The organism is Pseudomonas sp. UBA6276, from assembly GCF_002438365.1.
GTDB lineage: Bacteria > Pseudomonadota > Gammaproteobacteria > Pseudomonadales > Pseudomonadaceae > Aquipseudomonas > Aquipseudomonas coleopterorum.
Genome location: NZ_DJUS01000134.1, coordinates 25,186 through 82,856, shown reverse-complemented (window position 1 = coordinate 82,856; position 57,671 = coordinate 25,186). Strand labels below are relative to the sequence as shown.

Below are 57,671 nucleotides of genomic sequence, written 5' to 3'. Positions count from 1 at the left end.
AGAAACCGGCGTTGACCACGGCACGGGGCACAACGCCCAGGCCCAGCAGGCTTTCGGTGAGGGCGGGCTCGAAGCTGACGATATCGACTTTCGGCGCTGCTCGGGTTACGGCGGTTGGCACGACAGCGTCGGCAGCGCCGACCAGAGACGAACCGCACAGTGCGGCTGGCAGCAGCGCCAGGCCGGTCAGGGCTCGACGGCGGGTAAGGGACATTGCAGGCTGACTCCGAAGCAGAACGATCGCCTCCTGGCGAGAATGGGAGTCTATAGCAACTGCGTTTGCTTCCCAATACCCTGTAGGCATATGGACTTTATCGCGGTAAAGAATCAACCGCCGGCTTCGTTTACCTGTGTAACCCCAACTATCGACGGCGACAGGCGTGATGCCTGCGCCCGCCGACTCTCAAGGAGACCCCATGTCATTGTTCGGTATGCTGGTTCGCGCTTCGCGCACGCGGTTGGCCGTGGCCATCGGCGCGAGCCTGGTCTGCGGCCTGGCCAACGTGCTGCTGGTGGCGCTGATCAACCAGGCCCTGAACGCATCGCTGCAAGACCTCACCGGTTACGCGCTGCCTTTCGTGCTGGTGATCGCCCTGGTGATGGGCAGCCAGGTGCTGTCCCGGGCGCTGTTCGCCCACCTCAGCCAGCAGGGCCTGGCCACCTTGCGCTTGCACATCTCCCGGCATGTGGTCGCGGCGCCGCTGCGGGGGTTGGAAACGGCGGGGCGCGGGCGCATCCAGGCGGCCTTGGCCGACGACACCACCACCTTGTCGAACTTCTTCACCGGGTTTCCCATGCTGGTGACCAGCGCCGTGGTGGTGCTGGGTTGCCTGGGGTACCTGGCCTATCTGTCGTGGGCGATCTTTCTGGTCTCGGTGCTGGCCATCGGTCTCGGTTCGCTGGGTTATCACCTGTGCCATTCGCACATGCTTCAGTATTTTCGCAAGGCCGGCTCCAGCCAGGACGAACTCTTCGGTCATTTCGACGCCATGGTCTCGGGTGCCAAGGAGCTCAAGCTCAACCGCTCCAAGGCGCAGCGCTTTCTCGACGAGGTCTTGGTCAGTGCCGTCGAGCAGGTGCGCCACAACCGTGCCAAGGGCCTGATGCTGTTTGCCATCACTGGCGGCTGGGGACGTCTGCTGTTCCTGGTGCTGATCGGTGTGGTGCTGTTTCTGCGCCTATGGATTCCCTCCGACGCGGCGGTGATCACCGGCTACGTGATGGTGTTTCTGTACATGATGGGGCCGCTGGAAGGCGTGCTGCTGAACCTGCCGCAGATGAGTCAGGCGCGGGTCGCCAGTGCGCGTATCGAAGCGACCCTGGCGCAGTTGAAGGCTGAAACCCAGCGGCAGACCCCCGTGCCGTCGCCGGCGCCCAAAGGCGTGACCCTGGCGCTCGACGGCCTGACCCATGGTTACTTCAGCGAGCGCGAGGACGAAGTGTTCACTCTCGGCCCGGTGCAACTGACCCTCAAGCCCGGCGAAATCACCTTTCTGGTGGGTGGCAACGGCAGCGGCAAGACCACCCTGGCCAAGCTGATTGCCGGCCTGTATCGCCCGGAAAGCGGCGTGGTACGCGTCGATGGTCGAGCGGTCGGCGAGGATGAGTGGGACGACTATCGCCAGCTGTTCTCGGCGGTCTTCTCCGACTTTCACCTGTTCGACACCTTGCTCGAAGCGCCGGATGCCAGCGTGGATACCCAAGCCGGCGAGTGGCTGGCGAAGTTGCATCTGGATCACAAGGTCAGTGTCAGCAACGGTTCGTTCTCTACCCGTGAACTGTCCCAGGGGCAACGCAAGCGTCTGGCGCTGATCGTTGCCTGTCTGGAAGGCCGGCCCGTCATCGTGTTCGACGAGTGGGCGGCGGACCAGGACCCGGCATTCCGCGAGGTGTTCTACTGCGAGCTGCTGCCCGAGCTGCGTGCCCAGGGCAAGACGCTGCTGGTCATCTCCCACGACGACCGTTACTTCCATCTCGCCGATCAGTTGATCAAGCTCGAGCGCGGCCAGATCGTCCATCGCGAGGCGTCGACCCAGACGCAGTTGCAACCGGTGGTCTGACGAACCTCTCAAGCAGCTGGGGCGTAATTCGACCCAGCTGCTCAGGACAGGTTGCGATCCCTGTCCAGTTCGTCCGCAAATGATAATTTTTATCAATAACGCTTAATTCTGCACCGTTTTGTTTCGTCCTTATCAGCAGTGTTCCAGGCAAGGCCACTCCGGCTTGCCGACTGCTTTTAAGGAGATCGCGCAGTGTCCGTCCCACCCGATTGCATCCGCCTGTTCTGCTTCGCGTGTTCCGGGGCGAGCGCCATGCCGTTCGCCGCATGGCGTGCTGTTTTGCCGGCCTGGATCGACGTGCAGCCCGTCGAGCTGCCCGGTCATGGCCATCGCAGTGACGAGCCGTTGCAAGTGGACATGCCGAGCCTGGCCGCCACCCTGTCGGACGAGCTGGCGTCCTTGATCGATGGGCCTTACCTGATGCTCGGCCACAGCGTTGGCGGGGTGGTTGCCCTGGAAGTGGCCCACGCCCTGGTCGCTCGAGGCCTCGAAGCGCCCAGCGCCCTCATCACCGTTGCCAGCACCGCGCCCAGCCAGCGGGCTGGCAACCCGCAGGCGCAGCCCATGAGCGATGCCGAGCTGGTCGCCGAGCTGCAGCGCCTGGATGGCACGCCCCAGGCCGTGCTCGACGACCCCGAGTTGCTGGCCATGGTGTTGCCGGTGTTGCGCGCCGATTTCCTGCTGGGCGAGCGCCATCGGCCGTCTTGCCGCGAGCCGCTGCCGTGCGCGCTGCATGTGTTCGGTGGGCGCGACGACAGCATCGCGGTCGGCGCTCTGGCGGCCTGGGAAATGGAATGCACAGGGCCGTTCCGGATGGAAATGTGCGCCGGCGGGCATTTCTTCCTGCACCGCCAGCGTGCCGACTTTCTGCGCCGATTGGTGACCCTGGCCAAGGCCTATCGCCCCTCGCTTGCTTCTTCCTTCCTCGCGCGCGCCGGGCTGAGTCATGCCTGAGCGCGCTCCTCTGTATGCGGAGTCTTCCATGCTTGATTCACGCTTCGATGTCCGGCCTCTGCGACACGCCGATACCCCGTTGCCCCTGCTGATCGAGGCGCGCGAGCCGGGTCTCGATCTGGCCGCGTGCCTGCCTGATCTGCAGGCGCTGATCGATGAACAACTGCTCAAGGCCGGCGGTGTGCTGCTGCGTGGTTTCGAGGTGCAGAACGCCGAACGCTTTCGGCGCTTCGCCGTGGGTTTCGGGTCCGATCTGCTCACTTACGAATTCGGCTCCACGCCCCGCAGCAACGTGACCAGCGGGATCTACACCTCCACCGAATACCCGCCGCATCAGCACATCCCGCTGCATAACGAGCAGGCCTACACCCGCGACTGGCCGATGAAGATCTGGTTCTTCTGCCAGCAGGCCTCGCCGGTGGGCGGGGCGACGCCGATCGGTGACAGCCGGGCCATCTATCGGCGAGTGGGCGAACGGATTCGTCAGCGCTTCGCCAGCAAGGGGCTCATGTACACCCGCAACTACGGCAACGGCCTGGACGTGTCCTGGGAACAGGTGTTCAACACCCAGGACCGCAGCGTCGTGCATGCCTACTGCGAGGCCCACGGCATCGGCCTGGAATGGAAGGACGATGGCGGCCTGCGCACTCGGCAGGTCTGTCAGGCCGTGGCGACTCATCCGCGTACCGGTGACGCGGTGTGGTTCAACCAGGCGCACCTATTCCATGTGTCCAACCTGCCCGAGGAAGTGCGTGAAACCCTGCTCGACCTGGTCGAGGAAGAGGACTTGCCGCGTAACGTCTACTACGGCGACGGCAGCGCGCTGGAGGAAACCCTGCTCGAAGACATCCGCGGTGTGATGCAGCAGGAGCAGGTCGAGTTCGCCTGGCAGGACGACGACGTGCTGATGCTCGACAACATGCTCACCGCCCATGGCCGAGCGCCGTTTCAGGGGCCGCGCAAAGTGGTGGTGGCCATGGCCGAGCCCCACGGTGCCGACGTGTGTTGAGCCACCCCCGGATTTCCCGATTTTTTGCGATTGCAGGAGGACGCCCCATGGCCATCCCACACCAGCCTCAACCCCGATCCCTCATCGAGATGCTGGCCCAGCGCGCCGAACACCAGGGCGAGCAACTGGCGCTGCGCTTTCTCGGCGACGGCAGCGAAACCACCGAACTCTATACCTACGCTCAACTCGATGCCCGGGTCCGCCACCTGGCCGCCTGCCTGGGCCAGCACACGGTGAAGGGCGACCGAGTGCTGCTGCTGATGACCAACGGTCCGGACTACATCGTGGCGTTTTTCGCCTGCCTGTATGCCGAGCTGATCGCCGTGCCCGCCTATCCACCGGAACGCAATCGGCAGTTCCACACCGAACGCCTGCAAGGCATGGCCATGGATGCCGAGCCTTCGCTGATCCTGTGTGAGCAGGCAGCACTGGATGCATCGCTGGCGTTGCGCGATGGCCTGACCCTGGCAAGCGCGCCGGTGGTCGCCAGCGTCCAGGACCTGGAGGCGCAACCGACGCGAAGCTGGCAGCCGCGCGAGGTATTGGGCGAGGCCATCGCCATGCTCCAGTACACCTCCGGATCCACCTCCGAACCCAAGGGCGTCGAAGTCACCCACGCCAACCTGCTGGACAATCAGCGCCTGCTGCAGATGGGTTTCGGCAGCCGCCCGGGCGACGTGTTCGTCAGCTGGCTGCCGCTGTACCACGACATGGGCCTGATCGGCGGCATGCTGCAGCCGATCTACGCCGGCGTGCCGCTGGTGTTGCTGACCACCCAACACTTTCTTGCGCGCCCGGCACGCTGGCTGGAAGCGATCCACCGTTATGGCGGCACCCTGAGCGGCGGCCCGGATTTCGCTTTCCGCCTGTGTACCGAAAGCGTGCGCGACAGCCTCCTCGCCGAGCTGGACCTGAGCCGGTGGCGTGTGGCGTTCTGCGGCTCCGAGCCGGTACGTGCCGATACCCTGGCCGATTTCGTCGAGCGCTTCTCCGCGGCCGGTCTGGCCGCGACGACGCTGCATCCCTGTTACGGATTGGCCGAAGCGACCCTGATGGTCACCAGCAACATTCGCGGTGGCCCTTACTACACGCTGCACGTGGACCACGAAGAACTGGCCCAGGGTCGAGTGGTGCCCGACGCCGCTGGCATCGAAGTGGTCAGCAGTGGGGGCTTGCTGTTCGACGACCAGGTGCGCCTGATGGATCCGCATACGCTGGAGCCCGTCGCAGACCATACCGTCGGTGAAATCTGGGTGCGCGGCCCCAGCGTCGCTCGCGGTTACTGGCGCAACCCCGAGGCCACGGCGAAGACCTTCCTCGATCGGCCGGACGGACGCTGGCTGCGCACCGGCGACCTGGCGTTTCTCTACAACGGTGGCCTATTCATCACCTCTCGGGCCAAGGACGTGATCATCATTCGCGGCCAGAACCGCTACCCGCAGGACATCGAGAAAGCCGTGGAGCAGGGCGTCGACGCGGTGCGCAAAGGTCGCGTCGCGGCCTTCCCGGTGCAGGTCGACGGCCGCGAGTGCATCGGTATCGCGGCCGAGATCGGTCGCAGCACGCAGAAGAAATTCGACCCGCAGACGTTGATCGAGGCCATCGACCGCGTGGTCAGCGACACCCAGCAGGAACCGGCCAGCGTCATCGCCTTGCTGGAGCCGGCGGCCTTGCCCAAGACCACCAGCGGCAAGCTGCAACGCTCGGCGTGCCGTCAGCGCCTGGAAACCGGCGAGCTGGGTGCCTATCACGTCTACCACCGCCCGTTGACGGACACCTGCGCAAGCGGCTCGGGAGATGCGCCCCAGGGTCAGACCGAGCAGCGTCTGGCCGCCATCTGGTCCGAGGTGCTCGAAGCGGGCGAGATCAGCCGTGACGATGTCTTCCTCGCCAAGGGCGGTCATTCCCTGGCGGCGGTGCAGGTGGTCGCGCGGGTGCGCCGTGAGTTCAGCGTCGAGCTGCCGCTCGGTGCGCTGTTTGCCGCCAAGCCCCTTGCCCAGGTCGCAGCCATGGTGGACGCTGCGCCGCGCCTGGCGGCTGGGGTGCCACTGGAACGCCTGGATATCCGCGGTCCCCATGCCATGTCGCCAGTGCAGCGCAGCTTATGGCTGGCCCAGCAGTTGGGCGGCGAGCAGGGGCGTGCGGCGTACAACATGGTCGCGCAACTGCGGCTGTGCGGTGAGCTGCAACCCGACGCCCTGCACGGTGCCTTGAATGATCTGCTGCAGCATCAGGCCAGCCTGCGCAGCGCCTTCGTGCCAGGGCCCGACGGGGTGGCCCGCGTGCACTACGCCGACCACCTCGAATTGGCCTTGCCGCTGCTCGACCTGAGCGGGCTGCGCGATGCGGAACAGAGCACTGCCCTGGCCATGGCCGAAGCCGAAGCCGCCGGCCAACCCTTCGATCTGCAGCAGGCGCCGTTGCTGCGCGTCACCCTTGTGCGCCTGAACGATCGAGAGCACCGGCTGCTGCTGAGCCTGCATCACCTGATCGGCGATGGCTGGTCGTTCGGCGTACTGGTCCAGGCGCTGGGCGTCTTGTATCAGGCGCGCTTGACCGGTGGCGAAGCGGCGTTGCCGCCGCTGACCCTGCACTACAGCGATTACGCGGCATGGCAGAACGCCAAGGAAGGCAGCGTCGAGCGCCAGCGGGAATGGGATTTCTGGTCGGGGTACTTGAGTCGTGCCCCACAGCACCTGGCCTTGCCCACCGACCGTCCGCGTCCGACGACGCCGCAGAGCGACGGCGCCAGCGTGACCTTCCAACTGAGCGCCGAGCAGGTGGCCCGTGCCGAAGCACTCGGCCAGGCCCACGGTGCCAGCCTGTTCATGGTCCTGCGTGCTGCCTTCGACTGGTTGCTGCATCGCGTCACGGGGCAAAACGATCTGGTCTACGGCACCGACATCGCCGGTCGGCCCAGGGCGGAGCTCGAAAAGCTCATTGGCTTTTTCGTCAACATCGTCCCATTGCGCGCTCGGGTCGATGCGCAGCAGCCGTTCAGTCAGTGGCTGGCTCAGGTCAGGGAGGATTCCCTGGCGGTCTTCGAACAGGCAGATCTGCCCTTCGAACAGATCGTGGAGGCCAGCGGCGTACCTCGCGAGCGTCAGCGTAACCCGCTGGTACAGGCGCTGTTCGTGCTGCACAGCATGCCCAATGGCCAGTTCGCCGTGCCGGGGTTGAGCGCGCAACTGCTGGCCGCGCCGGCGCAGACCTCGAAGTTCGACATGGCCCTGTTCCTCACCCCCAATGCCCAAGGGCTGAACGGGGAGTGGGTGTTCGCCACGGCGATCCTGGACAAGGCGCGGGTGCGCGCCTGGGTCGCGGCCTGGATCGACCTGCTCGAGCAGGTTCTCGACGCACCTGAGCAGCCCCTGTCTGGGCTGTCCTTGGGTGCCTTGCAGCCTGCGCCCGTCGCGCCGGCCAGCGGTCGCTCGCGGTTGGAAGCCAAGCGCGACAAGCTCAAGTCGTTCACCCGCCAGGCCACGCCGTCTGCGGCCACGCCGGCGGTACGCTGCACACCGCTGACGGCCGACAGCGAATTCCCGCTGGTGATCGAGCCGGTCAGCACCGATCTCGATCCCTGTGCCTGGGCCAGTCAGCATCGGGAGTTCATCGAAACCCACCTGCGCCGTCATGCCGGTTTGCTGTTTCGAGGCTTCGGGTTGCACACCGCCCAGGACTTCGAGGCGTTCGCCGAGGCCATCCAGCCGGGTCTGTATGGCGCCTACGGCGACTTGCCGAAGAAGGAGGGCGGGCGCAACACCTACCGCTCCACGCCTTACCCCGAGCGGCAGATGATCCTCTTTCACAACGAAAGCGCCCACCTGCGCCGCTGGCCGCGCAAGCAGTGGTTCTTCTGCGAGCTGCCATCGCCCGTGGGCGGCGCGACCCCCATCGTCGACTGCCGCGCCATGTACCGCGCCTTGCCGACTGAGCTGGCCGAGACCTTCGAGCGCAAGGGCCTGCTGTACGTGCGCACCTTTACCCCCGGTTTCGATGTGGATTGGCGCGACTTCTACAAGACCGACGACCGCGCCGTGGTTGAGGCCGCCTGCCGCGAGCAGGACGTGGCGTTCGAGTGGCTGGCCAACGGCGGCCTGCAGACCCGTACGCCGTGCCCGGCGGTGATCCGCCATCCGTTCACCGGGGAGAAGTCGTTCTTCAACCAGGTCCAGTTGCACCACGACTACTGCCTGCAAGCCGACGTGCGCCGTGACCTGTTGGGCATCGTCGGCGCCGAGCACATGCCCCGCCAGGTGTACTTCGGCGACGGCACGCCCATCGACGACGGGATCATGGAGCAACTGGGCCAGCTCTACGAAGCCTGCGCGGTGCGTTTCCAGTGGCAGCGCGGCGACGTGGCGATGCTCGACAACATGCTCGTGGCTCACGCCCGCGACCCCTTCGAAGGTCCGCGGCGAATCGTCGTGGCCATGGGCGAGATGACCGACCGCAGCGTGTTCGATGGCGCTGCCGCAGACACCGACGAGCGCTCGGGCCAGATGGCCGGCCTCTCTGTTCAAGGATATTAGCAATGACCGACCTGAGCCTTGATTCAAGCGCGCTGCACACCTTTGCCCTGAGCCCCGAACAGCAGGCGTGCCTGCTGGGCCGCGATCCGTCACGCCCTGACGCGGGCAGCCATCGCTTGCGCATCGCCGTGAACGCCTCGAAGGGGTCAGCCACCTTTGCAGCCGCGTTGCAACGCTATGCGGCTGGTCAGCCCGTTCTCGGAACGCGCTGGCTGCAGGTGCCCGGCTTCCTCGGCTGGCGCCAGACCTGTCCCAACCAGGGCGATGCGGTGCGTTGGGTGGAACTGGACGCCACCGCGCCCGCATTGACGCTGGAGGAAGGGGAGGTGCTGGCGGTCAGCTGGCGAGCCCTGTCCCAGGACCGTTGCGAGGTGGAATTCGTGGCGGCTGCGCTGGCCCTCGATCCGCCCAGCCTGGAGCGGCTGGCCGCCGATGTGCTGGCGGGGGTGGAGGGCCGCACGCCGGTCTCCAGCGATGTGGACTATGAGCAGTATGTGCAGTGGCGCCAGGACATGGCCGCCGACGAAGACGCCGCCCAGGGTCGGGCCTATTGGCAGCATGCCGAGGTCGACCCTGCTCGCGGCACTGCGCTGCACCTGGGTGTGCGTGGGAGCTCGGCGACACTGCAGGCATCACGCCTGGACGCGCAGCTTGCCGTACACCTGTCGACCCTGGGCGCCGCCCAGGCCGTGGCGGAGGCCTTGGGGCAACCGCTGGACTTCGTTCTGCAAGGGCTGTGGTGGGTGCTGTTGGGACGTTTGAGCGGGCAGCAGGCGTTCGTCGGTGGCTGGCTGCACGATTGCCGCAGCGACTACGATCACTTTGAAGACACCCTGGGGGTTTTCGAAAAAGTTCTGCCGCTGCGCGTCGAACTCGACCCTGCTGTGCTCTTCGCCCAATGGTCGCAACAGGCCGAAGGTCGTCTGGCCGATCATCTCGGCTGGCAGGAATACTGCCCGATCCAGTCACCCACGAGCACCGCGCCACTGCGGGCCGGGTTCGTCTTCGAGCACGCGCGCCTTGCGCCCGAGCAGGTGCTGGCGTACCCGAGCCGTCCGGCGTTCGAACTGCTGCTGCGCGCACGCGTCTGGGGCGGCACCCTGCACCTGGCCATCGAGGCCAGCGGGGCTGCGTACAGCGTCGCCAGCCTGGAGGGGCTGCTGGAACAACTGCGCACCTTGCTGCACACCCTGCCGGTCGATGGCGCCGTGGCCCTGGCCGATCTCGATCCGGTGGGCACGACTGAGCGCCAACGCCTGTTGGCCCTGGCCCCCAACGAGACGGCAGCGGCGGGCGAGTGGCTGCCCCAGCGGCTCGCTCGGCATGCACGGCAGACCCCGCGGGCCATCGCCCTCAGTGATGGCCAACAGTCCCTCGATTACGCCGCGCTGCACCAGGCCGTGACTCACCGGGCCGGCTGGTTGCAGGGGCAGGGGGTCGGCGTCGGCCAGTGCGTGGCCATCGAAAGCGAGCGCTCGCTGCAAGCCGTGCTGCATATTTTCGCCGTCCTCAGCGTCGGCGCGTACTACCTGCCGCTGGAACCCAGCTGGCCCGCCGAGCGCCGCCGCGACCTGCTGAACCGTGCAGCGCCGGCGCTGGTGCTGTGTGATCCTGGGTCGAGCAGCGCTCAAGGACCGTGGCCGAGCGCCAGCCTGGTGCAGGCGGGCAGTAAAGAACCGCTGCCGTTTCAGCCGCCGCAGCTCACCGATCAGCACCTTGCGTATCTGCTGTTCACTTCCGGCTCGACCGGGGCGCCGAAGGGTGTGCTCGTCGAACACGGTGCGCTGCGCAACTATGCCCAGGCGGCCAGTGAAGCGTTGGGCCTGGCGCCTGGCATGCGTCTGGCGCTGACCAGCCCGTTAAGCGTCGACCTTGGCCATACCTTGCTGTTCGGTGCAATGCAGGTGGGCGCCGAGCTGGTCATCGCCACTGAGGCGGATCTTGCCGAGGGTGCCGCTTTCGGCCGCTTTTTGGCCCGAGAGCGTCCGGATGTGGCGAAGTTCGTGCCGTCGCACTTCGCCGCGCTGCTGGACAACGGCTTGGCACCTCTGCCCGGCACGCTGATTTTCGGCGGTGAAGCCACGCCGCGCAGGCTGGTCGATCAACTGCACGAGCAAGCGCCGTCGTTGCGCCTGTTCAACCACTATGGTCCAACCGAAACCACCGTCGGTGTGCTCTTCCACCCGGTGCGCGCGGACGTGCCGGACCACGATGAGCGGGTCCCGCTGAGTCGCGTGCTCGCGGGCAACCGGGTCTATCTGCTCGACGAGCGCCTGCGCCTGGTGCCCACCGGTGCCCTGGGCGAGCTGTACATCGGTGGTGCGCAGTTGTGCCGTGGCTATCTGGACCAGGTCGATGACGACCGTTTCATCGACGATCCCTTCCGCCCAGGTCAGCGCCTGTATCGCTCCGGGGATCTGGGTCGCTACCGCGCCGAAGGTGGCCTGCAACTGGTGGGACGCCGGGATGATCAGGTCAAGTTGCGCGGCCAGCGCATCGAGCTCGGCGAAATCGAGGCGGCGCTGTTGACCCTGCCCGGCGTCGAGCAAGCCGTTGCGCGACTGTGGGCACCCAGTGAAGGCATGGCCAGCCTGATCGCCTACGTCGTGCTTGCCCAGGGCCAGGCCGATGACGCCCTGCAGCCGCTACTGGCGGCACTGGCCGAGCGCCTGCCCGAGGCGCTGTGCCCGACGCGTCTGCTCGCGGTGCCCAGCCTGCCGCGTCTGGCCAACGGCAAGATCGATCGTCATGCCTTGCCCGATCCCGGCCAGCCGCTGCGTCGGACGCCGGCGCGGGCGCCGCAGAACGCGTTGCAAGCCTGCCTGCGCGATGCCATGGCCGACCTGCTGGGCTGTGCACCTGCGACGCTGGGTGTGGACGACGATTTCTTCGAGGCCGGCGGCCACTCGCTGCTGGTGATCAAGCTGGTCGCGCGCCTGCGCACCCTGTTCAAGCTCGAGGTGCCACCGGGCCTGGTGTTCGACCACCCCGATGCCGCCCGCCTGGCCGCCGCCCTTGGTGAACTCGCCGATCCGGCGCGCCTCGAGAAGATCGCCCGTCTGCGCCGAGAGCTGGACAGCCTGAGCGACGAAGAGCGCGCCAACCTGCGCGCCCAGGCCCTGGCCGCCAAAGGGTTGGCCGCCCACTGACACCGGGCCGGCCCCGGTCGGCCCCCTCTTTTGCGAACTGGATTGACCATGACCGATATCGACCGCGACGAGTTGCTTGCCCTGTTACTGGATGACGAAGGACTGGACGATGCAGCGCCAGCCACACCCAGCGGGCCGGTCCGCCGCACCGAAGATGGACCGGCGCCGCTGTCGTTCGCCCAGCGCCGTTTGTGGTTTCTTCAACAATATGACGTACACAGCCCGGCCTATAACTCGGCTCGTGCATTGCAGATTCAAGGCCAGCCGGATGTCCAGGCCTTGCAGGCCGCCCTGCGCCGACTGATCGAGCGCCATGCCAGCCTGCGCACGCGTTTCGTGCAGGTCGATGGGCAACCTCTGCAGGTCATCGATCCCGAGGTGGAATTTCATCTGGAATGCGTCGACCTGCCTGACGACACAGAGCTGCAAGCCGCCCTGCGCCAACGCGTCGCCGTACCCTTCGACCTGGGGCAGGCACCTCTGCTGCGCGCCAGTCTGCTGCGCTACCCCGGCGGTGCCGTGTTGCTGTTGTGCCTGCATCACATCGTTGCAGACGCCTGGTCGAACCCGCTGCTGATTGCCGACCTCGGCCAGGCCTATGCCGCTGCCCTGCAAGGCCACGACCGCGCCTTGCCGACACTGCCACTGGAGTACGCCGACTATGCGACCTGGCAGCGCGAGTACGTGGCCGGCCAGGCCGGCCGCCAGGCACAGGCCTACTGGCGTGATTATCTGGGCCAGGACGTGCCTGTACTCGAACTTCCCAGCGACCGACCGCGTCGCGCCGAACCGCGCCTGGAAGCGGCACGTCATGACCTTCGCCTGCCAGCCAGTTCGGCCCATGCACTGCGTGAATTCTGCCGATTGCAGCAGTGCTCGCCCTTCGTGGTGTTGCTGGGCGCCTGGCAGGTGCTGCTGGCGCGCTACAGCGGCCAGCGCGACTTTGCCGTCGGTGTGCCCAATGCTGCGCGCAGTCATGCCCAGGTGCAGAACATCGTCGGTTTCTTCGTCAACACCCAGGTGTACCGCGCACGGCTGGAGCCTGCGCTGACCACACGCGTACTGTGCCGCCGTTTGCGCGAGCAAAGCCGTATCGCGCTGGAGCAGTCGGATTTTCCCTTCGAGTGCGTCATGGACGGCCTGAACCTGAGCCGCGATCTCCACCACACGGCGCTGTTCCAGGTACTGTTCAACTTTCGCCATTCGCGGGACGCCCAGGCCCTGCATCTGCCCGGATTGCAGGTGCAGGTGCTGGACGTGGAACTGGAGAGTGCGCGTTTCGACCTTACCCTCGATGTCATTGCCAACCCTGACGGCATCGATTGCCGGCTGGAGTACGTCACTGCGCTTTATGACGCCGCGACCATCGCGCGCATGGGTGGGCACCTTGCCCAGCTCGTGCAGGGCATGGTCGCCGCGCCCGATCGGTCGGTGTTCAGCCTGCCGCTGATGGATGTTGCCGAGCTGTACCAATTGAGCGCCTGGAACGCGACCGACAGTGGCTACCCGCAGTATCCGAGCCTGCCTGCGCTGATCGCCGAACAGGTGCGTGCGACGCCCGATGCGTTGGCGTTGGTCCATGGCGATACGCGTTTGAGCTATGCCGAGCTGGATGCCCGCGCTAATCAGCTTGCCCATTGGCTGCATGGGCAGGGCGTTGGTCCGGATGTGCCGGTTGCCGTCTGTGCCGAGCGCTCGGTGGAATTGGTGGTGGCGTTGCTGGGCGTGATCAAGGCGGGCGGCGCGTATCTGCCGCTGGACCCGGAGCATCCGCGGGAGCGGCTGCAGGGCATGCTCGAGGACAGTGGCAGTCCGTTGTTGCTGACTCAGAGTGAGTTGGTAGAAAAATGGACGGGCGAGGTGGGTGTTTCCGTTTATGCACTGGAAGATCTGCCCCTGGGCAGCTTGCCAATGAGTGCGCCGGACGTTCTTATCAGTCCGGAAAACCTCGTCTACTGCCTCTACACCTCGGGCTCCACCGGCAAGCCCAAGGCCGTCGGCAATCGCCACGCCGGTCTGCTCAACCGCCTGCAGTGGATGCAGGCCGAATACGGGCTGACCTCCCATGATCGAGTGCTGCAAAAGACCCCGTACACCTTCGACGTATCGGTATGGGAATTCTTCTGGCCGCTGCTCAGCGGCGCCGCGCTGGTCATGGCACCGCCCGGTGCGCACCGCGATCCGCAAGCGTTGCGCGAGTTGATCGTCGAGCACGGCATCACTACGCTGCACTTCGTGCCGTCGATGCTGCAGGCGTTCGTGTCGGCGGGTGAGTTGCCGGCTTGCACATCGCTCGAACGCATCATCTGCAGCGGCGAAGCCTTGCCGGCCGAGCTGCAGCGCCAGGTGCTGGCGCAGACGTCCAGCGAACTGCACAACCTGTACGGCCCGACCGAGGCGGCCATCGACGTCACGGCCTGGGCCTGCCGCGAGGACGGTCGCAGCGTGTCGATCGGCCGTCCCATCGCCAATACGCAGATCCACATCCTCGATGCCGATCTCAATCCGGTACCCGTGGGTGTGGCCGGTGAGTTGTACATCGCTGGGATCAACCTGGCGCGCGGCTACCTGAGTCGCCCCGCGCTGACCGCCGAGCGCTTCGTCGCCAACCCCTACGGCACGCCCGGCTCGCGCATGTACCGCAGCGGTGATCTGGCGCGCTGGCGTACCGACGGTGCCATCGACTACCTCGGTCGTCTTGATCATCAGGTGAAATTGCGCGGCCTGCGCATCGAGCTGGGCGAGATCGAAGCGGTGCTGCTGGCTCACCCGAACGTACAGGAAAGCGTGGTCATCGCCCGTGACGAGAGACTCATCGGTTACTGGGTAGGCGGCGACACCGATGAAGCCGAACTCAAGACCCATCTAGGTCAGCACGTACCCGACTACATGGTGCCATGGCGCCTCGTACAGCTCGAAGCCATGCCGCTGTCGGCCAACGGCAAGCTCGATCGCAAGCAATTGCCAGCGCCCGAAGGGCAGGTCGCCGTCGAGGCCTACGTCGCACCGCGCAGCGAGGTGGAACGGGCCTTGGCGTCGATCTGGGCCGACGTGTTGGGCGTCGAAGAAGTGGGTGTCGTCGACAACTTCTTCGAACTGGGCGGCGACTCCATTCTGTCGTTGCAGGTGATCAGCCGGGCGCGTCAGGCCGGGTGGCAACTCAAGCCACGCGATGTGTTCGAGCATCAACACATCGCTGCCTTGGCAGCCGTCGCGGTGGCCTTGGACCACGCCCGTGTCGATACCAACCCGGTACAGGGCGAGGCGCCGATCACACCGATTCAGGCGCATTTTTTCGCCCAGGCGGTGCCCGTCCCCGGCCACTGGAATCAGGCGTTGCTGCTGCGGCCGCTGCAAACACTTCAGCCACAGGCGCTGGATCGGGCGCTGACGGCGTTGTACGTCCATCACGATGCTCTGCGCCTGCACTTTCACCGAGTCGAAGGCCGCTGGCGCGCACACCACGGGCAAGCTACGGCCTCGCTGCTGCAGTGCCAGAGCCTGGGCGACGCCGGCTCCGAGGCGATCACCGCGCTGTCTGAAACCGCCCAGCGTGGCTTCGATCTGGGCCAGGGTCCGCTGTTCAAGGCCGTGCTCATGGAACTGGGCGACGGCAGCCAGCGGCTGTTGCTGGTCGCCCATCACCTGGTGGTGGATGGGGTGTCCTGGCGCATCCTGCTGGAAGATCTGGCGCGGCTGCACACTCAGGCGCTGGCGGGTTTACCGCTTGAACTGGCTTCGCGCACGAGCAGCTTCAAGGCGTGGGGCGAGTACCTCGTCAATAAAGCGCGACTGGGGGTAAGCGAGGCCGAGCGCGACTACTGGCACACCTATGCGCAGACCCCGGCCGCTTCGCTGAACGTGCAGCATCCGCAGGGCAGTCGTGCCTTGGCTGACACCGCTCAGGTGCGCCTGCAACTCGATGCGGCGCGCACCCAGGCGCTGCTCGGCGCTGCTAATGGTGCTTATCACACGCGCATCAACGAGCTGCTGTTGACCTCGCTGGCGCAGACGCTGTGCCACTGGAGTGGCCAGTCGGCGGTGGACATCCTCCTGGAAGGTCACGGCCGCACACCCGACGCTGATGCGGATATGGACCTGAGCCGTAGCGTGGGTTGGTTCACCGCCCTGTACCCGCTGCAACTCACGCCTGGCAGTGACACCCCGGAGCAAGCCATCAAGGCGATCAAGGAACAGCTGCGTGCGGTGCCGGGCGAGGGGCTGGGTTATGGCGTACTGCGCTACCTCGACCAGAGCCAGCTCGCAGAGCAGCTGGCGGCCCGGACGGCCCCGCAGGTCACCTTCAACTACCTCGGCCAGTTCGACCCGGGTCGTTCGGCCGGTGGCCTGTTCGCCTGGGCCGATGAGCCCCTGGGTGCTTCCCTGGACCCCAGCGCCGGGGCCGACAGCGAATGGGTGGTGACCGGCCAGGTGCGTGACGGCTGCCTGCACGTGAGCTGGCGCTACGGCGTCGAGCGTTTCGATACGGTCGTGGTGCAAGCCTTGGCGCAACGGTATCTAGCGACATTGGCCGGGCTGATCGACCATTGCCTGAGCCCTGGGGCCGCGGGCGTCACGCCGGCGGACTTTCCCCTGGCGCAGCTGACTCAGGCGCAACTGGACGCCCTGCCGGTCGCCGCGACCGACCTTGAGGACCTGTACCCCTTGTCGCCGCTGCAGCAGGGTTTGCTCTTTCATGCCCTGCAAGGCGGCACCCACAGCACCTACGTCAATCAGGTCAGCGTGCCGCTGAGCGACGTGGACGGCCTGCGCTTTGCGGAGGCCTGGGAGCGTGTCACCCGCGAGCACGCGATCCTGCGCGCCGGTTTCGTCTGGGACGGCGATCTGCCGCAACCGTTGCAATGGATTCATCGCCAGTTGCCTTCGCCGGTGCAGCACCTGGACTGGCGCGCACGCCCTGCGCAGCAGGTGCGCCTGGACCTGGCCGAACTGGCCGACGCCCAGCGCGACCAGGGCTTCGACCTGCGTCAACCACCGTTGCAGCGGCTCTTGCTGGTGCGCCTGGGCGAACGAGATTACCAACTGATCTGGACCCGCCATCACATCCTTCTCGACGGCTGGGCCACCGCGCGAATGCTCGAAGAAGTGCTCTTGCATTATCGCGGCGAGTCGCCGCTGCCGAGCGCGAGCGCCTATCGCGATTATCTGGCCTGGCTGGCACGTCAGGATGGGCAGGCGAGCGAGGCGTTCTGGACCGACCAGCTGCGTCACCTGGATGCGCCGACGCGATTGGCCGACGCCTTGCCGGCAGTGCCCGAGCAGGCGGGGCACGGCGATCTGCGCCTGCACGTGGACGAGACGACCACCGCGGCACTGGCGGCGTTCGCCCGACGTGAGCGGGTGACCCTCAACACGTTGGTGCAGGGTGCCTGGAGCCTGCTTTTGCAGCGCTACACCGGGCAACGCAGCGTGGCCTTTGGCGCCACCGTGGCCGGCCGCCCAGCCGCGCTGGCCGATGCCGAGCGCATGCTCGGGCTGTTCATCAACACCTTGCCGGTCATTCAGGCGCCCGGCCCGCAGCGTTTGTTAAGCGAGTGGCTGCGCGAGCTGCAATCGCTCAACCTGACACTTCGCGAGCACGAACACACGCCTCTGTTCGATATCCAGCGCTGGGCCGGGCAGGGTGGCCAAGCGCTGTTCGACAGCGTGCTGGTGTTCGAAAACTATCCGGTGGACAGCGCCTTGCGCAGCGGCAGTGGCGTGCGGTTCGGCCAGGTCATTTCGCGGGAGACCACCCATTACCCGCTGACCGTGGTGATCCATGCCGGCGATACCCTGAACGTGCAACTGAGCTATCTGCTGAGCGCTTTTGCGGCGGACAGCGTGGCTCGGATCGGCGAGCATTTGCGCATTCTGTTGCTGGCGATGGCAGCCCCGGCGCTGGACACTGCTTCGCTACGCCTGGGCGAGCTGCGTCTGCTCGATGCGGTGCAGCAACGGCAATTGTCGGACTGGAACGCTACGGATGTCCGGTATCCGTCTTATCCAAGCCTGCCCGCGCTGCTTGCCGAACAGGTGCGCGTTACACCCGATGCGCTGGCGTTGGTCCATGGCGACACGCGTTTGAGCTATGCCGAACTCGATGCCCGCGCCAATCAGCTTGCCCACTGGCTGCAAGGGCAGGGTGTTGGTCCGGATGTACCGGTTGCGGTGTGTGCGGAGCGCTCGGTGGAGTTGGTGGTGGCGTTGCTGGGTGTGATCAAGGCCGGCGGTGCGTACTTGCCGCTGGACCCGGAGCATCCGCGGGAGCGGCTGCAGGGCATGCTCGAGGACAGTGGCAGTCCGTTGCTGCTGACTCAGAATCACCTGATGGAAAAATGGCCGGGCGAGGCGGATGTCCCTGTTTATGCGCTCGAAGATCTGCCCCTGGGCGGTTTGCCGATGAGCGCGCCGAACGTTCTTATCAGCCCTGAAAACCTCGTCTACTGCCTGTATACCTCAGGCTCCACCGGCAAGCCGAAAGCCGTTGGCAATCGACACGCCGGGCTGCTCAACCGACTGCAATGGATGCAGGCTGAATACGGTCTTATCGCCCATGACCGGGTGCTGCAGAAAACCCCGTACACCTTTGATGTGTCGGTATGGGAGTTCTTCTGGCCGTTGCTCAGCGGCGCCGCATTGGTCATGGCGCCGCCCGGTGCACACCGCGATCCGCAAGCACTGCGCGAGCTGATCGTAGAGCACGGCATCACCACGCTGCACTTCGTACCGTCGATGCTGCAGGCGTTCGTGTCGGCAGGCGAGTTGCCAGCCTGCACCTCGCTCAAGCGCATCATCTGCAGCGGCGAAGCCCTGCCGGCCGAGTTGCAGCGCCAGGTGCTGGCGCAGACGTCCAGCGAACTGCATAACCTGTACGGCCCCACCGAAGCGGCCATCGACGTCACCGCCTGGGCCTGCCGCGAAGACGGCAGTAGCGTGCCCATCGGCCGTCCCATCGCCAACGCGCAGATCCACATCCTCGATGCCGATCTCAATCCGGTGCCGGTCGGGGTGGCGGGCGAGTTGTACATCGCCGGCGTCAACCTGGCGCGCGGCTACCTGGGTCGCCCCGCACTGACCGCCGAACGCTTCGTCGCCAACCCCTACGGCGAGCCCGGCTCGCGCCTGTACCGCAGCGGCGACCTGGCGCGCTGGCGCGAGGACGGCGCCATCGACTACCTCGGTCGCCTCGATCACCAGGTCAAATTGCGCGGCCTGCGTATAGAACTGGGTGAGATCGAAGCGGTGCTGCTGGCCCACGCTGCGGTGCGTGAATGCGTGGTGGTTGCCGCAGACAACCAACTGCTGGGCTACTGGGTCGGCGACGCCGTCGATGAGGCCGCGCTTAAATTTCACCTCGGCCAGCACGTTCCTGAGTACATGGTGCCGTGGCGACTGCTGCAACTCGAAGCCATGCCGCTGTCGACCAACGGCAAGCTGGATCGCAAGCGCCTTCCGCAGATCGAGGTTCAGGCCGTCAAAGGGCATGTCGAACCGCGCACTGACGCCGAACGCGACCTGGCAAGGATCTGGTCCGAAGTGTTGGGCGTGGCGCGGGTCGGGGTGACGGATGACTTTTTCGAGTTGGGCGGGCATTCGCTGCTCGCGACCCGTCTGGCTTCGCAGATCCGCCACCAATTGGGCGTACAGATTCATCTCGGCGCGGTGTTCGATACGCCCACCGTCGAGGCGCTCGCTCGGCACCTGGAGCACATTCCGGCGCACGCCCCCGAAGAGGAGGTGGACGCCATGACCCAATTGCTGAACGAACTGGAGCGCATCGAATGAACGACCTGAGCCAACCCCACGGCCCGAGCCTGCGCGACGATCCGTTGCGCCCGTTGGCGGAACGGTTCAACGCGCTTCCAGCGCCAAAGCAGCGGATATTTCTGCAACAACTGCGCGCAAAAGGCATCGACGCCCGTCGCTTGCCGATCGTCCCGGCACCTCCCGAGGCGCAATCGCCGTTGTCCTACAGTCAGAAGCGGCTATGGCTGCTCTGGCAGTTGGAGCCGACCGCCAGCGCCTATCACATCACCGGTGGCCTGCAACTGTCTGGCGAGCTGAACGAGGCCGCTTTGCAGGCGGCGATTGCCGACATCGTGGCCCGACACGCGGTGCTGCGCAGCGACTTCCCCACTCAGGACGGCGAACCGGTGGTGCGCGTGCACGACGTCGATGCCTGCACCGTGACGCTGAGCCGCGAAGACCTCAGCGACGTATCGGTGTCGGCCCGCGATGCAGCGTTGGCGCGTTTGGCGCAAGAGCAGGCCACACGACCGTTCGACCTGACCCAAGGCCCCTTGCTGCGTTTGTGCCTGGTGCGTTGCGAGGCCGAGCGGCATGCCTTGCTGGTCACCTTGCACCACATCGTTGCCGATGGCGTCTCGGTCGAACTCTTCGTCGAGGAATTGGCGAGCGGCTACGCCCGCCGTCTGCGGGGCGATGCCGATGCCTTGCCCAGCTTCGAGATTCAGTACAGCGACTACGCCCGTTGGCAGCGCCTGTGGCTGGAAGCGGGTGAGGGCGAGCAGCAACTGGCGTACTGGTGCGAGCGCCTGGGCACCGAGGAACCGGTGCTGGAGTTGCCGGTGGATCATCTGCGGCCCGGCTTGCCCAGCTACCGCGGCGCCCGGGTCGGCAAAGCCTTGCCCGACGCCCTCAGCCAGCGCCTGCGCCAGTTCGCCCGTGCTCAGCACGCCACGCCGTTCATGGTCCTGCTGGCGGCTTACGGGGTGTGGCTCGGCCGGCTGTGTGGTCAGTCGCAGTTGCGTATCGGCATTCCGGTGGCCAATCGCACGTCCCCAGCCACCCAGGGTTTGATGGGCTGCTTCGTCAATACTCAGGTCTGGCCGCTGCAGGTGTCGCGGCAAGCATCTTTCGTCGACCAGCTCAAGGCCGTGCGTGAACAGGCGTTGCAGGCTCAGGCTCACCAGGACGTGCCCTTCGAGCATCTGGTCGAGGCGCTGCAACCGGCGCGCAGCCTGGGCCGCAACCCTTTGTTCCAGGTGCTGTTCAACCACTTGCAACGTGGCGACCGTGAGGTGGAGGCGGGCGGCCTGGTGTTCGAGCGTCTGGAGCAGACGGCCCAGACCGCGCAGCTGGACCTGGCCCTGACCACCGAAGAAAACCCTCAAGGTCAGATCACGGCGACCTTCAGCTACGCCACCGACCTGCTCGAGGCGGCCACCGTGCAGGCGTGGCACGCGCACTTCGTGCACCTGCTCGAACAGGTGCTGGAACAGCCCGAGCGCGCGCTGCATGAACTGGCGCCGCTGACACCGGCCGAGCAGGCGCAGTTGAGCACCTGGAACGCCACTCAGGAAGACTATCCGTCCTACGCGAGCCTGCCAGCGCTGATCGCTGAACAGGTGCGCGCTACACCCGATGCGCTGGCGTTGGTCCATGGCGACACACGTTTGAGCTATGCCGAGCTGGATGCCCGCGCCAATCAACTGGCCCACTGGCTGCAAGGACAGGGTGTCGGGCCCGATGTGCCCGTTGCGGTGTGTGCCGAGCGTTCGGTGGAATTGGTGGTGGCGTTGCTGGGTATGATCAAGGCGGGCGGCGCGTATCTGCCGCTGGACCCGGAGCATCCGCGGGAGCGGCTGCAGGGCATGCTCGAAGACAGTGGCAGCCCGTTGTTGCTGACTCAGAGTCACCTGATGGAAAAATGGCCGGGCGCGGCGGATGTTCCTGTTTATGCGCTCGAAGATCTGCCCCTGAGCGGTTTGCCGATGAGCGCGCCGGACGTCGTCACCGGCCCGGAAAACCTCGTCTACTGCCTGTACACCTCGGGCTCCACCGGCAAGCCCAAGGCCGTCGGCAATCGACATCTGGGTCTTCTCAACCGACTGCAATGGATGCAGGCTGAATACGGTCTTACGACCCGTGACCGGGTGCTGCAGAAAACCCCGTACACATTCGACGTATCGGTATGGGAATTCTTCTGGCCGTTGCTCAGCGGCGCCGCATTGGTCATGGCACCGCCCGGTGCACACCGCGATCCGCAAGCGTTGCGCGAGCTGATCGTTGAGCACGGCATCACCACGCTCCACTTCGTGCCGTCGATGCTGCAAGCATTCGTGTCAGCGGGCGAGTTGCCGGCCTGCACTTCTCTCAAACGCATTATCTGCAGCGGCGAGGCCCTACCGGCCGAGTTGCAGCGCCAGGTGCTGGCGCAGACGTCCAGCGAACTGCACAACCTGTACGGCCCCACCGAAGCGGCTATCGACGTCACGGCCTGGGCCTGCCGCGAGGACGGTCGCAGCGTGTCGATCGGCCGTCCCATCGCCAATACGCAGATCCACATCCTCGATGCCGATCTCAATCCGGTACCCGTGGGTGTGGCCGGTGAGTTGTACATCGCTGGGATCAACCTGGCGCGCGGCTACCTGAGTCGCCCCGCGCTGACCGCCGAGCGCTTCGTCGCCAACCCCTACGGCACGCCCGGCTCGCGCATGTACCGCAGCGGTGATCTGGCGCGCTGGCGTACCGACGGTGCCATCGACTACCTCGGTCGTCTTGATCACCAGGTCAAATTGCGCGGCCTCCGTATCGAGCTGGGCGAGATCGAAGCGGTGCTGCTGGCTCACCCGAACGTACAGGAAAGTGTGGTCATCGCCCGTGACGACAGACTGATCGGCTACTGGGTGGGGGACGCGATCGACGAAGCCGAACTCAAGACCCATCTTGGCCAGCACGTGCCCGAATACATGGTGCCGTGGCGCCTCGTACAGCTCCAAGCGATGCCGCTGTCGGCCAACGGCAAGCTCGATCGCAAGCAATTGCCAGCGCCCGAAGGGCAGGTCGCCGTCGAGGCCTACATCGCACCGCGCAGCGAGGTCGAACAGGCCTTGGCAACGATCTGGGCCGGGGTATTGGGCGTCGAACAGGTGGGTGTCGCCGACAACTTTTTCGAACTGGGCGGCGACTCCATTCTGTCCTTGCAGGTGATCAGTCGGGCGCGACAGGCAGGGTGGCAGCTGAGCCCGCGAGACCTGTTCCTGCACCCGACCCTGGCCGCGCTGGCGCAGGCCGCACGTAGCGCCCGCCAGTGTGCCGAGCGGGTGCCGACCGTGGCCAGTGGGCCGGCGCCGCTGACGCCGATCCAGCACTACTTCTTCAGCCAGGACATTGCCCAGCCTCAGCACTGGAACCAGTCGGCCTTGCTGCGCCCATTGCAGGCCTTGCAGGCCGAGCCACTGCGCGCCAGCCTTGCGGCTCTGGCCGAGCACCACGCCAGCCTGCGTCTGCGTTACCACCAAAGTGCCGACGGCACTTGGCAGCAACGCTACACCGCGTTCACCCGCGACGAGCTGCTGGTGGAAATCGATGCCCCGGACGCCGAAACCTTCCTTCACGAGGCCGAGCGCCTGCAAGCCAGTCTCGACTTGAACGAGGGGCCCCTGTTGCGCGCCGCGTTGCTGGCGTTGAGCGACGGCAGCCAACGGTTGTTGATCGTGATTCACCACCTGGTGGTGGATGGTGTGTCCTGGCGCGTGCTGGTGGAGGACTTGCAGCACGCCTATCGGCAACACAGCGCCGGTCGGGTGGTGACGCTGGCGCCGGTGGGTGCCAGCTTCGGGCAATGGGGCGAACGGCTGCTGGCCTTCGCGCAAAGCCCGGCGCTGCTCGCTGAACTGGAATACTGGCGCGCGCAGACACAAGGGCAACCGGCTCAGGCCCTGGGTCGCGAAGGCCAGGCCGTGGAACACCGGCTGCGCCTGCCGGCCGAGCTGACACGCCGCCTGCACAAGGAAGCACCGGACGCCTACCGCACGCGTCTGGATGAACTGCTGCTGGTGGCCCTGGCCCGCGTGCTCTGCCGACACAGCGGTCAGACCTCGCTGAGCGTGGCCCTCGAAAGCCATGGCCGTGACGCCTTGCCCGCGCCCTACAGCGACGGCCTGGACATCGAGCGCAGCGTCGGTTGGTTCACCAGCCTGTACCCGGTGCGCCTGAGTCCGGGCCTGGGCGATCTGGGCACGGCCATCAAGGCGGTCAAGGAACAACTGCGCCAGGTGCCGAACAAGGGCATCGGCTACGGCGTGCTGCGTTATATGGGCCCGTCGTCCGCCCAGGCATCGCTCGCCGAGCAGGCCCCGCCACAGGTGATGTTCAACTATTTGGGCCAATACGACACCGGCTTCGATGCTCAGCGCCTGTTCACCCTGGCCAGTGAACCGCAAGGCCGGCAGCGCGACGACCAGGCGCCGCTCAGCCATGCGTTGACGGTCAATGCGCGCCTGGTGGAAGGCCAACTGCACTTCGATGCTCGGGCCGATGCCGGTCATTACAGCCCCTCGCAACTGGAGTGTCTGCTGGACGACCTGCGCGCCGAACTGAGCCTGCTCGCCGCCCACTGCCTGGCTCCGGAGAACGCGGCGCTGACACCTGCCGACGTGCCGCTGGCCGGACTGACCCAGGCCGAACTCGACGCCTTGCCCCTGGCCGCACGCGAGGTGGAAGACCTCCATCCGCTGTCGCCGCTGCAGCAAGGCCTGCTGTTCCACAGCCTGCAAGGCGATGCCCAGGCGGCCTACGTCAATCAGATCGATGTGGTGCTCGAAGGGCTGGATCTGCAGCGGTTCCTGCAGGCCTGGGACAGCACCGTGCAGCAGCACGCCACCTTGCGCAGCGTGTTCCTCGGCCAAGGCGAACTTCAGGCGCCGCTGCAGGCCGTTCTGCGCCGCTGCCCGGCCGTGGCTCAGGTACACGATGCCCGTGGGCTCAGCCAGCAGGCGCTGGACGACTGGGCGGCTGCAGAGCGCTCGAAAGGGTTCGACCTCACCTGCCTGCCGCTGCAACGGGTGCAGTTGTTGCAACTGGACGCCAACCGTTGCCGCATGATCTGGACCTTCCACCACATTCTGCTGGATGGCTGGAGCAGTGCGCGCCTGATCGGCGAGGTGCTGCAACGTTACGCGGGCGAGCAGCCGCTTGCGCCGCGCAGCCAGTATCGCGACTACATCGCCTGGTTGGGTACCCGCGACAGCGAGGCTGCGCAAGCGTACTGGCAGGCGCGCCTTGCTGCGCTGGACGGACCGACGCTGCTCGCTCAAAGCCTGCCGGCCCAGGACACTCAAGGTCTGAGCGATGCAACCGGTCATGGGGTGGTCCGCAGCGGCCTGTCGGCCCAGGACACCCAGCGCCTGCGCCAATTCGCCCGTCGCCAGCGGGTGACCCTCAACACCCTGGTGCAGGGTGCCTGGATTCTCTTGCTGCAAACCTACACCGGGCAGGCGCAGGTGGCGTTCGGCACGACCGTGTCGGGCCGACCCACGGCGCTCAACGATGCCGAGTCGGTGGTGGGGCTGTTCATCAATACCGTTCCGGTGATCGGCAGTGGCGAGCCGGGCGAAAAAGTGGGTGAATGGCTGCGCGAGCTGCAAGCCCGCAGCGCCGACGCGGGGGAGTACGAACACACGCCACTGGCGGACATTCTGCGTTGGGCAGGGTTGAGCGGGCAAAGCCTGTTCGACAGCCTGCTGGTGTTCGAAAACTACCCGGTCGACCACGCCATGCGCCAGCGCAGCGGTGTGCGTATCGAAGCATCGAGCACGCGTGAAGCTACCCATTATCCGTTGTCCGTGGCGATCTTCGCCGGTGACGCGCTGGACATCACCTTCGGCTACCGTCGTGATGCGTTTTCCGCGGTGCGCGTCGAGGCGCTGGTGCAGCACCTCAACAGCCTGCTGCTCGGCCTGATCGCAGACGCCCAGCAGCCGCTGGCGGCAATCAGTCCGCTCGGCAGCCTCGAATACCGCCAGGTCATGGCCTGGGGCACCTCGGACTACGCACCGCACGCGTTCATCAGTGTGCCGCAGCGCATTGCCACCCATGCCGCTGCCGATCCGCAGCGCGTCGCCTTGATCTGCGCCGGTGAGACCCTCACCCGTGGCGAACTGGAGTTGCAGGCCAACCGTCTGGCCCATGCCCTGATTGCCCGCGGCATCGGTGCGGAGATGCGCGTCGGCGTGGCGCTGCAGCGCTCCAATCGGCTGCTGGTGGCGTTGCTCGCCGTGGCCAAGGCCGGTGCCGCCTTTGTGCCGCTGGCGTTGGACTACCCCCGCGAACGTCTGGGCTATGTGCTGCAGGACAGTGGCATGAGCCTGCTGATCACCGAGCAGCGGGCGCTTGAGAGATTGCCTGAAACGCCGGGACTGCCGCTGCTGGACCTCGACCGCCAGGCGCTCGACGACTACAGCGAACACGCCCCCGAGGTCGATGTGCAGGCGCAGAATCTCGCCTACCTGATCTACACCTCCGGTTCCAGCGGCACGCCCAAAGGGGTTGCGGTCGCTCATGGTCCGCTGGCCATGCATTGCGCTGCCACCGCGCCGCTGTACGACATGAGCGAGGCCTCCCGCGAATTCCACTTCATCTCATTCGCGTTCGACGGCGCCCACGAGCGCTGGATGACCGCGCTGACCTGTGGCGCCAGCCTGGTGCTGCGCGACGAGGAACTGTGGTCGGCGGCGCGCACCCTGCAGACCTTGGCCGAACAGCAGGTCACCAACGCTGGCTTCCCGCCGGTGTACCTGACTCAGCTCGCCGCCGAAGCCCAGGCGCAGGGGCGGGCACCGGCGCTGGACCTTTATTCCTTCGGTGGCGAAGCCATGCCCCAGGCCAACTTCGAACGCATCCGCCGGACCCTGGCGCCGCGCACCTTGATCAACGGCTACGGGCCCACCGAAACCGTGGTCACGCCGCTGGTATGGAAGGTCGCAGCGAGCCAGGCCTGTCGGTCGGCCTACGCCCCCATCGGCCGACCGGTGGGTGACCGTCGTGCCTACATTCTCGACGCGCGCCTGCAACCGGTGCCGGCCGGGGTCAGCGGCGAGCTGTACCTGGGTGGCAGCGGCCTGGCCCGTGAGTACCATGACCGACCGGCGCTCAGCGCCGAGCGCTTCGTGCCGGATCCGTTCGGCGCGCCCGGTGCACGTATGTACCGCACTGGCGACCGCGTGCTGTGGGGCGCCGACGGGGTCATCGAATACGTCGGTCGCATCGACCAGCAGATCAAGATCCGCGGCTATCGCATCGAACCCGGCGAGGTCGAGGCCTGCATTCAGCAGCACCCCGAGGTCGAAAGCTGCGTGGTGCTGGCCCGGCCTTCACCGTCCGGTGTGCGGCTGGTCGCCTATGGCGTGGCCACGTCGGCGGCAGATGAGTCGACTCTGGAAGTGCGCGTCAAGCAGGCGCTGGCCGAGCAGTTGCCGGACTACATGATCCCGTCCCGCCTGCTGTGGTTGCCGCAATTGCCGGTAACGCCCAACGGCAAGCTCGACCGGGCCGCGCTGCCGATTCCTGATTGGCACGCGCAGAGCGGCGATTTCCTCGCACCCCAAGGGGAAGTAGAGACCGTGCTGGCAGGCCTTTGGCAACAGCTGCTGGGCGTGGAGCGCGTGGGCGCGAACGAAAACTTCTTCGAGCTGGGCGGCGACTCCATCGTCTCCTTGCAACTGGTCGGCAGGGCGCGTCTGGCCGGCGTGCTGCTGACGCCCAGACAGGTCTTCGAACAGCAGACGATTCGGGCCCTGGCCCAGGTTGCCAAGCGCCAGGCAAGTGTCGTCCAGGCGCAGGGGCCGGTCACCGGTGCAGCGACCTTGACGCCGATCCAGGCGTGGTTTTTCGAAAGCCCGATCAGCGCGCGGCAGCACTGGAACCAGTCCGTCCTGCTGCAGCCGACCGAACCACTGGATGCCACGCTGATCGAAACGGCCCTGCAGACCTTGGTGGCCCACCACGACGCCCTGCGCCTGCGTTTCGTCGAGGACGACGACGGGCACTGGCAGCAGTCTTACGCCGAAACGGCCACAGTGCCGCTGGACCAGTTGCAGGTCACCGACAGCGCGCAAATGACCCAGGCGTGCAGCCGCAGCCAAGCCCTGCTGAATCTGAGCGAAGGCCCGCTGCTGCGCGCGCTGCTGCTCGACACGGCTCAGGGGCAGCGCTTGTTGCTGGTGGCTCACCACCTGGTGGTGGACGGTGTGTCGTGGCGCATCCTGCTCGACGATCTGCAACGTGTGTATGAACAGTTGCAGGCGGGCCGGACGCCGGCGCTTGGGCACAAGACCAGTGCGTTCCAGCACTGGGGCGAAGTGCTCCTGGAGCAGGCGCCCGCGCGCCTGGTTGAGCTGGATTTCTGGCGCGCTACGGTTGCGGGTGGGGCCGTCAGCCTGCCGCTGCTGGACGCTGCGGGCAGCCGCCGTCGTGACCAGGTGCGCGAGTGTCAGGTGCGCCTGGCCGAGCCCCTCACGCGCCAGTTGCTGACCCAGGCGCCGCAGGCCTATCGCAGCCGCGTCGATGAACTGCTGCTCACCGCGTTGGCCCGCGTGGTCTTGCGCGCCACTGGCGGTCAGAGTGTGCTGGTGGCCCTGGAAGGTCATGGTCGCGAGGTCCCGGCGCAATACAGCGATGTCGACCTGAGCCGCAGCGTTGGCTGGTTCACCAGTGTCTACCCGGTGCGCCTGCACACCGACCCCGGGGCGGACGCCGGCGTGGCGATTCGCGGCATCAAGGAACAGCTGCGCCATGTCCCCGATCACGGTATGGGCTACGGCATCCTGCGCTACCTGGGCGAGCCGCAGGTGCGCGCCGAACTGGCTGCCGGGTCGCAACCCTCGATCACCTTCAACTACCTTGGCCAGACCGATCTGGGCATGGAGGGCCAGGGCTTGTTCCGCCTTGCCCGCGAGCGTGGCGGCGACGATCAGGCGCCCGATGCGCCGTTGGGCAACGAGCTGGTCATCAATGCCCAGGTGCGTCAGGGTGAGCTGCACATGAACTGGCAGTACAGCGGCGCGCGGCTCGCCTCGGCCTGGGTCGAACCTTTGGCCCAAGCCTGGTGCGATGAGTTGCAGCAGCTCATCGAACATTGCCTGAAGCCTGACGCACAGCGTTTCACGCCTTCGGACTTCGCCTTGGCCGGGCTGGATCAAGCGACGCTGGATGGCCTGCAACTGCCCGCCGATACCGAAGCGCTGTATCCGCTGTCGCCGTTGCAGCAGGGCATGCTCTTCCATGCCTTGCAATCGCCCGATGAAAGCCATTACCTCAACCAACTGAGCCTGGCCATCGACGGCCTGGATGCAGCCCGCTTCCAACAGGCCTGGGATACCACGGTCGCTCGCCATGACGTGCTGCGCACCGCGTTCCTCTGGGAAGGGTTGAGTCAGCCCTTGCAAGCGGTGCGGCGCAGCGTGCCGTCGGTGGTGCGCCTACTCGACTGGCGTGACCGGGGCGAGGGTGCGGTCGAGGCGTTGGCGAACGAGGAGCGTGACCAAGGCTTCGATCTGGCGCAGGCGCCCTTGCTTCGCGTGCTGCTGGTGCGCCTGGACGAGCAACGCTACCAGTTGATTCTCACCAGCCATCACCTGTTGCTCGACGGCTGGAGTTCGTCGCGGCTGATCGCCGAGGTGCTGCAGCACTATCGCGGCACGCCGCCTGCAGAACCGGCCGGGCGTTTCGTCGACTACGTGCAATGGCTGCAGCAACGCGATCTGGCCGAGCGCGAACGGTTCTGGCGTGAACGCCTGGTCGATCTGCACGAGCCGACCTTTCTCGCCAGCACGGTGAGCGGCGCGGGCGAGGGCGTGGGTCACCGCCAGCACCTCTGGCAATGCGATGCGGCGACGACCTCACGCCTGAGCGCCATCGCCCGCCGCGAGCGGGTCACCTTGAACACCTTGGTGCAAGGTGCCTGGAGCCTGTTGCTGCAGCGCTACAGCGGGCAGGCCACGGTGGCGTTCGGCGCAACGGTGGCCGGTCGCCCGGCGCAGTTGCCCGAGGCTGAACGCACGCTGGGGCTGTTCATCAACACATTGCCGGTCATTCAGACGCCGCTCCCTCGGCAGCCGCTGGGCGACTGGCTGCGGCAGTTGCAGGGCGTGAACAGTGCGCTGCGCGAACATGAACACACACCGCTGTTCGAGATCCAGGGTTGGGCCGGGCAGGGTGGCCAGGCGTTGTTCGATACGCTGCTGGTGTTTGAAAACTATCCGGTGGAACAGGCCCTCGGTGAGGCCAGCGGTTTGCGCTTCTCGCCCGTGCAGCGCCACGAAACCACCCATTACCCGCTGACTCTGGTGATCCATGCGGGCGCGCAGTTGCAGATCGAGTTCAGCTACCGCCAGGACACGTTCATCGAAGCCGATGTGCTGCGATTCAGCGAACACCTGGCCGGGCTGTTGCAGCAGTTCGAGGACAGCCAGCGTCCGCTGGCCAGCCTGACCTTGCTCAGTCCTGCCGAGGTCCAACAGATCGAAGCGTGGAACGCGACCGATAGCGGGTATCCGCAGTATCCAAGCCTGTCGGCGTTGATCGCCGAACAGGTGCGTGCCACACCCGATGCATTGGCGTTGGTCAATGGCGACACGCGTTTGAGCTATGCCGAACTCGATGCCCGCGCTAATCAGCTTGCCCATTGGCTGCAAGGGCAAGGCGTTGGGCCGGATGTGCCGGTTGCGGTGTGTGCCGAGCGTTCGGTGGAATTGGTGGTGGCGTTGCTGGGTGTGATCAAGGCGGGTGGCGCGTATCTGCCGCTGGATCCGGAGCATCCGCGGGAGCGGCTGCAGGGCATGCTTGAGGACAGTGGCAGTCCGTTGCTGCTGACTCAGAAGCACCTGATGGACGCCTGGGCAAGCGTACCGGTTTATGCACTTGAGCTTCTGCCGCTTGGCGGCCAACCCACGAATGCGCCGAACGTCGTCATCGGCCCGGAAAACCTCGTCTACTGCCTCTACACCTCCGGCTCCACCGGCAAGCCCAAGGCCGTTGGCAATCGACACGCGGGTCTGCTCAACCGACTGCAATGGATGCAGGCCGAATACGGGCTGACCGCCAATGACCGAGTACTGCAAAAAACTCCTTACACCTTCGACGTATCGGTATGGGAATTCTTCTGGCCGCTGCTCAGCGGTGCCGCACTGGTCATGGCACCGCCCGGTGCGCACCGTGATCCGCAAGCGCTGCGCGAGCTGATCGTCGAGCACGGCATCACCACGCTGCACTTCGTGCCGTCGATGCTGCAAGCGTTCGTGTCGGCAGGCGAGTTGCCTGCCTGCATCTCGCTCAAGCGCATCATCTGCAGCGGCGAAGCCCTGCCGGCCGAATTGCAGCGCCAGGTGCTGGCGCAGACGTCCAGCGAACTGCATAACCTGTACGGACCGACCGAAGCGGCGATCGACGTCACCGCTTGGGCCTGCCGCGACGACGGTGGCAGCGTGCCGATCGGTCGGCCCATCGCCAACACGCAGATCCACATCCTCGATGCCGATCTCAATCCGGTACCCGTGGGTGTGGCCGGTGAGTTGTACATCGCCGGCGTCAACTTGGCGCGTGGTTATCTGGGCCGCCCTGCGCTGACTGCCGAGCGCTTCGTCGCCAACCCCTACGGCGCGCCCGGCTCACGCATGTACCGCAGCGGCGACCTGGCGCGCTGGCGTGCCGACGGCGCCATCGACTACCTCGGCCGTCTCGATCACCAAGTGAAATTGCGCGGCCTGCGTATCGAGTTGGGCGAGATCGAAGCGGTGCTGCTGGCTCACCCGGCAGTGCGTGAATGCGTGGTCATCGCCAGCGACAACCAACTGCTGGGCTACTGGGTCGGCGATGCCGTCGATGAGGCTGCGCTTAAATTTCACCTCGGCCAGCACGTTCCTGAGTACATGGTGCCGTGGCAACTGCTGCAACTCGAAGCCATGCCGCTGTCGGCCAACGGCAAGCTGGATCGCAAGCGCCTCCCACAGCCCGAAGGGCAGGGCAGCACCAGCGCCCATGTCCCGCCGAGCACCGATGCAGAACGCGCCCTTGTGGCGATCTGGGCCGAGGTCTTGGGTCTGGAGCAGATCGGTGTCACCGACAGTTTCTTCGAGCTGGGCGGGCATTCGCTGAGCGTCATGCAGGTGCGCGCCCAGTTGCAGCAGCGTCACGGCTGTCACCTACCGATCAACGCTTTCTTCGATCACGTCACCGTGCAGAAGTTGGCCCGGCAACTGCCCAGCGACGTGTTCGCCGCAGCGGCCGATCACCGCGAGCGGCTGAACGACATGGCCCGCTGGCTGGATGAATTCGAGGTTTGAGATGAGTATCGATCCGCATCAAATCGCCCACCGGTTTGCCGAGCTGAGCCCCGAGCGTCGCCAGGCCTTCCTGGCTCGGCTCGAGGAAAACGGCATGCGCTTCACCGACCTGCCCATGGTCGCGGTGCCGCGCTCGCCCACAGCGCCGCTGTCGCTGGCCCAGCGCGGTCTGTGGATCGCCTGGCAGCGCGAGCCCGACAGCCCGGCCTACAACCTGGCGGGCGTATTGCGCCTGGGCGGCCCGCTGAGCGTCCAGGCGCTGGAGCAGGCCTGCAACGATCTGCGTGCCCGGCACGAAGCGCTGCGCACCTCGTTCGCCCAGGACACCGAGGGTGAGCCGCAGCAATGCATTCAGCCGCATCAGTTCCAAGCGCTGGTGTGCCTGGAACTGGACGAAGCCGGCTCGCAGCAGCGGGCTCGGGTATTGACCCAGAAGCCTTTCGATCTGATGGGCGCCCCGGCGCTGCGTCTGGAACTGCACCGCCTGGATGCGCAGCAGCATCGTCTGGTGATTGTGCTGCATCACATTCTGGCCGACGGCTGGTCCATCGGCCTGATCATCGAAGACCTGGCTGCCGCGTATGCCGCGCGTTGCCAAGGGCAAGCCCCGCAATGGCCGGCGCTGGCCGTGCAGTATGCCGATTACGCCGGCTGGCAGCGGCGCTGGCTGGAGGCGGGCGAACAGGCGCGCCAGCTCGACTACTGGCGCCAGCAACTGAGCGATGACCACACGCCCCTGGCGCTGCCGATGGACCGTCCACGCAGTGCACAGCGCGATGCCCGCGGTGCCAGCGTCCGGGTGCAGGTGGCCGCCGAAACCAGCGCGCGCTTGCGCAGCCTGGCCAAGGCGCAGGGGGCAACCACGTTCATGGCCATGCTGGCCGTGCTCAAGCTGCTGCTGGCCCGCCAGAGCGGCGCCGATCGCGTGCGCATCGGCTCGCCGTTGGCCAACCGCACCCGCGCCGAAACCCAGCGCGTGGTGGGCTACTTCACCACCCTGAGCGTGTTGAGCACCGCCGTCGATGAGCGGCAGAGCTTCAGCGCGCTGCTGGATCGAGTGCGCAGCACCCTCTTCGACGCCCAGGAACATGCGCAGCTGCCGTTCGACCAACTGGTGCAAGCGCTGGCACCGCCGCGCGAGGCCGGCACCCATCCGCTGTTTCAGGTCAAGTGCACCGAGCAACCGGCCAGCCGTCCGCAGCGTTTTGCCGAGCTGTCCATGAGCCTGGAAGGGCTGACCGCAGGGGAGGTGCATTTCGACTTGAGCGTCGACTTCACCGACCGCGCCGAAGGCATCGAGGTGTCGATCGCCTATGCGTGCGACCTGTTCGACGCCGTACGCATCGAACGCTTCGCCGCTCAGTTGTTGTCACTGACCGAAGCGGTGAGCCATGAGCCCGAACGGCGGCTGCTCGAACTGGCCGTTGAGCACGAGAGCGACGAGGGCGAACCGGCGGTCGAGGCCCAGGACGTGGTGAGCCTGTGGCAGCACCAGTACCGGCTCGACCCGGATGCCGTCGCCTTGACCGGCGCCGGCATGAGTTTCAGCCGTGCACAGGTCGAACGCGCAGCCGACGCCTTGGGCCAGCGCCTGCTCGCCCAGGGCGTCGGGCCCGGCGCACGGGTGGCGCTGCTGAGCGCGCGCACGCCGGCCATGGTCGTCGGTATCCTCGCGGTGCTCAAGTGTGGTGCTGCCTATGTGCCGGTCGATCCGCGCTGGCCGACAGAACGGCAGGCGGCGGTATTGGCCGACAGCGGGGTCTGTCTGGTGCTGGGCGCCGATCCCCAGGTGCCGGACCTTGCGTGGCTGGCCCTCGATCTGGACCTGGACGTGCCGCCATCGCCGCTGCCTTGGCCGCGGACGGTGCCCGAACTGCCGGCGTACCTGATCTATACCTCCGGCTCCAGTGGCACGCCCAAGGCCGTCGTCGCCACCCGTGGCAACCTGGCCGCCTATGTCGCAGGCGTCGGCCAGCGCCTGCAGTTGCCCGCGCACAGCCGCTTCGCCATGGTCTCGACGGTGGCCGCCGACCTCGGCCACACGGTGCTGTTTCTCGCCCTCAGCCAGGGCGGTGTACTGCACCTGGCCGACGAAGAGCAGGCCTTCGACCCCGATGCCTTCGCCCAATGGCAGAGCGAGCAGGGCAGCGACGTGCTGAAGATCACCCCCAGTCATTTGCAGGCCCTGCTCAATGCCCGCGATCCGCTGCATGTGTTGCCGCGGCACACCTTGATCCTGGGCGGCGAAGCGACGTCCTGGGCGCTGCTCGATGAGATTCGCCGGCTTGCTCCACAGCTGCGCGTGTTCAACCACTACGGGCCTACCGAAACCACGGTCGGTGCGCTGTGCCAGAACGCGGCCGATGCCGATCGCCTGCGGGCGCGAACCTTGCCCATCGGCACGCCGCTGCCCGGCGTACAGGCGCGTGTGCTGGATGCCTACCTCAACCCGGTGGCCGACGGCGTGGTCGGTGAGTTGTACCTGGGTGGCGTTGGCGTGACCCAAGGGTACTCGGAGCGTGCGGAGCTGACCGCAGAGCGGTATGTGCCCGACCCCTATGGTGCGCCCGGTGCGCGGTTATACCGCAGCGGTGATCGCATCCGGCGTCTGCCCGATGGCAGCCTGGAGTACCTGGGGCGCAGCGACGATCAGGTAAAGATTCGCGGTTATCGCGTCGAGCCGGGGGAGGTCGCCACGGCCATTCGCCGCTTGGCCGGCGTCGGCGAGGCGGCGGTGATCGCGGTCGCCGGAGAAGACGGCGCTCACCAGTTGCACGCCTATGTGGTGCTGGCGGCTGAGACCGACGTAGCCACGTTGCGCCAGTCCCTTGCAAGCCAGGTGCCGGACGCGCTGCTGCCGTCTCACTGGACCGTGCTGGACAGTCTGCCGCTCACCGCCAATGGCAAACTCGATCGGCGAGCCTTGCCCACAGTGGAGGCGGCGCTGCCAACCCGCGAAGGCCCGCAAGGGCCGACCGAGCAGGCCCTCGCGCAGCTGTGGTGCGACCTGCTGGGACGCAGCGACATTCCACGCAGCGCATCGTTTACCGAACTGGGCGGCGACTCGTTGCTGAGCCTCAAGCTGCTCGCGCGCATCCGCAAACAAGGGCTGCAAGGCGAGCGCAAGCTGACCCTGGCGGACGTGCTCAATGCTTCCAGCCTTGCTGTCTTGGCGGAGTGCCTGACACCGCCGCCGGTGGCCGAGCCCGAGGTAGTGTTTCTGAGCCGTTCTGGCAGCGGCGTGCCGCTGTTCTGTCTGCCTGGGCTGATCGTCAACAGCAGCGAATTCAAGCCATTGGTGGCGGCACTGGGCGAGGATCGGCCGGTGTATGGTTTCGTCAGCCATGTCTACACCGAGCAGCGCTGGCGCGGTTACGACGTTCTGGCGCTGGCCAGCGAATATGCCGAGTACATCGTCCGTACCGTCAAGGGGGGCCGCTGCGCCTTGCTCGGCTGGTCATCCGGAGGCGAACTGGCGCTGGAAACCGCACGCTTGCTGCAAGGGCGCGTCCAGGTCGAGTTCCTCGGCCTGGTGGACGTGTTCGAGTCGGTGCCCTTTCATCCACGTCAGCCACTGGACGCTGCCACCCGGGATCGCGCGCAACCGCTGCTGGAACACTGGCTGGCGCGCTCGGCCATGGCGACGCAATGGCGCGGTCTTTTCACGCTGATGGACGCGCGCGAACGCGATGCGTTGGCCGAGCACGTACTGGCCCACGACGGCCAATTGCCCTGCGACGGACCGGATCTGCTGTCCCGCGAGTTCGAACAATGGGCATTGCTCGACAAGCGCTTGAAAGCCGCGCGCCATGTGCTCGAACCCCTGGCGATAGCGGTGCACGTCTGGCAGGCCCAGGACTCCCTGACCCGCAGCGAGCGCCTGCGCGACTGGAACGGGTTGGTCGAGGTGGTCGAGCAGCGCTGTGTAGCGGGTGCGCATCACCTGGACATCGTCCGTCACCCCGGCTTCATGGCCGAGCTGGCGCAGGCCCTGAAGGCCCTCGAAAGCGGTAGGCGACCAGAGGTGGCTAAATTCGCCGAGGCCACGAGCGTCTTCTAGGAACACGTCAACCGAAGGCCGCAGGCAACCCGGCGGCCCTCGCTCCCTCACCCTCTTCTGGAAGGAATCGGTCACATGACGCAGCACCTCACCCCGACGGCTCCCCACGACCTCATCGGCATCGGCTTCGGCCCGTCCAATCTGGCCCTGGCCATCGCCTTGCAAGAGCGCGCGGAGCAGGGAGGGCGGCCGTTCGACGCGCTGTTTTTGGAGCGTCAGCCCGACTACAGCTGGCACGGCAACACCCTGGTCGCCCAGAGCGAACTGCAGATTTCGTTTCTCAAGGACCTGGTGACCCTGCGCAACCCCTCCAGCCGTTTCTCGTTCGTCAATTACCTCAAGGCCCACGGTCGCCTGGTGGACTTCATCAACCTGGGCACCTTTTACCCCTGTCGCATGGAGTACAACGACTACCTGCGCTGGGTCGCGCAGCAGTTCGCCGAGCAGAGCCGTTATGGCGAGCAGGTGCTGCGTGTCGAACCGATCGTGGAAGGGGATGGCCGGGTGCAGCGCCTGAACGTGGTCAGCGAGCACCAGGGCCGCGAAGTCCAGCGCCAGACCCGCTCGGTAATCGTCAGCACCGGCGGCACGCCGAAGATCCCCCAGGCGTTCGCCTCGTTCAAGGACGACCCACGGGTGTTCCACCATGCCCGTTACCTGTCGGCCATGGCCACCCAACCCTGCAGCCGTGGCGAGCCGATGCGCATTGCGGTGGTGGGCGCAGGGCAGAGCGCGGCCGAGGCGTTCATCGACCTCAATGACAGCTACCCCAACGTTCAGGTCGACATGATTCTGCGCGCGGCCGTGCTCAAGCCGGCGGACGACAGCCCGTTCGTCAATGAAATCTTCGGCCCGGACTATACCGACCTGGTGTTCAATCAGCCCGAAACAGAGCGTGAGCGTTTGATCCGCGAGTATCACAACACCAATTACTCGGTGGTGGACCTGGACCTGATCGAACGCATCTACGCCATGCTCTATCGCCAGAAAGTCTCCGGCGTCGAGCGCCATGGTTTCCTCTGCCGACGCATGATCGAAAGCGCCACTGACGTCGATGGCCGCGTGCAACTGCAACTGCGCGACCTGGCCACCGGCAGCACCGAAGCGCGGCGTTACGATGCGGTGATTCTGGCCACCGGTTACGAGCGTCGTTCCCATCGCGAACTGCTCGCTCCACTGAAGGACTACCTGGACGACTTCCGGGTCGACCGCGACTACCAGTTGATCGCCCGCCCGGAGCTTGAAACGCCGGTCTTCATCCAGGGTTTCAGCCAGCACTCCCATGGGCTGAGCGACACGCTGCTGTCGGTGCTGCCGGCTCGTTCGGGAGAGATCGCCGCTGCCCTGGAGCAGCGCCTGGAGGGCGTCGGCCAGGCCCGCCCGAACGCCGCACGCCGCGCGGTCGGGCGAAGCCTCTCGGCGTGATGGCTGAACAGGAGCGGCGGATCGGATATGCTGGGTGAATGATGCTGTTTCTCATTCACTTGCTCACATGACCACAGGTGCCAGGGGCTGATGATAGACGTGCTTGCGCCGCTGTTTCGCGGCGATTTCGAAGCCTACCGGGACGTGTTGGTGCTGGCCGACGATCCGCGGCCAGTTATTGTGTACGACGAGCTACTGGCGCCCGATGCCTTCGCCGAGCTTCAGCGGCGATTCGGTCAGCGCTACAACGGCGACGATCGCCGTGCCTGGGTGTCGTTGTGGGCCAAGCACTACATCGTCAAACTGTTGCCGCCGGTGATGGGCGCCACGTTGCTGTTGCGCTGGCGCCTGCCGCTGGGGCTGGCCGACACGGCCTTGTTGCTGGACGAAGGCGCGCTGCCCCAGGGCTTTCGTCTGAGCGACAAAGGCGCGCCGTTCGCCGCCGATGTGAACGAGCCGTTCGAGCTGTTCGCAGGCCTGCTCGACGATCACCTGCAGCCGTTGTTCCAGGCCATGGCCAGCCAGACCAAGCTGTCGCCCAAGGTGCTGTGGAGCAACGCCGGCAACTACTTCGAAAACCTGCTCAACCTGATGGCCAAGGCCGGCATGCCTGCCGAACGCCTGGCGCCGGGCCGCGCTCTGCTGGAAACCAAGACACGCCCCGATGGCACCCGCAACCCGCTGTTCCAGCCGGTGCGCTACCTGCCCATCGACGACGCCAGCGGCCAACCCACCTTGCGCCGCGAGCGCAAGGTCTGCTGCGTGCGTTATCTCTTGCCCGAGCTTGAGCTGTGCGGCAATTGCCCGCTGAAGGTGAATCCCGTCAGGGTACCGGCCTGATTCAGTCCGGCAGTCGCGCTCAGTAGTGGAAGCTGATCGCCGAGCCATCGCCCGGATGCGCCATGACCCCCATGCGGATGCCGTAGATCGACTCCAGCACTTCAGCGTTCATCAGCTCAGCCGGTGGCCCCTGAACGAGTAGCCGCCCGCTGTGCAACGCCACCAGGTGATCGCAGTAACGCGCAGCCATGTTGATCTCGTGCAGCACCACGACCACGCCCAGGTCCAGCTTGTGACTCAATTCGCGGATCAGGCCCAGCACCTCGATCTGATGAGCGATGTCCAGCGCCGAGGTCGGTTCATCGAGCAACAGGTAGCGGCTGTTCTGCGCCAGCAGCATGGCCAGCCAGACCCGCTGGCGTTCGCCGCCGGAGAGGTTGTCCACCAGGCGCTCGGCATAGGCGCGGGTGTGGGTCAGCTCCAGGGCCTGTTCGACCTGAGCATGGTCCTCTTCGCTCATGCGTCCCAGCGCGCCATGCCACGGGTAGCGGCCAAAGCGCACCAGTTCGCGGACGCTCAGGCCATCGGCGGCCGGCAGTTGCTGCGGCAGGTACGCCACCTGCCGAGCGAACTCGCGGTTTTTCCAGTCCGCCAAGGGTACGCCATCGAGCTTCACCGTGCCCTGGCTGGCGGCTTGCTGGCGGGCCAGCAGCTTGATCAAGGTCGATTTGCCCGAGCCGTTGTGCCCGATCAGACCGATGATCTGGCCGTGGGGCAGGCTCAGGTCGAGGGGGTGCAGAAGGGTGCACTCGGGAATGCAGAAGGACGCGGCCTGCAACTCGAACATGGAAGGGTCCTGAAAAGAAAGACGCTAATCTAAACGAGATAAGAACCATTATCAAAGGGTGGGGGTTGAATTGGTTGCCATCCTGACCGGCTCCGAGCTGCAGTGAAATGAACTTGGGGCAAGACCAGAAAACGTTACTCAAGTAGTTGTAATAGAGGTTTTACATCTGCTGGATCACCGCGAGCTTGACCGGTAAGCGTCTGGCGCCTGGGGTCGATCGGACCAGGTTCTACGGGGGGATCCCGCCGTCTCATAAATAATCGTATGGTCACATTTCAGATCTTAATCGCAAAAGGCCATCGCTCGATTGACGCTCCGGCGACCTGTCGTGGTTAATAGCTTCGACGCTATTTCACCCAGAGGTCGCCGCCATGTTCGGAACGTTTCCCCGCAAAAAACTCGCCCTCAGCGCCCTGACCGGCCTGGCGCTGCTTATCGGCGCGAACGGCGCGATGGCAGCGCAGACCTTGCGTCTGGCCCATGCCTCGAGCTCTGAAAGCCTGATCAACCAGGCCATGGTGCGTTTCGCCGCGCAGGTCAGTGAACAGACCAAGGGCGAGCTGAAAGTGCAGCTCTATCCGGACGGCCAGTTGGGTGACGAGGCCCCGATCGTCGATTCGGTCGGCGCCGGAGCGATCGATATCGGCCTGGGCGGTTCGACCGACGGCATCGACCCGCGCCTGAATGCCCTGTCGCTGCCTTTCCTGTTCAAGGACGCCGCTGCGGTCCATGCTTATCTGGATAGCCCGGCCGGCAAGAAATTCCTGACCATGGGCCAGGACCATGGCTTTGTGATGCTCTCGGCCCTGGACTCGGGTTTTCGCCAGTTCGCCAACAGCAAGCACCCGATCTTCAAGCCTGCTGACCTCAACGGTCTGAAGATCCGCACTCCGCCCAACCCGGTCATTCTGGCCACCATCAAACAGCTTGGCGCCCTGGGCCAGTCGATCCCGTTCGGCGAGGTCTACACCTCGTTGCAATCGGGCGTGGTGGATGGGGTCGAGCCTGAACTGCGGGATTTCTACGACCAGAAGTGGTTCGAAGTGGCCAAGAACGTCTCGGTGTCCAACTACGTGTGGTCTGCCAATTTCTGGTTCATCAACAAAGACCGTTACGAAGGCCTGGACGACAGCGAACGTGCCGCGCTGGACAAAGCCGTCGTTGACGCCACCGCCTGGTATCGCTCCCAGCTCGAAGCGGTCTACGCGAAGATCAAGACCGAAATGGAAGCCAAGGGCGTGAAGTTCAACGAGGTCGAGACTGGCCCGTTCCGCGAGCTGGCCGGCCCGGTCTACGCCCAGTTCGGCAAGGTCTGGGGTGAAGACTTCGTCAATCAGCTGCGTCGCGACGCCCAGGGCCAGTAACCATGTCTATTTCCCAACACCCGGACCTGCCGCCCAAGGGCTGGCCGGAGCGTACGTTGGCGGTGGCCGGTGCGGTGATGTTCACCGTGACCTTCCTGGCCATCCTGGCCGGGGTGTTCTCGCGCTATTTCAACCTGCATGGGTTCGAGTGGTCATTCGAGATCGCCACCCTCGGCTTCATCTGGGTGACCTTCATCGGCACCGTGATTGCCGAGATCCGCCATGAAAACGTACGCTTCCAAGGCCTGGCCAACCTGTTGCCGGCCCCTGTTCAGCGAGGCCTGGACGCCTTCGCCAGCCTGGCTCTGCTGTCCATCAGCGGCTGGTTGCTGTACAGCGGCAGTGCGTTCATCGCGCGCACCGGTTGGGCGCCGACGCCGGTGCTGCGCTGGCCGGCGGGCCTGAGCTCGGCAGCGCTGGTCAGTGCCGCCGCCATGCTTGCCGTCCTGGCGCTGATCCGTCTGATCCGCCTGACTCGTAGCGGAGTTCGCCCATGACCGTCCTGATCTTGTTCCTGGCATTCGTGTGCCTGTTGCTCGCCGGTCTACCGGTGGTGTGGGCCATGGCGGGTGGCACCATTGCCGCCCTGCTGTTCGGCGATCTGCACCTGCCATTGGCCTGGCTCGCCCAGCAAACCCTGCGCGGCGCCGACTCGTCCACCCTCGCTTCAATTCCATTGTTCCTGCTGGCGGGCGAGTTGATGAACCGCGGCGGGCTCACCCTGCGCATCATGCGTGTTGCCGAGCATTGCTTCGGTCGCCTGCGCGGCGGTCTGGGCTTGGTCAACGTTGCCACCGCCTTTGTCTATGGCGGCCTGACGGGCTCGGCCACCGCGGACACGGGTACCGTGGCCAAGGTGATGATCCCGGTGATGGAGGAGCGGGGCTATCCGCGGGCCTTCGCTGCCGCGGTGACCGCTGCGTCGGGCACCCTGGGCATCATCGTTCCACCCAGCGTGATTCTGATCATGTTCGGTGTGCTGACCAACACCTCCATCGGCGGCCTGTTCATGGCTGGGGTCATCCCGGGCGTCATGCTGGCGGCGGTGTTCATGGTGACGGCGTATGTGGTCGGCGTTCGCGGACACTTTCCCAAGGTCGAGGGCAAGATGGACTGGGCCGAACTGCGTCGAGACCTGCTGGGTGCCTTGCCGGCCTTGCTGATGCCGATCATGGTGCTGGGCTCGATCGTGACCGGCTTTGCCACGGCTACCGAGGCTGCCTCGCTGTCGGTGCTTTACGCACTGGCGGTGGGCACCGTGATCTACCGACAGTTGGGCTGGCGTGATCTGTTCCCTGCTGTGACCGAAGCGGTGACGATTACCGGCTCGGTGATGATCATCATGGCCGTCGCCATGCCGTTCGGCTGGATACTGACCTTCGAACTGGTACCGCACACCGTGGCGTCGTGGATCGTCGATATGCACACTGGGCCGTTGATGACCATTCTGCTGGTGATTCTGGTGCTCAAGGTGGTGGGCTTCTGGCTCGATCTGGGCCCTGCAATGATCATCCTCGCGCCGATCCTGGTCCCCGTGGCGAAGGCCGCCGGTTTCGAGCCGTACCAGATCGGCCTGATCTTCACCATGACGCTGGGCTGGGGACTGTTCACACCGCCCATCGGCACCAATATCTTCGTGGTGTGCAACGTCGGTCGCATCGAAATCGGTGCCGTATCGCGCCGGCTGATTCCGTTCTGGATCGCCACCGCATTCGCCATCGCTCTACTGGTCTTCTTCCCTGGCCTGACCCAGTGGCTGCCACGTGTCATGGGCTACTGAGCCCCCTCATTGTGTAGAGAAATGCAGATGAAACATTTGATCGGTGGAATTTCCAGCGGCGGCCGCGCTTTGCCTGAAATCGATGGCCAGGCCTTCGGTGTCGGCCGCAGTGAAGGGCCTTGGCTGTGGGATGAGCAGGGCGTGCGCTACGTTGATACCGCCATGGGCTTTGGCGCGACGATGCTAGGCCATGCCCAGGCCCAGGTCGTCGCGGCCAGCAGCGCCGCCCTGCGCAATGGCCCGATGCCCTCGTTCGCGCATGCCGACGAAGAGAGTGCCGCCGCGGCGCTGGCCCGCTTCACTGGTGAGCTCAGCCAGGTGATCTTCGTCAACACCGGCAGTGAAGCGGTGCACTTGGCTTGCCGAACCGCTCGGGTAGCCACCGGCCGCACACGCATTGCCAAGTTCGCCGCGGGTTACGACGGCTGGTACGACGCGGTGGCCTTTGGCAACGCCGGGCAACCGGCGGCGCTGATGGCGGGTAACGAGCGTCCTGAACAGGACGGCATGCTGCTGTTGCGCTATAACGATTTCGCTGATGCCGAGCAGTTGTTCCGCGATTGCGGCGACATCGCCGCCGTGGTGGTGGAGCCGGTGTTGGCCAATGCCGGCTGCATTGTGCCGGCGCCAGGCTATCTGAAGCATCTCAGCGACCTGGCCCACGCCAACGGCGCGTTGGTGATCCTCGACGAAGTCTTGATGGGGCTGCGCCTGCATCCTGGTCTGAGCGGTACCCTGCTGGGCGCCGAAGCGGACCTGGCCACCGTCGGCAAAGCCATCGGCAGCGGAGTGCCGGTGGCCGCCCTGGTGGGCAAGCCGCAGTACATGGAGTTGTTCGAGCAGGGCAAGATCATCCGTGCGGGGACTTACAGCGGCGCCCCGCCGGCGTGCGCAGCGGTACTGGCCACGTTGAAACAGTTGGCGAGCGCTGACTACCCGGCTCTGCTTGCGCGTGGTGACAAACTGCGCGCCGATCTGGTGGCTGCCTTCGCGCAGAAGGGGATAGCGGTCAGCACCACCGGCTACGGCTCGGTGTTCACCTTGTGGCGTTCGACAACACCCCCGCTCACCTACGCCGAAGCCGTGCAGGTGGCTGACAGCGACTGGACCCTCGCCCTGCACAAGGCCTTGCGTCGCCAGGGCGTGATGACCATGCCGTTCGCCTTTGGCCGGGTCTACCTGACCTTCGCCCACGACGAAGAGGCTCTGCAGATGCTGCTCGACGGCTACAAAGCCGCAATCGCCTTGCTCTGAGGCGCGATCGCCGCCCGGAATCGGTCAAGGACGAAGTGGGCCAGGCGGCGGGTGTTGAGCAAGGCATGCTCGGGCATCAGCAACGCCAGTTCAATGCTCGGCAGTTCCGGAAGCTGCTCGCCGCGCAGAATTCGCCAGCCCGGCGGCACCACGGACGCCGGCAGCACCGTGACCGCCGTACCCAAACGCACGGCATGCATCACGCCGGGTAGATGCGATGAGGAACTGACCACCCGCCACGGCGTACCGAGGCGGTCCAGTGCTTCGATGATCTGCGGCCTTGCCCGGCAACTGTCGGTGAACAACGACAACGGCAGGGTGCGTTGCTGTTCGGGAAAATGTTCTGGCGATGCGCACCACAGCATCGGTTCGCAGCGCAGCAGCTCGCCCTGCAGCTTGCCATTGGCACGGGTGATGATGGCGATATCGATGCTGCCTTCGGCAATCATCGCTTCCAGACGCGAGGAAAAATCACAGATGATTTCCACCTGAAGATGAGGATGACGCTGCGTGAACGCCTGCATCAGTTCACAGCCCAGGGTCTCCAGGTAATCATCCGGCATGCCGATGCGGATGCGTGTGGCTTCCTGGCCACATTCGAGGGCCGTGAGTGCCTCATCTTCGAGCATCTGAATACGCCGCGCATAGCCGATCAGGCGTTCGCCGTGTTCGGTCAGTGTCACTCCGCGACGTGAGCGCTCCAGTAATTTGCGGCCGACCCTGGCCTCCAGCCGACCGAGCATCAGGCTCACGGCCGCTTGTGTCTTGCCGATCCGCTCACCGGCGGCGGTGAAACCGCCGTAATCAATGACCGCAACGAAGGCGGCAAGACAGTCTGTGTCGAGATGGCGCATGGGGCAGGGTCCCTCGGTGAAAAGACAGCGGGCTGACGTGATCATGCACGTTTCATTCCCACACCTTCATCGCTCGTCTCATCGCAGTGTTCAGGTCGCGTTCAGCTCTGCTTCCTGCCTGTCCAGACATCCCCGGTGGTGCTCACGCCTCAGGCCTCGGTGGGGTTCAGCATCACAGTGTTACCTTTCATGACAGGCTATCGCCTCGGTAACGTTGATTCAGGTTGCCATCAAGCCGCGCTCGGTAAAACCGGCGTCATGGGAGCCAGAAGAAGTCCGCTACCTGAGGAACAGAGGGCGATCGCTGTCTAAGCTTATGTTTATTCAGTATTAATTGGATCTGGAACGGTCGATTACACTCACCGCCCGCACGTCATACGCAGGCGCTTTCCGATGTTCGCTTTGTCCATTTCCAACGGTTTGAAGGTCGGACGATGACTTTCGACTACGCGTTTGCGCTGTCCACGCTTCCCGCCTTTGTGCGGGCAGTCGGCGTCACTCTGCAGGTCGGTTTGATAGCCATCCTGAGTTCACTGACCGTTGCGGTGCTCAATGCGGCCATCGCCACGTTCAAGGTTCCGCTGCTGCATCGGCTGGTGCCGCTGTACGTCGAACTCGCCCGCAACACGCCGCTGTTGATCCAGCTGTTCTTCATCTATTTCGCCTTGCCCGCTCTGGGCGTACGGATTTCCGGTTTCGCGGCGGCCGTCATTGCCATGACGTTCATGGGGGGTGCGTACCTGACCGAGATCCTGCGTGCCGGTATCGAGGCGGTGCCCAAGGCGCAAATCGAGTCGGGGCTGTCCATCGGTCTGTCGCGCTGGCAGCTGCTGCGCCACGTGATCCTGCCCCAGGCAGGCATTCTCAGCCTGCCTGCGCTGTTCGCCAACTTCGTGTTCCTGCTCAAGGAAACCACGGTGGTGTCAGCCGTTGCCGTGCCGGAAATTCTCTACACCACCAAGAGCTACATCGCCCTGTATTACAAGACCTACGAGATGCTGGCGGTGATGACCGGCCTGTGTGTGTTGCTGTTCTTGCCGCTGTCGTTGCTGCTGGGTCTGCTGGAAAGGAGGCTCCAACATGGCCAGTTCGGGTCTTGAGTTGCTCTGGGTATCGGCACCGCAACTGCTCACCGGGGCCGGTCGCACCTTGGGTATTTCCGCATTGGCGATCCTGTTCAGCAGTATCGGCGGCCTGCTCTATGGCGTGCTGCGCAGCCTCGGCAAACGCTGGCTGGACGTGCCGCTGAGGGTCTACCTGGAGCTGTTTCGCGCCATTCCGGTACTGGTCTGGTTGTACCTGTTCTTCTTTGGCCTGCCGATCTTCTTCGGCGTCAGCCTGCCTGCGTTCTGGTGCGCGGTGCTGGTGCTGTCGCTGTGGGGCGCCAGCGAGATTGGGGAGGTCGTGCGCGGTGCGCTGCGCTCCATACCCCGCGGGCAGCGCGAAGCGGGCCTGGCCATCGGCCTGGACCTGGGCCAGTTGTACGGCCGGGTATTGCTGCCCCAGGCGCTCAAGCGCCTTACCCCGCCGGTCATCAACGTTTGCACTCGTTTGCTCAAGACCAGCTCGCTGGCGGTACTGATCGGCGTTGTCGACATCACCAAGGTTGGGCAGCAGATCATCGAGCGTACCTACGAATCGGTGCTGATCTACGGATTTCTGTTCGTCTTCTTTTTTATCGTCTGCTATCCGCTGTCGGCCGCCTCCCGCGTGCTCGAACGGCGCTGGAATCACGCATGAGCGCATTGATCGAACTCGCAAGCTTCAGCAAGAAATTCGCCGACACACCAGTGTTGACCGACATCGATCTGCGCGTGAGCGAAGGCGAAGTGGTGGTGATCCTTGGCCCCAGCGGTTGTGGCAAGAGTACCTTGCTGCGCTGCCTGAACGGCCTGGAGCTGGGTCACAGCGGCACCTTCACTTTCGATGGCCAGCGACTGCCCGCCAATGCCGACTGGCGCCGGGTGCGTCAGCAGATCGGCATGGTGTTCCAGAGCTATCACCTGTTTCCGCACATGACCGTGTTGCAGAACGTGCTGCTGGGGCCACTGCAGGTACAGAAGCGCGATGCCCAGGAGGCGCGGCAGCAGGCCGAGGCGCTGCTGGCTCGGGTTGGCCTGGCCGAGCGCGCCAACGCCTACCCCCGCGAGCTCTCGGGCGGCCAGCAGCAGCGGATCGCCATCGTACGGGCGCTGTGCATGAACCCCAAGGTCATGCTGTTCGACGAAGTCACCGCTGCGCTGGATCCGGAAATGGTCAAGGAAGTCCTGGAGGTGATCCTCGATCTGGCGCAGGGCGGCATGACCATGCTCATTGTCACCCACGAAATGGCCTTCGCCCGGGCGGTGGCCGACCGCATTCTGTTCATGGACCGCGGCCGCATCGCGGAACAGAACGATCCCGAAACCTTCTTCAGCGCCCCGCAGACCGCACGCGCGCAGCAGTTCCTGGAAAGGTTTTCCTACGTAGAAAACATGTCGAAAAGGAAAGCATCGTGAACTTCAAATCTGCCCTGGTTCTACCCGTACTCGCCCTTGGACTGCTGGCCGGTTGCGACAAACCGGCCGAGCCCAAGGCCGCCACCCCGGCCGCGACGGCGAAGCCTGCCACCAGTTACCTGGAAACCATCAAGGCCCGCGACAAACTGATCGTCGGGGTATTCAGCGACAAGCCGCCCTTTGGTTTCGTCAACGAGCAAGGTGAATACGTCGGGTTCGACACCGACCTGGGCAAGCGCTTCGCCAAGGACCTGCTGGGAGACGAGAAGAAAATCGAGTTCGTCAGCGTCGAGCCGGCCAGCCGCATACCGTTTCTGCAAAGCGACAAGGTCGACCTGATCCTGGCCAACATGACCGTGACCCCCGAGCGCAGCCAAGTGGTGGACTTCACCAACCCCAACCTGCGGGTGGCCGTGCAGGCGCTGGTGGCCGATGCCAGCAGCGTCCAGAAGCTCGATGACCTGGCCGACAAGACCACCATCGTCACCACCGGCACCACGGCCGATCTGTGGTTGACCAAGAACCACCCGGACTGGAAGTTGCTGAAGTTCGAAAAGAACTCCGAATCACTGCAGGCCCTGGCCAGCGGCCGCGGCGATGCCTACGCCCAGGACAACCTGGTGCTGTTCAACTGGGCCAAGCAGAACCCCGGCTATCGCGTGCTTGCCGAGAAGCTGGGTGACGAAGCGCCTATCGCGCCGGCCGTGAAGAAGGGCAACACCGAGTTGCGCGACTGGGTGAACGAGGAGTTGGCAAAGCTTGGCGAAGAGAAAGCCCTGCTCAAGCTTTATGACCAGTACGTGCGCAAGGACTTGCCAGCGGACACCGATCCCAATCTGGTCATCGTTGAAGGGGGTCATTGGAAGCCTTGAGGGCAGCCGATCGAACCGATCAGTTCTGCCCCAGCTTGAGATGGAAGTTCTTCATGAAGTTCCACGAGTAGGAGGGCGCGGGAGAGTAACAGCCTGGTTGATTGGCAGGGGTGGCATCGCAGCGTACGGTGTAGCCCTTGCTACCGATCTCACGCCCGCCTTCGCCTGTACCTCTGTCGCTGTAGGAGGCGCAGCCGGTTAGCAGGCCCAAGATCAATATCGCAGCCAATTCTTTCATTGCAGACTCCTTTCCATTGAGCGCGCAGCTTAGCCTTTGTCTGCTCCAAAAGGCTACTTGGTGTTGGCCTGGCGCACGGGTGCGCTCAGTCCTCGTTGCGCAGCCCCAGCAAATGCTTCATCTCCTCGCCCCGCAACGGCGGGCTGAGCAGGTAACCCTGGACGAACGGGCAATCCAGCGCTTGCAGTCGGTCCAACTGGTCCTGGGTTTCCACGCCCTCGGCGACGATGTCGACGCCCAGCGCGCTGCCCAGTGACAGGATGCTGGTGACGATGGCGATGGTGCGGCGGTGGGTCATCATACGCGTGACGAACGAACGGTCGATCTTGATCGAATCGATCGGGTAGCGGTCGATGTAACCCAGCGAGCTGTAGCCGGTGCCGAAGTCGTCCAGTGCGATGTGCACGCCCAGCTTGCGCAAGTCGGCCAGGGCGATGGCCACGGTTTCCGGCTCGTTGAGAAACACCGATTCGGTGATTTCGATTTGCAGGTCGCGTGGGCTCAGCGACGTGCTTTCCAGGATCTGCGCGACCTTCGCCACGAATCCCACATGATTGAGTTCGGCGCCGGAGACGTTGACGTTCAGTCGCAACCCCGCAGCGGGGCTGGCGTCCCAGCGCTTGATCTCGGCGCAGGCCGTCTGCATGACCCAGCGGCCCATCTCGTGGATGATGCCGATGTCTTCCGCCACGGCGATGAACACGTCGGGCGGTACGTTGCCGAGCACCGGATGCTGCCAGCGAACCAGCGCTTCGACGCCGGCGACGCGGCGCGAGCCGGCGTGGAAAATGGGTTGGTAGACCAGGTAGAACTCTTCGCGCGCCAAGGCGTGCTTCAGCGCATTGCGCATCAACAGCAGGTCCACCGCCGCTTGGCGCATGGACAGGTCGAACAGCGCCCACTTGCCTGGGCCTTGCTTCTTCGCGGCATACATGGCGACGTCGGCATCGCGCACCAGATCTTCGGCACCGGTGTGCGCAGCGTCGAGGGTGACGATGCCGACACTGCACGAAGTGAAGATCGCCTGACCCTCGACTTCGACGGCAACGCCGAGTGCCTGGATAACGCGTTTTGCGGTGTCGATGGCCGCCTGCTTGGACGCCTCGCCGGTGTGGAGGATGGCAAACTCGTCGCCACCGATGCGCGCCAGGACAGCGTTGTCGGTGAGGCAGGATTGCAGTCGCTGCGCCACGATCTGCAACAGGATGTCGCCGGCGCGGTGACCCATGCCGTCGTTGATGTATTTGAAGCGATCCAGGTCCAGGTACAGCACCGCCGCATCGCGCTCGGCCTGGGCCAGATTGAAGACCTCCTGGATCTGCGCCATGAAGTAGGCGCGGTTCTTCAGCCGGGTCAGGTCATCGTGGAAGGCCGCGTAGGTCAGCTCTTCCTGGATCCGCTCGCGCTCCACCAGGCGAGAACGCAACGCCACCTGTTCCTCACGGTCGATCTGCGCTTGCCTGAGGCCTTCTTCGGCTTCCTTGCGCTCGCTGATATCACGCTGCACCGACACCCAGTGGGTGAACCAGCCTTTTTCGTTGGCCACGGGCACGATGCTCAATTGCACCCAGAAACGGGTGCCATCGCGGCGCGTGTTGATCAGTTCGACCTCGACCGGTTGCCACCGGGTCAGCGCGCTCCGGATCTGATCCAGGGTGCTGCGATCGGTTTCCTCGCATTGCAGGATGCGTGGTGTCTTGCCGACGATCTCTTCCAGGCTGAACCCTGTGGTCGCCAGAAACGCCGGGTTGCAGTAGACGATACGCGGGCCGGGCAGGTCGATCGGCTCGGCTTCGGTGATCAGGATAGCATCCTTGGCATGCACGACCACCGACTCCAGCAGGCGCAGCCGCTCGATGACCCCGGTGGGGCCATTGCTGACCGCCGGGTGCGGAGCGGTGTGGTACAGAGCGACCGAGTGGGTCTTGAGCGCATAGATCTGCGCAGCGCTGAGCAGCTTGAACGGCGGTGTCAGCGCCAGCAGGACGATGCCGGCGAGGACATCGCTGCTGTCCTTCACAGCGATACACACACGGTAGGTGTCTGCGAGCGACCCCAGGAAGTCCGGCACCGAATGAATGAAGGGCGAGCCGTCACCGATGTCGACCACGTCGCCGTAGGACATCAGCATGCGCAGCCAGGACTCGGTGGCCGCATCGACCGGCACCTCCCGTGTCGTACCGTAGGCGGCGGTCACCCGCCAGGCACCGGGCGGACCCTCGATGAGCAAGCCGCCGCAACACTGAGTGATGGCCGCCGCTGCCTGGATCAGACCTTTTAAAGCGGTGTTCGATGTAGCGTTTTCGGGAACAGCTGCAAGCATATGAAGGACCCAAGCAAGGAGGGGAGCGGCGACCTCCTGTCACGACATGTCATTTTGACATCATGGTGATGTTAGCACTACGCCTCCCGGTCGGACCCCCTCTACGCATTTAAATTGCGCGACCGCCTTTTATTTCCCGGCAGGCGGGGACGGGCAGCGATCAACGGTCGTCTACCCGGCGCCAGCGGTAGTGCCTGCATGCTCCCCTGGTTTGCTCAGAAGTACTTCAACCAGCCGATGTCACGGCGGCGTTGCTTGAGTTGCGCGAACCAGCGGGTGGGGAAGTACAGTGCGACGGCCAGTGCCACGGTCCATAGCCAGATCCCGCTCAGGCTGTCGAAGCCGTAGTACTTGCCCTGATTGAGGCCCCAGATCTGCACCGCGATCAGGTACATGGCTTTGAGCACCAGCAGGTGCAGCACATAGAAGAACATCGGCGCGCCGCCATAGCGTGACAGCACTTCGAGCACCGGGCGGCCTTCGAGGCGCTGGAACAAGGCGAGCAGCAGCAGCCCGGCGCCCATGGTGGGCATCAGGTACAGCAGTGACGGTGGGTACTTGGTCAGCGACATGAAACTCATGAAGGTGCGGACGTTGTCGTCCAGCACGCTCCATGGCTTCTCGCCGTAGCCGTTCAGGTAGCGGATGGCAATGAACCCCACGAGCAAACCCACACCCCAGTTCAGCAGCAGACGCAGGCGCCGTGCCGGGTCGGCGTCGCGACCGAACCAGGGGCCGGCGCAGTAGCCCAGTGCGATCAGCCCGATCCACGGCAGGATGGGGTAGGTCGTGCGCGCGCGGGTGAACTCGGTGATTTCCAGGAACGCGCGCTGGTGCAGGATCGACCAGATCTCGAAGAAGGGCGACTCTGCGGTCAGAACGATGCCGTCCAGCAGGTTGTGGCCGGCGACGATGAAGACACCCACGATCGCCAGCGCAGTACGGGGCAGATGGATGAGCGCGGCCAGCGCGATCATGCTCAGGCCGATGGCCCAGATCACTTGCAGCCACAAGGTGGTGGGCACCAGAGTCGCGTTCCAGGCGAAGTTGACCAGCGTCAGTTCCAGAAAGACCAGAAACAGTCCGCGCTTGAGGAGGAATATCGAGACTTCCCGTGGGCTATGGGATTGTCCGTACAGCCAAGCCGAGAGGCCGGTAAGGAAAACGAACACCGGGGCGCAGACCATGCTGCTGATGCGAGTGAAGAACAGTTCGGGAGGTGTGTTGACCGGATCCATGGGATCGCTGACCTGAACATGCAGAAAAAACGTTTCGCGCACATGATCGACGAGCATGAACAGCATGACCAATCCACGTAGTGCATCGATCGTCAGCATGCGCGTGCGTGATACCGCTTGGGTCGAGGCCGTGGAAAGCGAACTGGGAAAGGGTGGTGAAGGGGCAGCGTCGGCCATGGGCAGGCATCCAAAAATAAATCGGGATGCGAATGTTACGATATAACGTGAAAATTTGAAATTGCCGCTGTGCGAGCATTTCTCGTAGGAACGGTCACCGGCCGCAAAAAACGCCACTGTGTGTCATGGAAACCGGTGAGGCCCTTCGCGGCCACGGACCGCTCCTACGCGGCACTCCTTGTAGGAGCGGTCATCGGCCGCGAACAGAGCGCCGCCGTGTGTCAGGCAGTCACCAATTAGGCACTCTCTTCCTGCTGCAGTCGCTTGATCAAGGCTTGAGCCGCAGCTTCGGAGGACGCAGGGTTCTGCCCTGTGATCAGGTGGCCGTCCTCGACCACATAGCTGCCCCAGTCCGGACCCTTGGAGTACTCACCGCCATTGGCTTTGAGTATGTCTTCGACCAGAAAGGGCACCACATCCGTCAAACCGACCGCGTCCTCTTCGGAATTGGTGAAACCGGTGACCTTCTTGCCTTTGACGATGGAATCGCCATCGGGCGATTTCACGTTCTTGAACACACCCGGTGCATGGCAGACGGCAGCGACCGGTTTGTTGGCGGCATAGAACGCTTCGATGACGGTTTTCGAATCCGTGTCTTCAGCCAGGTCCCACAGCGGACCGTGCCCACCGGGATAGAACACGGCATCGAAATCGTAGGGGTCGACTTCGCTCAGCGGAAAGGTGTCGGCGAGGGCAGATTTGGCCTCTGCGTCATCGGCGAAGCGGCGGGTGGCGTCGGTCTGCGCATCCGGCTCGTCGCTCTTGGGGTCCAGTGGTGGTTGGCCGCCCTTGGGCGACACCAGCGTCACATCGGCGCCGGCGTCGATGAAGGCATAGTAGGGGGCGGCGAATTCTTCCAGCCAGAAGCCGGTTTTCTTGCCGGTATCGCCCAACTGATCGTGGGACGTGAGAACCATCAAGATCTTCATGCACATTTCTCCTGCAGGTGTGGGGATGCAATGCACGGCATTGCCCGGTTCCGTGTTCAGAAAGCACAGTGTTTAGAAAGCACAGTGTTCAGAAAGCACATGCACGCAGACGTTCAAGACAATCCCCCGGCGCCTCTCGTGCCGAACCGAAGGAACGCTGGCGGATCACTTCAGTCAGTTGCTGCAGGGCCGAGCCCCCGCACACGTCCGCTACCAAGAGGAGATGTCCCATGGCAACCGCATCCGTTCAATACCGCTTCAACGGTGAGTCGCGCAGCTGGACGCCACCGGCTCGGATCGAGCCGGGCCTCCACGCTGTGGTGATGCACCTGGTGCAATTGCACTTCGGCGACGGCGAAAATAGCCTGGTGATGCCCACCGCCGAGGACAGCGACGAGCAGGTTCTGGAGCAGGCGGCACGGATGGGGCTGACCGATATCCAGCTTCCCGATGCTCCCGCCAACTAGGCGCTGACCGCCCGGTACAGCGCGCGGATGAGGTCGGACTGAGTGATGATGCCCACCAGACGGCGCTCGCTGTCGATGATCGGAATGTGCCGATGGCCGTTCTCCGAAAACACCGGCACCAGCTCGGTCAGCAGCCGATCGGCGCTGGCGACGCGCACCGAACGGGTCATGATCTGCCCAACGCTGCTGGTCGTCGGCCGATTGCGTCCGGGTCGCAGCAGGGCGCGCAGGTGCCAGGCCACGCCGTCGTGGGCGTCCAGGTCCAGTTGCCGCATGAAATCGGCCACGGTGACGATGCCTATCAGATGGCGCTGGCGATCGATGACCGGCAGGGCCTTGATCTTGTGCTTGCGCATCAGTGCCCAGACCTCGCGTAGCGGCATCTCCTGGCGTGCGGTGATCGGTTCCCGACTCATGACTTCGGCACAGCGCAGCTCGCCCATGTTGCGCTGATAGGCCGATGCTTCGGCCAGTTCGAGCAATGTCTGCAGGTCGTTGCGATCGACGTCGAGGACCTGGTTGTAGTGCACCAGCGCGGCGTCCAGGTCGGCGCGGCTGAATCGTCCTGTGGCCGATGGTTGGGGCGTCGCAGGCACATGAGGCCAGGGCCGACGCGTCAGGTTGTTGTAGAGCAGGCCGGCAGCCACCAGCAGCAGCGAGTCGAGCAGGACCGGATTCACGGCATAGGCGAAGTGTTCGCAACCCATCACGACCATCAGCAGTGCCGCCGCGCCACCGGGTGGGTGCAGGCAGCGGGCGGCGAGCATCAGTGCGATTGCCAGGCCTACGGCGAGGGCGGCGGCCAGGGTCGGATCGGGAATCCATTTGGCGCAGGCAATGCCGACCAGCGCGCTCAGCGTATTGCCACCGGCCACTGCCCAGGGTTGGGCCAAGGGGCTGGCGGGGAGGGCGAACACCAGCACGGCGCTGGCACCAATGGGCGCCACGATGGCCAGCCCCAGGGCGCCGTGCTCGGAGGCCCAGTGCCCCTGCAGGCCCAGCGCTGCAAGCACCCCGACCACCAGCACGCCCAGGGCGGCACCGATGCAGGCACGCCATTTTTCCCGGGCATTGATCGGTTGGCGGGTCGGCCAGAGGCGGGTGAAGATATTCATTGCAGGTGCTTGAGTTCCGGCTGTGAAACAGGGCCGGCATCAGTATCCGGCCTCACATTCCCCTGTAGCAGCGGCGCGAGCCGCGTCACAGGCCACGCGGATCATCTGACCCCACGCAGTGCCATCGGACGCAGCTTGCGCAGCTGCTACAGGTATTGGGTGGCCGCGTCGGGCGCCAATGCGACAGCCCAGACACGGCGCGATCAACCCACCGTATCAATGGGGCGCGCGGCGGATGGTCTTCATCAGATCCTGCGGGCTGATCTGACCCACCACATTGACGCCACTGCCCGGCTGCGGCAGGTCCAGGATATGCCCCTTCATCTTGCCGATCACGTGCATCTCGCACGGCTTGCAGTCGAACTTCAGGGTCAGCACTTCATCGCCATGAATCAACTGCATGGGCGCAACCTTGGTTTTCACCCCGGTCACACCCTTGGCCTGCTTGGGGCACAAATTGAACGAGAAACGCAGGCAATGCTTGGTGATCATCACCGGCACTTCGCCCGGCTCTTCATGGGCCTCGTACGCGGCATCGATCAGCTTGACCCCGTGGCGATGATAGAAATCGCGAGCCTTCTGGTTGTACACGTTGGCCAGGAACGACAGGTGCGATTCCGGATACACCGGCGGTGGGGTCGTCTCGGCCTTGCGGCTGCCACGCGGATGGGCCAGCACGCGCGCGGTGGTCAGCGCCTCGATCGCTTCGCGACGCATCGCCTTGAGCTGCGAGTTGGGAATGAAAAACGCCTGCGGTGCATCTAGTTCGATGGCCGTTGCATGGTACTGGGTAGTGCCCAGTTGCCCCAGCAGGTCACGCAGCTGATCCAGCGCCTGCTCCGGTTTGTTGGCCGGCCCGAACGGGCCTTCCAGCGCTACATCCACGCGCACGCCTTCTTCGCTGGTGGCGGTCAGTTGCAAACGTTGCTCGCTCAACTGCACGCGCCAGGCCACGCCGACGCGCCGCTCGGCGGAAGTCTTCTGCAGCGCCTGCTGCCAGTTGTGGTCCAGGTTGCGATTGAGCGGGTGGTTGGGGCGCAACTGGAACAGCCCAGCCGGCATCTCGTTGGGTTCGACGCGATAGCGATAGCGCTTCTGACCGTCTTCGTCGAACTCGCTCTTGAGCTCGGCGATGTTGGCGCGGAAACCTACGACTTCGCGCTTGACCAGCACGTTCAGGCCGTCGCCGTTGGACAGCGGCTGCTCGCTGACGACCAGCATGTCACGCTTGGCGACTTTCTCCACGCGTCCGACCGGCAGGCCGGTGAAGGTGGGCGAATCGAACGCACCGATGTCGATCTTGCGCTCGCTGACGAAATAGTCGGTGCTGCCGCGGTGGAAGGTCTTGTCCGGGTCCGGCACGAAGAAGTGTGCGGTACGACCGCTGGAAGCCCGGGCCAGATCCGGACGGTCTTCCAGCACGTCGTCCAGGCGCTGGCGGTAATAGGCGGTGATGTTCTTCACGTAGCCCATGTCCTTGTAGCGGCCTTCGATCTTGAACGAACGCACGCCGGCCTCGACCAGCGCGCGGATGTTGGCGCTCTGGTTGTTGTCCTTCATGGACAGCAGGTGTTTCTCGTAGGCCACCACGCGACCCTGGTCATCCTTGAGGGTGTAGGGCAAGCGGCAGGCCTGGGAGCAGTCGCCGCGGTTGGCACTGCGCCCGGTCTGCGCGTGGGAGATGTTGCACTGCCCGGAAAACGCCACGCACAACGCACCGTGAATGAAGAACTCGATGGCTGCATCGGTTTCTGCGGCAATGGCGCGGATTTCACCCAGATCCAGTTCCCGCGCCAGTACCAGCTGGGAGAAGCCGGCCTGGTCGAGGAATTTGGCCCGCGCCAGGGTGCGGATGTCGGTCTGGGTGCTGGCGTGCAGCTCGATCGGCGGAATATCCAGCTCCATGACCCCCAGGTCCTGCACGATCAAGGCATCCACGCCGGCGTCGTACAACTGGTGTATCAGCTTGCGCGCCGGTTCCAGTTCGTTGTCGTGCAGGATGGTGTTGAGCGTGGTGAACACCCGCGCGTGATAGCGGCGAGCGAAGGTCACCAACTCGGCGATATCGCTCAGCTCGTTGCTGGCGTTGTGACGCGCGCCGAAGCTGGGCCCGCCAATGTAGATGGCGTCGGCGCCATGCAGGATGGCCTCACGGGCGATGGCTACGTCGCGTGCGGGGCTGAGCAGTTCGAGGTGGTGCTTGGGCAGGGACATGTTTTTCTGGTCTGAGTCATCACGGTCAAGGTCGCTATTGTAGCGGCGAATGACCACAACGGCACGGCCCGCGCGTCGCAGCGCTGTCTGTTGCGGGAAGACGGATCGAACCGCCGAGTGGGGCTGGCGTCTACCGGGCAGCGTCCGTGCCGCAGCCAATCAGGGATACCGCCGATGAGCAAGTCCATCACCGCCCAGGATCTGGGCATCGACATCACCGAGCGGCACGGCCTGTTCAAGTGGTTGCTGGCCAGCTTTCTGATGGGTAAGCGCATTCAGGCCGATATCGCCGTTCAGGCCTATCGGGTGCTGGTCGAAAAACACGGTCGCGATACGCCGCGCAAGCTGGGCCACTGCACGCATCGCGAGTTGGTGGCCATGCTGGGCGAGGCGCATTACGTGCGCTATGACGAGAGTACGGCGACGCGGCTGAGCGCGCTGGCGAAGACATTGACGGCGGAGTACGGCGGCAGTGTCAGCCAGATGCGCGAGGCCAGTGCCGATCGCACGGATTTTGAACGCAGGTTGGCACAGTTCGATGGGGTAGGGCCCAAAACCGTGGAGATCTTCATGCGCGAAGCCGGCGGAGCCTTGTTTTGAGCATGGACCAAGTACGCGTAGGCTGCGCCGGTTGGAGCCTGCCGCGCGAGTACGCTGAGCACTTTACGGGCGACGGCACCCATTTGCAGCGCTATGCCTCACGGTTGCGTTGCGTGGAAATCAACAGTTCGTTCTACCGTCCGCATCGCCCACAGACCTATGCCCGCTGGGCCGCGTCGGTGCCGGACGACTTCCGCTTCTCGGTGAAGGTGCCGAAACAGATCACCCATGTGCAGCGCCTGCGCGACTGCGCCACGGGCCTCGATGAATTCCTGGCGCAATGTGGTGAGCTGGGCAACAAGCTCGGCTGCCTGCTGGTGCAATTGCCGCCGTCTCTGGCTTTCGAAGTGCAGGCTGCCGAGGATTTCTTCCGTTGTTTGCGCGAGCGATTTGCAGGCCATGTGGTGCTCGAACCGCGCCATGCTTCCTGGGTCGAGGCCGAGCCGATCCTGCAGGCTTACCGCATTGCCCAAGCGGCGGTCGATCCTTCACGCATCGCCACCGATATCACCCCTGAAGGCTGGCGCGGCTTTCGTTATTGGCGACTGCACGGTTCGCCGCGCATCTATCACGACGCGTACAGCGCTGAATATCTGGCACACCTGCGCCTGCTCCTGGCCGAAGCCGCCACCGACGCCGAGGTATGGTGCATATTCGACAACACCGCCTCCGGCGCCGCGACAGCAGACGCGCTGCGCACCACCAACCCTCCAGAAAATCCACCCCTGTAGCAGCTGCGCAAGCTGCGTCGGCGGTACCTACGGTGTATCTGGATAAACGCGTTGAACCCGGACGTGGCTCGCGCCGCTGCTACAGGGGAATGCGGTGAGGCCGGTGAGGCCGGA

General features: G+C 65.0%; 30 protein-coding genes (1 of these 30 running past the window's edge). 21 read left to right on the top strand and 9 right to left on the bottom strand.

Annotated elements, in window-relative coordinates:
- Window positions 1–214 carry the beginning of an ABC transporter substrate-binding protein gene (locus tag B2V21_RS16350; RefSeq protein WP_286917408.1) on the bottom strand. The gene continues 722 nt to the left of window position 1, outside the view, so only the first 214 of its 936 coding nucleotides appear in the window; it begins with the start codon at window positions 212–214; the stop codon falls past the left edge of the window.
- Window positions 215–416: 202 nt separating this feature from the next.
- On the opposite strand from B2V21_RS16350, the gene B2V21_RS16345 reads away from it, so the two are divergent.
- The 10 genes from B2V21_RS16345 (at window position 417) to fhuF (ending at window position 38,116) form a co-directional block, all read left to right on the top strand.
- On the top strand, window positions 417–2,060 hold the full coding sequence (locus B2V21_RS16345; RefSeq protein WP_286917407.1) for a cyclic peptide export ABC transporter: 1,644 nt from the start codon (window positions 417–419) through the stop codon (window positions 2,058–2,060).
- 192 nt (window positions 2,061–2,252) lie between these two features.
- Window positions 2,253–3,014, top strand: coding sequence for a thioesterase II family protein (locus B2V21_RS16340; RefSeq protein WP_286917406.1), 762 nt, complete (start codon window positions 2,253–2,255; stop codon window positions 3,012–3,014).
- 28 nt (window positions 3,015–3,042) lie between these two features.
- The gene (locus tag B2V21_RS16335; RefSeq protein WP_286917405.1) at window positions 3,043–4,023 is read left to right on the top strand and encodes a TauD/TfdA family dioxygenase; all 981 of its coding nucleotides are present in this window, start codon (window positions 3,043–3,045) and stop codon (window positions 4,021–4,023) included.
- A gap of 47 nt (window positions 4,024–4,070) precedes the next feature.
- On the top strand, window positions 4,071–8,555 hold the full coding sequence (locus tag B2V21_RS16330) for a condensation domain-containing protein (protein ID WP_286917404.1): 4,485 nt from the start codon (window positions 4,071–4,073) through the stop codon (window positions 8,553–8,555).
- A gap of 2 nt (window positions 8,556–8,557) precedes the next feature.
- Window positions 8,558–11,704, top strand: a complete 3,147-nt coding sequence (locus tag B2V21_RS16325) for a non-ribosomal peptide synthetase (protein WP_286917403.1) — start codon at window positions 8,558–8,560, stop codon at window positions 11,702–11,704.
- A gap of 48 nt (window positions 11,705–11,752) precedes the next feature.
- Entirely contained in the window at window positions 11,753–19,492 is a 7,740-nt protein-coding gene (locus tag B2V21_RS16320) for a non-ribosomal peptide synthetase (protein ID WP_286917402.1), read from the top strand.
- Window positions 19,489–31,791 carry a non-ribosomal peptide synthetase gene (locus tag B2V21_RS16315; RefSeq protein ID WP_286917401.1) on the top strand — a complete coding sequence of 4,101 codons (12,303 nt, stop codon included), beginning with the start codon at window positions 19,489–19,491 and terminating at the stop codon, window positions 31,789–31,791. Before B2V21_RS16320 ends, B2V21_RS16315 begins: the two co-directional genes overlap by 4 nt.
- 1 nt (window position 31,792) lies before the next feature.
- Window positions 31,793–35,851: an amino acid adenylation domain-containing protein gene (locus B2V21_RS16310; RefSeq protein WP_286917400.1), complete on the top strand. Its 4,059-nt coding sequence runs from the start codon at window positions 31,793–31,795 to the stop codon at window positions 35,849–35,851.
- Window positions 35,852–35,926: 75 nt separating this feature from the next.
- A complete protein-coding gene (locus tag B2V21_RS16305) occupies window positions 35,927–37,276 on the top strand; it encodes a lysine N(6)-hydroxylase/L-ornithine N(5)-oxygenase family protein (RefSeq protein WP_286917399.1) in 1,350 nt (449 codons plus the stop codon).
- Window positions 37,277–37,366: 90 nt separating this feature from the next.
- Complete coding sequence (gene fhuF, locus B2V21_RS16300; RefSeq protein WP_286917398.1) at window positions 37,367–38,116, top strand: siderophore-iron reductase FhuF; 750 nt, start codon at window positions 37,367–37,369, stop codon at window positions 38,114–38,116.
- Window positions 38,117–38,135: 19 nt separating this feature from the next.
- On the opposite strand, the gene B2V21_RS16295 is transcribed toward fhuF, so the two are convergent.
- Entirely contained in the window at window positions 38,136–38,903 is a 768-nt protein-coding gene (locus B2V21_RS16295; RefSeq protein WP_286917397.1) for an ATP-binding cassette domain-containing protein, read from the bottom strand.
- Window positions 38,904–39,274: 371 nt separating this feature from the next.
- On the opposite strand from B2V21_RS16295, the gene B2V21_RS16290 reads away from it, so the two are divergent.
- Genes B2V21_RS16290 through B2V21_RS16275 form a run of 4 tightly spaced genes read left to right on the top strand, consistent with a single transcriptional unit; the run spans window position 39,275 to window position 43,301 of the window.
- A complete protein-coding gene (locus B2V21_RS16290) occupies window positions 39,275–40,267 on the top strand; it encodes a TRAP transporter substrate-binding protein (protein WP_282346576.1) in 993 nt (330 codons plus the stop codon).
- Window positions 40,268–40,269: 2 nt separating this feature from the next.
- Window positions 40,270–40,764: a TRAP transporter small permease gene (locus B2V21_RS16285; RefSeq protein WP_286917396.1), complete on the top strand. Its 495-nt coding sequence runs from the start codon at window positions 40,270–40,272 to the stop codon at window positions 40,762–40,764.
- Window positions 40,761–42,047 (top strand): TRAP transporter large permease, encoded by a 1,287-nt coding sequence (locus B2V21_RS16280; RefSeq protein ID WP_286917395.1) that lies wholly within the window; start codon window positions 40,761–40,763, stop codon window positions 42,045–42,047. The genes B2V21_RS16285 and B2V21_RS16280 overlap by 4 nt, the downstream gene beginning before the upstream one ends.
- Window positions 42,048–42,074: 27 nt before the next feature.
- On the top strand, window positions 42,075–43,301 hold the full coding sequence (locus tag B2V21_RS16275; RefSeq protein WP_286917394.1) for an aminotransferase class III-fold pyridoxal phosphate-dependent enzyme: 1,227 nt from the start codon (window positions 42,075–42,077) through the stop codon (window positions 43,299–43,301).
- Here the strand turns inward: B2V21_RS16275 and B2V21_RS16270 are convergent.
- Window positions 43,274–44,155: a LysR substrate-binding domain-containing protein gene (locus tag B2V21_RS16270; protein WP_286917393.1), complete on the bottom strand. Its 882-nt coding sequence runs from the start codon at window positions 44,153–44,155 to the stop codon at window positions 43,274–43,276. The two genes, B2V21_RS16275 and B2V21_RS16270, sit on opposite strands and share 28 nt — an antisense overlap.
- 434 nt (window positions 44,156–44,589) lie before the next feature.
- Here B2V21_RS16270 and B2V21_RS16265 point away from each other — a divergent pair, with 434 nt between their 5' ends.
- From B2V21_RS16265 to B2V21_RS16250, 4 genes are read left to right on the top strand one after another with little or no spacing between them, the layout of a single operon-like run.
- Window positions 44,590–45,255, top strand: a complete 666-nt coding sequence (locus B2V21_RS16265) for an amino acid ABC transporter permease (RefSeq protein WP_286917392.1) — start codon at window positions 44,590–44,592, stop codon at window positions 45,253–45,255.
- Window positions 45,236–45,895, top strand: coding sequence for an amino acid ABC transporter permease (locus tag B2V21_RS16260; protein ID WP_056842401.1), 660 nt, complete (start codon window positions 45,236–45,238; stop codon window positions 45,893–45,895). The genes B2V21_RS16265 and B2V21_RS16260 overlap by 20 nt, the downstream gene beginning before the upstream one ends.
- Window positions 45,892–46,653, top strand: coding sequence for an amino acid ABC transporter ATP-binding protein (locus tag B2V21_RS16255; protein WP_286917391.1), 762 nt, complete (start codon window positions 45,892–45,894; stop codon window positions 46,651–46,653). Before B2V21_RS16260 ends, B2V21_RS16255 begins: the two co-directional genes overlap by 4 nt.
- A complete protein-coding gene (locus B2V21_RS16250) occupies window positions 46,650–47,525 on the top strand; it encodes a transporter substrate-binding domain-containing protein (RefSeq protein ID WP_376787140.1) in 876 nt (291 codons plus the stop codon). Before B2V21_RS16255 ends, B2V21_RS16250 begins: the two co-directional genes overlap by 4 nt.
- Window positions 47,526–47,544: 19 nt before the next feature.
- Here B2V21_RS16250 and B2V21_RS16245 read toward each other — a convergent pair whose 3' ends face one another.
- The 4 genes from B2V21_RS16245 to B2V21_RS16230 form a co-directional block, all read right to left on the bottom strand.
- Window positions 47,545–47,763: a hypothetical protein gene (locus tag B2V21_RS16245; RefSeq protein WP_286917390.1), complete on the bottom strand. Its 219-nt coding sequence runs from the start codon at window positions 47,761–47,763 to the stop codon at window positions 47,545–47,547.
- 85 nt (window positions 47,764–47,848) lie between these two features.
- Window positions 47,849–50,086, bottom strand: coding sequence for a sensor domain-containing protein (locus tag B2V21_RS16240; protein ID WP_286917389.1), 2,238 nt, complete (start codon window positions 50,084–50,086; stop codon window positions 47,849–47,851).
- A 215-nt stretch (window positions 50,087–50,301) separates the two neighbouring features.
- Window positions 50,302–51,423, bottom strand: coding sequence for a DUF1624 domain-containing protein (locus tag B2V21_RS16235; RefSeq protein ID WP_286917416.1), 1,122 nt, complete (start codon window positions 51,421–51,423; stop codon window positions 50,302–50,304).
- Between the two features lie 314 nt (window positions 51,424–51,737).
- Complete coding sequence (locus B2V21_RS16230; protein ID WP_286917388.1) at window positions 51,738–52,430, bottom strand: type 1 glutamine amidotransferase domain-containing protein; 693 nt, start codon at window positions 52,428–52,430, stop codon at window positions 51,738–51,740.
- A 230-nt stretch (window positions 52,431–52,660) separates the two neighbouring features.
- On the opposite strand from B2V21_RS16230, the gene B2V21_RS16225 reads away from it, so the two are divergent.
- On the top strand, window positions 52,661–52,897 hold the full coding sequence (locus B2V21_RS16225) for a hypothetical protein (RefSeq protein WP_286917387.1): 237 nt from the start codon (window positions 52,661–52,663) through the stop codon (window positions 52,895–52,897).
- Here the strand turns inward: B2V21_RS16225 and B2V21_RS16220 are convergent.
- Complete coding sequence (locus B2V21_RS16220; protein WP_286917386.1) at window positions 52,894–54,012, bottom strand: HPP family protein; 1,119 nt, start codon at window positions 54,010–54,012, stop codon at window positions 52,894–52,896. The two genes, B2V21_RS16225 and B2V21_RS16220, sit on opposite strands and share 4 nt — an antisense overlap.
- Before the next feature lie 216 nt (window positions 54,013–54,228).
- Window positions 54,229–56,226 (bottom strand): peptidase U32 family protein, encoded by a 1,998-nt coding sequence (locus B2V21_RS16215; RefSeq protein ID WP_286917385.1) that lies wholly within the window; start codon window positions 56,224–56,226, stop codon window positions 54,229–54,231.
- A gap of 174 nt (window positions 56,227–56,400) precedes the next feature.
- Between B2V21_RS16215 and B2V21_RS16210 the strand changes: the two genes are divergently transcribed.
- Entirely contained in the window at window positions 56,401–56,826 is a 426-nt protein-coding gene (locus B2V21_RS16210) for a DNA methylase (protein ID WP_286917384.1), read from the top strand.
- Between the two features lie 2 nt (window positions 56,827–56,828).
- Complete coding sequence (locus B2V21_RS16205) at window positions 56,829–57,557, top strand: DUF72 domain-containing protein (protein WP_286917383.1); 729 nt, start codon at window positions 56,829–56,831, stop codon at window positions 57,555–57,557.
- Window positions 57,558–57,671 lie beyond the last annotated feature (114 nt).

Bases quoted from the DNA above. Each gene is read 5' to 3' on its own strand.
- B2V21_RS16345 (WP_286917407.1), top strand. From the start codon at position 417: ATGTCATTGTTCGGTATGCTGGTTCGCGCTTCGCGCACGCGGTTGGCC.
- B2V21_RS16335 (WP_286917405.1), top strand. From the start codon at position 3,043: ATGCTTGATTCACGCTTCGATGTCCGGCCTCTGCGACACGCCGATACC.
- B2V21_RS16330 (WP_286917404.1), top strand. From the start codon at position 4,071: ATGGCCATCCCACACCAGCCTCAACCCCGATCCCTCATCGAGATGCTG.
- B2V21_RS16325 (WP_286917403.1), top strand. From the start codon at position 8,558: ATGACCGACCTGAGCCTTGATTCAAGCGCGCTGCACACCTTTGCCCTG.
- B2V21_RS16320 (WP_286917402.1), top strand. From the start codon at position 11,753: ATGACCGATATCGACCGCGACGAGTTGCTTGCCCTGTTACTGGATGAC.
- B2V21_RS16315 (WP_286917401.1), top strand. From the start codon at position 19,489: ATGAACGACCTGAGCCAACCCCACGGCCCGAGCCTGCGCGACGATCCG.
- B2V21_RS16310 (WP_286917400.1), top strand. From the start codon at position 31,793: ATGAGTATCGATCCGCATCAAATCGCCCACCGGTTTGCCGAGCTGAGC.
- B2V21_RS16305 (WP_286917399.1), top strand. From the start codon at position 35,927: ATGACGCAGCACCTCACCCCGACGGCTCCCCACGACCTCATCGGCATC.
- fhuF (WP_286917398.1), top strand. From the start codon at position 37,367: ATGATAGACGTGCTTGCGCCGCTGTTTCGCGGCGATTTCGAAGCCTAC.
- B2V21_RS16295 (WP_286917397.1), bottom strand. From the start codon at position 38,903: ATGTTCGAGTTGCAGGCCGCGTCCTTCTGCATTCCCGAGTGCACCCTT.
- B2V21_RS16290 (WP_282346576.1), top strand. From the start codon at position 39,275: ATGTTCGGAACGTTTCCCCGCAAAAAACTCGCCCTCAGCGCCCTGACC.
- B2V21_RS16285 (WP_286917396.1), top strand. From the start codon at position 40,270: ATGTCTATTTCCCAACACCCGGACCTGCCGCCCAAGGGCTGGCCGGAG.
- B2V21_RS16280 (WP_286917395.1), top strand. From the start codon at position 40,761: ATGACCGTCCTGATCTTGTTCCTGGCATTCGTGTGCCTGTTGCTCGCC.
- B2V21_RS16275 (WP_286917394.1), top strand. From the start codon at position 42,075: ATGAAACATTTGATCGGTGGAATTTCCAGCGGCGGCCGCGCTTTGCCT.
- B2V21_RS16270 (WP_286917393.1), bottom strand. From the start codon at position 44,155: ATGCGCCATCTCGACACAGACTGTCTTGCCGCCTTCGTTGCGGTCATT.
- B2V21_RS16265 (WP_286917392.1), top strand. From the start codon at position 44,590: ATGACTTTCGACTACGCGTTTGCGCTGTCCACGCTTCCCGCCTTTGTG.
- B2V21_RS16260 (WP_056842401.1), top strand. From the start codon at position 45,236: ATGGCCAGTTCGGGTCTTGAGTTGCTCTGGGTATCGGCACCGCAACTG.
- B2V21_RS16255 (WP_286917391.1), top strand. From the start codon at position 45,892: ATGAGCGCATTGATCGAACTCGCAAGCTTCAGCAAGAAATTCGCCGAC.
- B2V21_RS16245 (WP_286917390.1), bottom strand. From the start codon at position 47,763: ATGAAAGAATTGGCTGCGATATTGATCTTGGGCCTGCTAACCGGCTGC.
- B2V21_RS16240 (WP_286917389.1), bottom strand. From the start codon at position 50,086: ATGCTTGCAGCTGTTCCCGAAAACGCTACATCGAACACCGCTTTAAAA.
- B2V21_RS16235 (WP_286917416.1), bottom strand. From the start codon at position 51,423: ATGCTGACGATCGATGCACTACGTGGATTGGTCATGCTGTTCATGCTC.
- B2V21_RS16230 (WP_286917388.1), bottom strand. From the start codon at position 52,430: ATGAAGATCTTGATGGTTCTCACGTCCCACGATCAGTTGGGCGATACC.
- B2V21_RS16225 (WP_286917387.1), top strand. From the start codon at position 52,661: ATGGCAACCGCATCCGTTCAATACCGCTTCAACGGTGAGTCGCGCAGC.
- B2V21_RS16220 (WP_286917386.1), bottom strand. From the start codon at position 54,012: ATGAATATCTTCACCCGCCTCTGGCCGACCCGCCAACCGATCAATGCC.
- B2V21_RS16215 (WP_286917385.1), bottom strand. From the start codon at position 56,226: ATGTCCCTGCCCAAGCACCACCTCGAACTGCTCAGCCCCGCACGCGAC.
- B2V21_RS16210 (WP_286917384.1), top strand. From the start codon at position 56,401: ATGAGCAAGTCCATCACCGCCCAGGATCTGGGCATCGACATCACCGAG.
- B2V21_RS16205 (WP_286917383.1), top strand. From the start codon at position 56,829: ATGGACCAAGTACGCGTAGGCTGCGCCGGTTGGAGCCTGCCGCGCGAG.